The organism is Rathayibacter sp. AC182 (genome assembly GCF_979253875.1).
The window spans coordinates 661366-715824 of record NZ_CEEDEK010000005.1 but is presented as its reverse complement, the minus strand read 5'-3'; the positions used below and the strand labels follow the sequence as shown (position 1 = coordinate 715824).

Below are 54459 nucleotides of genomic sequence, written 5' to 3'. Positions count from 1 at the left end.
TACACGTAGCTGCCGCTCCACGGGTTGCCGACCGCATCCACCGGCATCGCGCCCTGCGCTCCGACGAGGTAGTGGTGGATGTTGCCCGTGTCGAGGGCGATGTTCAGCGGAGTCGCTCCGCCGGCCCCCGGGGTGTCGAGCGGATCCGCGGGCTTCCCGTTGCTAGCGCGGGGAGCCGTCGAGCAGGCGCGAGATGGTGGTGCCGATGAGCTCGACGTGGCTGATCTCCTCCAGGCCGATGCCCTGGATGAGGTCGCGGTACGGCTTCGCGTCGGCGCCGCGGAAGTTCATCGCCTGGAAGAGGTACTGCATCATGGTGCGCATCTGCCGAACTGCCCGCCGAGCCCCTCCTGCAGCGCGTTCGCGGCGGCGGGATCCGGCTCGTCCTGCTCGATGTCGTTGATGAGTCGCTGCACGCGGAAGAACATCATTGCCTCCGAGAGGATCGGGTGTCCCTCAGAGTCCGTCGTGCTCCTCGAGCGCCGCGCCCCCTTGCCCGCCGGGGGATGGAGAGACACTGCCCCGGATCCGCCGCCCTCTGACGGCGGCGCCCGCACCCGGGACGCTCAGCGCGGACCGCGAGCGGCCCCGGTCCGAGCCCCGGAAGGCCTCCCATGCGCATGCTCACCGCCGGTCTGTTCTCGTCCGTCGACGCGCAGTCGCCGAACCTGTTCCAGTTCGACAGCTTCGACGCCGAGCTGGGAGCGCTGATGGGCGGGATGATCGACGAGGTCGACACCGCCGTGCTGGGCCGGGCCGGCTTCGAGGAGTGGTCGCAGTACCAGCCGGCGGCGCCTCGCCGACGATCCGTTCGCCGCCTTCGTCAACCCGATCGAGAAGTTCGTGGCGTCGACGACCCTCTCCGGGGACCTCGGCTGGAACGCCACCCTCATCGAGGGGGACGCCGTGGAGTTCCTCCGCCGCCTGAAGCAGACGGAGGGCGGCCGGATCTCGGTGTTCTCGAGCATCTCGCGCTCACCCGGCAGCTGCTCTTCGCGGGGGTTCTTCGGTCGAGCTGACCCTGATGGTCCACCCGGTGATCGCGGGGGCCGGACGCCATGGCTGTTCGAGCCGAGCGATCCGGACGCGTCTCGAGCTGCGCGATCTCGTCGATCACGAGCGCCGGCAACGCGGTGCTGACCTACGCACTGCGGGGCTGAGGGCGGTGGGACGGGGCCGCGGCCGGCGCCGGTCGGGGCGCAGCGGCGGATCGGACCTCGAGCGAGGCCTCGCTTCTGCAGCCGGGCCCTCTTCGCACCGCGAGCTGGGTGCGGTGCAGCTCCTCGTACCGCCCGCCCGCGGCCAGCAGCTCCTCGTGCGTGCCGCGCTCCACGATCGCGCCGCCCTCCACCACCAGGATCTGGTCCGCGCCGCGGATGGTGGAGAGGCGGTGCGCGATCACCATCGCCGTCCGTCCCTCGAGCGCCTGCTGGAAGCTGCCGCCTGCACGGCGGCCTCCGACGTCGAGTCGAGGCCGCCGCCGTCGCCTCGAGGATGACGACGCGCGGCTGCGGCGCAGGAGCCGCGCGATGGTCAGGCGCTGGCGCTCGCCGCCGGAGAGACGGTGGCCGCGGCTCTCCCACCACGGTGTCCAGCTGGTCCGGCAGGGAGCGCAGGGAGCGGCCCGAGCTTCGGCAAGGCGCGGCGGACCGCGTCCCACACCTCGTCGAGGGACGCCTCCGGCCTGGCCAGGCGCAGGTTCGAGAGGATCGTCTCGTGGAACAGGTGGCCGTCCTGCGTCACCATGCCCAGCGTGTGCCGCATCGAGTCGTGACGTGTCGCGGACGTCCGCCCCGGCGAGTCGCACGGCGCCGCCGTCGACGTCGTACAGGCGCGAGAGCAGCTGCGCGATCGTGGACTTCCCCGCGCCGGACGTGCCGACGAGGGCGACGGTCTGCCCCTGCTCGCTCCTGAAGGAGACGCCGTGCAGCACCTCCTCCCGCACCGCGGGTGTCGAGCGTGGAGACCTCCTCGAGGGAGGCGAGGGACACCTTGTCCGCCGACGGGTAGGCGAAGCGGACGTCGTCGAACTCGACGGACACGTGGCCTTCCGGGACGGTGACGGCGTCGGGCTTCTCCTGGATGAGCGGTTCGAGGTCGAGCACCTCGAAGACGCGCTCGAAGCTGACGACCGCGCTCGTCGATCTCGACCCGAGCGTTCGCCAGGCTGGTCAGCGGCAGGGCGTAGAGGCGCGTGAGCAGCAGCGCCAGGGTGACCACCTCACCGGTGTCCAGGCTCCCGCCGAGCGCGAGGACGCCGCCGCGCCCGTACACGATGCGCGAGGGCGAGGGCCGAGACGAGCATCAGCGCGGTGACGAAGACGAACTGCAGCATCGCCGTCCGGACCCCGATGTCGCGGACGCGGGCGGCGCGGACGTGGCGGAACTCCTCCGGCTCTTCCTCGTCGGGACGGCCGAACAGCTTGACGAGCGTGGCCTCCGGGCGCCGAGAGAACCGCTCCGCTCATCTGGGTGCTCATGGCGGAGTTGCGGTCGGCGGCCTCGCGGCGGAGCGCGGCGAGGCGGCCGCCCACGCGGCGCGCGGGCACCAGGAAGACGGGGAGCATGATCACGGCGAGGACCGTGACGAGCCAGGACGTGCTGGAGCATGACGATCAGGGCAAGGATGAGCGCCACGAGGTTCGTGACCACGCCGGACAGCGTGCCGCTGAACGCCTGCTGCGCGCCGATCACGCCGCTGTTGAGGCGGCTCGACGAGGGCGCCCGTGCGGCGCGGGTGAAGGCAACGCGATCGGCATCTTCTGCACGTGGTCGAAGACGGCGGTGCGGAGGTTGACCACGCCCCGCGCCGATCCGCGCCGAGTACCAGCGCGTCACGAGCGACACGGCGGCATCGGCCACGGCCACGAGGGCGATGACGACGGCGAGACGGATGATCGTGGCGACCTCGCCCCGGGCGACGATGACGCCGACCACCTGGCCGGCGAGTCCGGCGTCGCGACCGCGAGGAAGGCCCCGCGATCGAGGGCGATGAAGACCAGCAGCTTGGGGCGATAGGGCACCGCGAGCGCTTCAGTGATCCGGCGCATCTGACTCCCGCGAGATGCCGTGCGCGCCGTCCCTCACGGTGGGAGATCTTGTAGAGCGAGCTCCAGGCCACGCCTTCCATGCTCATCTGCGGTTCCTTCCGTCGGCCCCGGCCCCCAACTTAGGGGGTGCGTGCGGTGGTTTTCCTGCGGCGGGGCCGGGTCCCCGCGGTGTAGGCGGGGCGAGCCCTCCTCCAGAAGGTGCGACGGCTCGCGCTTCCCCGCAACTTGTGGCGCAGTGCGAAGTGCGTGAGTGCGGAGTGCGGGAGGCGGAGGCGGAGTGCGGAGGGCGGCGAGGCGCTGCGGCTCTCCCGCACCGCGCAGCGGCGAGCGCTGCTTCAGTCTCCCGCACCGGGACGGACTTCGGATGATGGGGCGATGTTCATCCCGACCCCGAGCCGGCCGGTCCCGAGGCGCTCGACGAGTTCGTCGCCCGCGCCGGCTCCGCCTATGCGCGCGAGCGCAATCACGACCTCGGGCCGTCCCGGCAGAACGTCTCCGGGCTCTCCCCGTACCTCCGCCACCACCGGCTCGTGACCGAGAAGGAGGTCGTCGCGGCGGTCCTCGGGCGTCACCTCGGCTGACCGCGGCGGAGAAGTTCGCGCAGGAGGTGTTCTCGGCGCACCTACCGGGAAGGGCTGGCTCGAGCAGAACCCGGAGGTGTGGCGCCGCTACCGCCGCGAGGTGGACGACCTCGCCGCGGGGGACCCTCCGTCGGGGTACCGCGACGCGATCGGCGGGCGCGAGCGGATCGACGCGATGGACGCCTGGGTGCGCGAGCCCGTCGACACCGGCTACCTGCACAACCACACGCGGCATGTGGTTCGCGAGCATCTGGATCTTCGCCTTCGAGCCGCCCTGGCAGCTCGGCGCCGACTTCTTCTACCGGCACCTGCTCGACGGCGACGCCGCGTCCAACACCCTGGTCCTGGCGGTGGGTCGCCGGTCTGCAGACCCCGGGGAAGACGTACCCGGCCACCGCGTCGAACATCGCCCGGTACACCGAGGGGCGCTTCCTCGGAGGGCCTCGCCGCCCGGCCCCCGCGCTCGCCGAGGAGCCCTTCCTGCCCCGCGAGCAGATCGACCCGGACGACGTGGTCGGGACCGTCGGCGCCCGTCCCGGCCTCCTGCTGCACGAGGAGGACCTTCGAGGCGGAGAGCCTCCTCGCCGAGCAGCTCCGGTCTGGCGGAGCGGCTCGCGGCGGTCGCCGCCGCCGCCGACGCGGGTGGGCGATCGCCTCTCGCGGTGTCGGACGCCGTGGACGCCTTCACCGCGGCGGCGCTCGCCGACGCCGCGGAGCGCGCGCACGACGGGAGCGGTCGAGGCAGCGCGTGCTGGCGACGCGTCGCCCGCCGGGGTCCCTCGACTGGGCGGGCCTGGAGCGGCTCGACACCGTGGTGGCGTACGCGCCGATCGGTCCCGTCCGCGAGCGCCCGAGCGCTCCGCCCGCCCTCGCGGAGGAGGGAGTCGCGCTCGCCTGGGCCGTGCGCCGTCGCTGGGACGGCACGGCGGCCGTCGGCGTCGCTGCGCGGGTTCTTCGCCTTCCGCAAGAGGATCCCGGTGCTCGTGCGCGGCCTGGACGAGCCCCCGGACGCGGGGTCCGTCTGTTCTGAGGTCGTCTGTTCCGAGTCCGTCTCTCCCGAGTCCGCCTGCTCCGAACCCGTCCGGCCTGCGCCTCCGATGGCTCTCGCCCCGGATCCGTCGCGCACGGCCGATCGACCCCGGCGCGAACGGCTCTCGAACCGGGACGAGGCGACCGGGAGGGACGGGATCGGCGTACACGGATCGGCGCCTCTGCGGCAGGTCGGCCGCGTCACCCGCGCCCACTCCGCGCGCTACTCGCCCGTCCTCAGCCCCGCACGGCGGTCTCCCACGAAGCTCCGACCCGAGCATCGCGTCGGTCGCGTCGTTCGATCAGCACCCCGCCCTGCTCCGGCGCGACGCGCTGCGCGATCACGGTGCCGGCGGGCCGTGCCCTGCACCGACGCCGCGAAGAGGAGCGGGAACTGCGTCGGCGAGCCCTCGATCGCCTCGACGGATCGTCGGTGAGGGCGTCGTCGAGCACCTGGAAGCAGCCGGAGCGAGGCGTCGCGCACCGGACCCGCAGGTGCGCCGAGGCGGAACATGCCGAGCTCCATCAGCGCGGTGCGCTCGACCGCGAAGGCGACGTGGGCGCGGCCGACGCGGCGGAACTGCTCCGGGAACGCGCCGGGCGATTCGACGGCCGCGTGCACCGCCTCCGTCAGCCGCTCGAAGCCGCGCACCGCGAGGGCGCCGGCGCAGCGCCTGCTGGTCGACGCGTCCAGCGGCTCCGCGGGCGCCGTGGCTGACGCCGGCCCGACGGGCGACGGCCGAAGCGACAGCGCATCGACGCCGTCGGTGCGCAGCAGGGCCTCGGCCTGCTCGAGCAGCTCCGCGCGGAGGTTGCCGTGGTGGAAGGGCGGGGTCACCCGACGATCGTACTGCTAGGCATTGACTAGATCAGACAGTGCCTAGTCTCGCCACTATGACCTCCTCGCTCCCCGACCAGTCCGGCCGCACGTTCCTCGTCACCGGCGCCACCAGCGGCATCGGCCTCGCCACCGCCCGCGCCCTGACAGCGGCCGGTGCGCGCGTCGTCCTCGCGGTCCGCGACGAGTGGCGAAGCGCGGCGGGTCGCCGAGGCGATCTCGGGCGACACGCTCGTGCGCCGCCTCGACCTCGCCGACCTCGCGTCGATCCGCCGCTTCGCCGCCGAGTGGAGCGGGCCGATCGACGTGCTGATCAACAACGCCGGCGTCTCGACCGCTCAGCGCGAGACGACCGCGGACGGCTTCGAGCGGCAGTTCGGCACCAACCACCTCGGCCCCTTCGCGCCGACGAACCTGCTCCTGCCGCACCTCCGGGTCGTCTCGCTCGCCTCGCAGGCCGAGCGGATGGGACGGATCGACCTCGACGACCTGAACGCGGAGCGCACCCATTACCGCGAGTCGCGCGTACGCCGCCTCGAAGCTGGCCGACCTGCTCTTCACGGCCGAGCCGCAGCGGAGGCTCGCGGCGGCCGGATCGCCGGTCCTCGCGGTCGCCGCGCATCCCGGCTTCGTCGCCACGGGGATGACAGGAGGCGCGACCGGGATCGCCGGCCGGCTCACCGCGTGCTCGCGCAGAGCCCGGAGAGGGCGCGCTGCCGGTGCTGCTCGCGGCGACCGGGGACGTGCTCCGGGCGCCTTCACCGGTCCGGAGCGGTTCCTGCACATGCGCGGAGGGGCGGAGCTGATCGGCCGCTCGAGGCGCTGCGCGACGAGACGCTCGCCGCTCGCCTCTGGGACGCGTCGGAGCGGCTGACCGGAGTCGGGTTCCCGCTCTGAGCGGGCCGGGGTCCGCTGGACGCGGTCTCGCGTGCTCCAGGTCTCAGCCTCGGCGCGGCCGGAGTCCTCGACGAGCCGCACCTTCACGGTGACCGCGAGCGGACCCGTCACGCCCGGCTCTTCCGCGAGGATCCCGCGCAGCAGCTCGCCGACCGACCGCAGCGTCCCGGGGACGGGCAGTGCGGCCGACGCGGCGATGTGCGCGCTGACGGTGGTGAACCCCTCCGACCGGTCGATGTCGACGAGCACGTCGGGCCGCCGGAGCGCCAGCCGCACGGCGAGGGCGTCGGCGGCCGCCTCGAGGATCGGCTGCGCCGGATACACCTCGACGACGCCCTCCGCCTCGCGGATCGCCGCCGTCAGGCGCTGCGACAGTGCGGTGTCGTCGGTCACGGTCGGTCCTCCCTGGGGTAGACGTCGTCGACGGTCACGTCGATCGTCCGTCACGACGAGCTCGGTGTGGCGCTCGAGGGCGTAGCGGATGCGGTCGCGGAGCCGATCGGCCGCCTCGTCGACCGCCGAACTGAGGGCGCAGGTCACGTCGACCCGGATCGGCGCGCCGGGCGTCGCGACGTCGCCGTCGAGGGTGCGCACCGCCCCATGATGACGCCGCCCATCGTGTCGCCGGCCTCGGCGGATCAGCGCCGCGCACCGCCGCCTCGGTGAGCGCCAGGCGCAGCCCGGGGTCGGGGTGGCGGATGCGGCACGTCGCGGCCGGAGCGCACCTCGGAGCGGATCGCGTCGAGCAGTCCCGCGATCCAGACGTCGTCGCGGTCGGGCTCGCGGTCGGCCCGGCTGCGCAGGGCGCTGGCCGACAGCTCGGTCAGCCGGGTGAGGTTCGCCAGAGCGAGGCGGCAGGCGGCGGAGTTCTCGATCGAGGGATCCAGGGCGTGCGTCCGCGGTCGAGGTACTCGCCGAGCTCGTCCAGCGTGTGGCCGTCGAGGTCGTCGTCGGGCACGGCGTCGTCGAGGTTCATCGCCATGCCTCCAGTTCGTGGAGCAGGAATCGTCGAGCCCGGAGAGGAGGCCGCGGACCGTCGAGACGGGGAGGTCGAGAGCGTCGGCGATCTCCTGGTAGCTGTAGCCGGCGGTCTCGCGGAGTAGCCAACAGCGTCGCTGATCGGCGGGCAATCGGTCCAGTGCCTCCAGACGGCGTCCAGCTGGAGGCGGGCCTCGACGATGCGCTCGGGGGAGTGCTCGGCGGGAGCGGGCGGGTCCCAGTCGTCGATGTCGTCGTGGCGGCGGCGGACCCGGATCCGGTCGATCGCCTTGTGGGTCACGATGCGCATCAGCCAGTTGCGGATGTGCGCGGGGCTGTCGAGATCGGCCAGACGGCGCCACCCGGTGAGGAACGCCTCCTGCACCACGTCGTCGGATTCGATGTCCGAGCCCAGGAGCTTGGCGGCGTAGACGCGCATCAGTGCGCCGTGCCGGCGGGCGAGCTGCTCGAACGCCGCGACGTCGCCGTCGACGGCCCGGGCGGCGAGGACGGCGTCGAGGCGTGCAGGAGGGGTCGTCGTCGATGATCGCCTCCTGCCGTCGTGAGCGCGGTGGCGTCGCCCCGGCACGCCCGCGGGTCGTTCCGCCACCCTCCCGGAATGTCTACTGCAGGCGCGGCGGCCCTCGCCGATCAGGATGGCCGCCCGGCGATCCCCGGCTCCGCCTCTCGCTGTGGAGGGACTTCTCAGGGGCCGGAAACGTGACGAAACGACCCCGAACACGTCTCCAAGAGCAGCCGACGCGCACGCGACCCCGACCGGGGCCGGGCCGTCGGGCGAACGACACAGCGAGGTCCCTCCATGCGGCATCACACCCTCTTCGGCCGGCCCGGGCGGCCGTCATGAGCGGGTCGACGTTCACGACGGGCAGTCCGTTCGGCTCCTCCTCCGATGCGACGGGAGGCGCCGAGCGGCGCTTCGAGGTGACGGGCGTCGATCCCGATGCGGCTTCGGCCGTCTACGCCGACGCCTACGGCGGTGGCCGGTTCCGCGTCGCTCCGAGGGCGGGCGGGTTCTCCTTCCGCTACGCGTTCCGGGCAGCGAGCGCGTCACGCTCGCGCACCTCCGACTGCGCGGGGGCGCTGACGGGCGAGGTGCCGCACCTGCGCGAGTACGTCGTCGGCTGGTTCCGCGCGGGCGGCGGAGTGCTCGACCTGCGCCTCACGCGGACCGGGGCGGCATCGGCGCCGTTCCTGTTCCCCGCCGAGCGCCACTTCGCCCTCGACTTCCTGCCGCACCGGCAGAACCTGATCCACTTCGCCCCGGGCTTCCTCGAGGACGTGCGACGGAGTCGCACGCCGGCCCGCGCCAGCCCGTCTCCTTCGACCACGAGGCCGACCCCGATCCCGGTGTGCTGCTGCTGGCGCACCGCGGTGTCCGAGGCGCCTCGGCGCTCGCCGCCGCGGCGACCGCTCCGCTCGTGCGCTTCACCGCCGAGCTGAATCTCGCCCGGGCGCTGCTGGCGCTCTTCCCGTGGCGCGCGCGGGACGTGCCTCGAGATCCTCCGCCGCCCGTCCGCCCGCGGACCCGGTGGCCCTGGACTTCCTGCAGCACCACGCCCGCGACCCGATCACCCCGGCCGACGCCGCCCGCGCCGCCGGCCTGCACACCCGCACCCTGCAGCAGGCCACGCAGCGGCACCTCCGAGTCTCGCCGTCGATCTACCTGCGCGACGTGCGCCTGGACCGCGCGCACGCCGACCTCGTGGCCGGCGACCCCCTGCTCGACGACCGTCGCCGCGGTGGCGCGCGAGTGGGGCTTCGGCAACTGGGCGCGCTTCGCGAGCACCTACCAGGCGCGCTTCGGTGAGAGCCGAGCCTCACGCTCCGGAGCTGAGGCCGCTTCACACGGAACAGGGCGGCCGTCGGCCGCGGGCCCCGATCCGCGGACGGCGAGGGGCCTCAAGGAGGATCGCCGTCCTGCAAATGCCGCTGCCGCCCCGTCCGCCTCGGTGGCGCGGCGGCAGGGGTGGCGGGGCGCGGCGATCAGGCCGTCTGCGTGAGCAGGCGCCCTCGCGGAAGCGGCGCACGCCCTCCGCGCCCTCGACGACCGCGGCGGTGAGCTCCTCGACCGACGTGTCCTCGCGGCGCACGCCGAGGATCTTGCGGCCGTGGTTCATCACGATACGCCGGTCGCAGACCTGGTAGGCGTGGTGGAGGTCGTAGGTCGTCGAGGATCGAGCCGACCCCTCCGTCTTGAGCTGGCGCAGGTAGTTCAGCAGCGCCTCCGTCGCCCGCACCGCCAGGGCCGAGGTGGGCTCGTCGAGGATCAGCAGGCCGTGCTTGAAGTGCACGGCCCGGGCGATCGCGACGGCCTGCGCCTCGACCGCCCGAGAGCGAGCACCAGCTGGCGCGAGCTCTTGATGCCCTCGATGGTGACGACCGTGTCGAGGATCTCGGTCGCGATCGCGTCCATCTCCTTCATCTTCATGAAGCCGAGGCGGTTGGTGATCTCGCGTCCCATGAAGATGTTGCGGCTGATCGACATGGTCGGCACCAGGGCCGAGTCCTGGGTGTAGATCGTCTCGACTCCGAGCGACCACGCCGACCGTAGATCGACCTTGGGCTGCAGCACCCCGTCCCAGGAGTAGCCGCCGGAGGTCATCGGGACGACCCCCGACAGGATCTTCACGGCGTGGACTTGCCGGGCGCCGCTGTCGCCGGTGAGCAGGCCCACGACCTCGCTCTGGCGTCGATGTCGAACGAGACGTCGTTCAGCACGGTGTTCTGCTCCGTACTTGCTCGTGATGCCCTCGACGCGATAGAGCGGGGTCCTCGAGGTGGCCCGCTCGGCGCGGCCTCGGTGAGGATCCCGGCGGTGGAGGTGTCGGCCGCGACGCTCTTCCCTTCCATGAGCTTGTTGAACACGGCGTTGTCGACGATCACGAGGAGCCCGACGAAGAGCTGCACGTAGAAGCCGGGGGCCTTCGCGAGGATGAGCCCGTTCTGGATGAGCCGGATGAGCGCGGCGCCGACGATCATGCCGGCGATGGAGCCGCGTCCGCCGTTCAACGAGCAGCCGCCGACGACCGCGCCGGCGATGGCCAGCAGTGCGTAGTCCTGGGTGGTGCCGGGCTGCATGGCGCTCGTGCGGACCGAGATGAGGATCGCGGCGATGCCGACCATGGTGTCCGGCAGCGCGCAGCGCCAGCAGCTTCACCTTGACCGGGTTGATCGAGATGGCCTTCCGCCGCGGCCAGCCGCTGCCGCCGACCGCGAAGAGGTGGTTGCCCACCTTGTGGCGGTGCAGGAACACCCAGGCGACGACCTCGATGGACGATCATCCAGATCAGCCGCGACCGGAAGAAGCCGAAGTCGCCGGCGAACAGGGCCTTCAGGCCCTCGTCCGAGGACAGCACGCTCGGGGCGGTGCCGTTGACGAAGTAGCTGGCGCCGAGCCAGAAGAAGCCGAGGCCGAGTGGTGGCGATGAAGGAGGGGATCTTCGCCGCGATCACGACGGCTCCGTTGATCAGCGCGATGCCGACGGCCGCTCCGGATGCCGACGAGGGCGCCGACGGGCCAGCCCGCCGACTCCGTGACCCGGATGAAGACGATGGCCGAGAATCTCGATGTTGGCGCCGAGCGACAGGTCGAACTCGCCGAGTGATCATCAGGATGCCGGCGCCGATCGAGAGGATCGCGTAGACGGGGATCGACTGCGAGATCACGCCCGAGAGGTTGCTCTCGGAGAGGAACGGGAACGCGGCTGGAAGATCAGGCTCGTGATCGAGAAGGCGACGAAGACGACGGCGGTGATGATGCCGATCCGGAGAGCGCCGCGGCCGCGGGTGTAGCGGAGGTTCTCGCGGAACCGGTCGCCGCGCATTTGCCACATGCCGTCGGACAGGCGTCGTCCGGCTGCGGCTGCGGATGCCCTGGGTCGCGAGCGGAGCGACGAGGACGGTCTTGAGGTGGGAGGTCTGACGGAGGAGGACACGGGGCTCTCGGCTTTCTCGGGCGCGATCGGTGCGGGGAGGGTGCCGCCGCGGAGGGCCTCTGCGGCGGCACGGGCATCAGTAGCGGATGCCCTGGAGGTCCTTCGCCTCGAGCAGGTCGACGTTGTCCTTCGTGATCAGGCCCAGTCCGCCGGAGTTGATGTTGGCGGGGAGGCCGAAGTCGAGGTTCAGCACGCCCTGCATCGCCGACTGGAAGCCCTGCACGTAGCCCTGCTGGTCGGCGGTCGGCGAGGTGCCGTCGATGACCTGGGTCGACGTGTCGAAGCCGATGGTCGGGATTCGAGTTCGCGGCGTCCTCGGCCGCGACAGCGTTGCGGTGCGGGGTGCCGCCCAGCGGGACCACGGCCTTCGCGTCGGGGTGGGCGGTGAGCCAGGAGGTCATCGCGTCGAGCGCGTCGGCGTCGGTGCCGGTGGTGCGGAGGTATTGCCCTGCACGTCGATGCCGGTGGCGTCGATGGCGTCCTGGACGATCTCCGCCGCGCTGGATCGCGTAGTTCTGGTCGGGCTCCTCGGCGGCGAAGAGCAACTGGTCGCCGTCCTCGAGGCCGACCTGCTCGATCAGGGCCTCGCCCACGATCGTGCCGACCTCGCGGAAGTCCTGGCCCACGAATCCGGTGACGCAGTCGCCCGCGGATCTCCGGCGCAGCACGTTGTACGCGATGACCGTGATGCCTGCATCGTGTGCGTCGCAGGCGACCTGCACCCACTTCTCGCCCTCAGCGAACGGCATGAGGATCAGCGATACGGTCGCGATGGCGGTGTTGACGAGGTCGACCATCTTGTCGGGGTCGCCGTCGGCGGTCTGCGAGGTCGAGCTCTTCGAGCTCGGCGGCGTCGGTCGCGCCTTCTTCGATCTGCGCCCAGAAGACGTCGCTGGCCGGGTTGTAGTAGGTGAAGAAGTAGGCGTTGCGGCCCTTGGCGCGGCTGCCGAGTCCGTCGGCGACCGCCCGGGCGGTGTCCGTCGAGGCCGCCCTCGCCGCCGGTGCGGTGAGGAGGAGGGCGGCGGAGTGGTGAGCGCGAGTGCGCCGGTGATCCTCGCGTCGTGTTCGAGAGCTTCACTTCGTCGTGTCCTTCTGGCTCGCCGCGCGGATCGCCCGCTCGGCGGCGGCGTCATCGCCGGGGCTCGTTGCTCCTCGCACTGCCTTGCGTCAATAGAATGTTCGGACATCGCTCCAAAGAGGATGAAGCGACTCGACCGGTGCCCGAGGACAGGTCGGGGGCGGCCGGTCCCTCGGAGGAGGCGCTCCGGCTGTCGGGAGCGAGCGGCCCGCCGGCGGGGCGCGCCCCGGACGTCAACCGCGGGGCAGGTCGCTCGAGGCCGCGGAGAGGGCGCGATCGCACGAGGCGGACGCGGGAGGCGACCACCAGGTCCGCGAGAGCAGGCCCACGGCCTCCCCGGTCGCCGCGAGGCTGCTCCGCGCGGCCACGACGATCAGCGGAGTCGCCGACGGCACCTGCAGCACGCCTGCTCGCGCGACGCGGTATCGATCGAGACCGTGCTCGACGAGCCGAGCGTCGCCCCCGACGGCGCTCGCCGCGGGCCGGTACGGGATCCACGCCTCCGTGAGCCCGATCGGCACGCCGTCGACGAGGTGGAGTCCGCTCGCCGAGTCGAGCAGCCCGCCGGCCGGGGTGGTCGCAGCGAGGGCGGCGAGGCTCGGCGGGAGGACGTGGCGGCGGAGCGCGCCTCCTCGGTGCGCGCCTCGGCGGCCGGCGCCGAGCGCCTGCTCTCGCCAGGAGAGGAGGTCGAGCCGCACCCGGGCGTCCGTCTGCGCGCCGACGTGGGTGCCGGAGCCGGGCCGCGTGATCGACCCGGCCCTGCGCGGTCAGCTCGGCGATCGCCTCGGCGCACCGGTACACGGCTCGCCCCGCGTACCGCCGGGCGAGCGCCGATTCTGGCGGGCAGCCTCGCTCCGGAGTGCAGCTCGCCGGAGTCGAGGCGTCGCCGCAGATCGCGCAGCACCTGCCCCCACGTCGGCGCGGAGCACGCGCTCGACCGGGTTCGCGGGCACGGCGCCTACGCGGAGGCGCGGCGACCGGGCGCGCAGCACCGCGAGCTCGCCGGTCAGGTACTGCGCCGCGCCGAAGCCGAAGGACCAGTCCGGCAGGTCCGTTCTCGACGTAGCCGATGAAGAAGACGCTGCCGCTGTCGACGCCGACCTCGGCGAGGCGCTCGGCGATGCGGGAGTAGAGCTGCTGCTTGATCTGCGTCGGAGCGGCCGCGCTGCGTGAAGACGTGCACGACGACCACGTCGTCGGCCTCGCGCCTCGAAGCCGAGCCCGGCGTCCTCGGCGATGATCTCGCCCTGCTCGTGCTGCGTGACGATCTGGAACCGGTCGCGCGGCGGGATGCCGTAGGTCTCGACGATGGCGGTGTGGATCGCGTCGGCGACGGCGCGGACGCCCTCGCGGCTGCGGCCGCGGGCAGGTGATGCGGACGAGAGGCACGGAGAGCTCCTTTAGTAGCGGTAAGAATGTCCTGGCATAGTACTTGTAGGAGCGTTCGACGAAAGCGGACGCGTTAATTTTCCGCCGAAGGCGACTCTGAGGGTGTTTCCTCCCTGGACGCCGGAGCCCCGTGGAGATCGGTCGACGTGAGGTCAGTGAGAGTCCGAGACGGGGAGAGGCGGATGTCGACGGCCGCGAGACCACGGCTGATCCGGCGTCATGCGAATTCGCGGTCGGGGCCGGAAGCGGCGAGCGGCGTGAGCCACACCGAAGCGAGTGTCTACGCCTCCGATCGGACGCCTTGCGAGCTCGCGTCCGGTAACGGGCGGCAACCAAAACTGCTTGTACACCTCTTGCGGCCACCTAAATGAACGGAGTGCCGCAGAAGAGCAAAGTCATTGGGCGTTGGAGTCCCCTCGCGCTCATGAGGTCCTAAGTGTCGCAGATCAGGTCGGCATCTCTTCCGGACGCTCGCCTCGGTCGTCGCGTAGACTTTGCCGGCAGCGTACTAGCTCTCCCGTTTCGAGTCGCAGCGAAGGCGCGCGACGCGCAACTCATAGTATTCAGTCCAAGACCCCTTGAACCTAATCGTCTCGAGAACGGTCGAAACTACCGTCTCGCTCGATATTCCGCGTCGCACCGTTTGCCCTGCAAGAGCCGCCTGGGCCAAGAAGAGACAGTAAGCGGACGCCCATTTCCCTTTGACGACGCCTTCGATCTCCCCTTCCACATGCTGGTTATCAGACGTTCGACTCCGAACGCTCGAGTCGGAGACTCTCTGCGCCGCATTCAGTAGCTGCAGAAGTGTCTCGTGACGACTTTGGTCGAGCTCACCGAATTGAGCAAGATTGATCTGGGAGGGAGCGCGCTACGCGTGCAAGTTGTGGCGCACATAAGCAGGAAAGCAAACCGGAGATTAATCCACTCCTTCCAACTTTCTGCGAGAGAGGCCAGCGGAGTGGAAAGTTCAACTTTTTCGGGCGCAGTTGCTGCTTAGTGACGCCTAGAGCTGAACTCACTCCACGAACGACGTCGCCTCTTGTGCAAGGATCTCGGCTTCCAGCGTCGGCGTATTCGGTATAGACCATAGAAGGCGTGTCGACCGCGTTCCACTTACGAGATCCAGATCTCGGTCCAACATTAGGCGTATGTAGCGGTAGCCGTCGCGATTTTCCTGAACGAGATGTCCCGTCTTGCTAAGTCTCGCGGTGAATTTGGAGGCCGTTGAGGCTTCCCGCCTGCTGCTGTTCCATCAATAGATATTTGTTCTACAAGCCTTGTATGCTTGGCCCGTTTTCTTCGAATTTGCAGGCAAGCGCCGGAACAGTCGTTCCTTAAAACGGCTCTATCGTGGCTTCGCCCTTCTACCAACACCCACGTCTGCGTCCGGCTCATCCCACGAGCGCGACGGGCGAAAACGCGCAAGTCTTGTGTCTGTTTCGTCATAGTTCGAAGATGTACCGATCCGGAACATCGACCTGGACTTCTGGGGAATGAGTCGCCAGTAGTAGCTGGCAGCTCTGGATTAATGCGACGCATGGACTCGACAAGTTGCTGCTGCCAATCCACGTGCAGTGACAATTCAGGTTCGTCAATCATCACGGTATTGTCGTCAGACGCTAGGGTCTCGAGAAGAATTTGCAGAAGCTGCTACCTCCCCTGACGAGAGAGCCTTTAGTGGAACAGGCCGCTTCGAGATCTGGACTTGCAGGACGGGCTCGGGCGACCGCTTCGTTGCTTCAAAGCTGATGTGCTTATTTCCGATGTGCATTGCTCGTCGATAACGCTTTGAAACTCGCGTTGCGGTGCTGCAGAATCACGCGCGAGGCGGCTTGTACTCGTTCAATCCCCTGACACGACCTCCTGATGTTCAAAAGAATTGGTGTACCGCCGCACAAATTCGTCGCGCCCGACTGCCAACACAATCTCCTGTTGGCGCAGGAACCCCTTTGACAATCTCATACGCTTCTGAAGCGGGCCACTCTTTTTTCTGCGCCTCTAGATTACGGCCGCTACGCCGGGCTCCGCCGAACAAAATGGCCAGGACGGCGGCTAGACCCTTCTGCCGGATGTCACGAATCCGTCGATTGCTGCGAGAGTTGTGGTCCGACCACCTTCGTCCGCACTTGGCGAACGAAGACCTCGTCGGCGCTCGAGGCTATCTCGAAGGAGCCGGTCGACGTTGACCAGCTGACTCCCTTTGATGCGCTACTTCGCGGCTCATCCGCGACACGAGAGATGGGCAGGCATGAGTGGACGATCTTGCGGCCCGCAAAACTTCCTGAACTGATTTGTCAATAATCGCGTTTGAGTGCAGTTCGCTGGTGACAACCCAATGGCCCGGCCGTTCGTTCTGAGTTGTCGGTCACCCAGGGCTCATCATCATCGCCCGTCGCAAGGTAGTATTCGCGCGTTGCTTCCGATTCAGGCTTTACATCGCGCTCTCACAAACTCACGACGAATCGACACACCAAATGAATCGTCGTAAATGTCCACAATCGCACGATCGAACGGCAAGTCCGAGAGGGATTCCGTTTCATTATTGAGAGCGGCGTGCAACACCTTCAACAGGGTGGCTTTACCACTCTCCATTAAGTCCCCCAAAAACATTGACATGTTCTATCTAATCGTCTCGTAATCCGCGAGCGCCCGGCCAGCGAGGCCGCTTGATAGAAAAACGAAACGATATGGGCCGCATAGTCCTCCATGACTTCGCTGAGGCGTCGTCGTACGATATCAAAAGTTGAAACTCACGGCACTTTTCACTTCCCGGCAACGTTTTCGATGCACCGATCCGAATGAGGCGTGTCGCTGCTGAGACGTTAGCCTTTCGGCGCATCGTACCGGGCGATGCCCGTAGGGCCGGCACGGCGGGTTCAGGCGGTGTGCAGCAGCATCGCGAAAGCGAACCACCTGCGACGGTTTTGGTCAGTTTTCGAGGCAGACTGGTAGTTGCGCAAGGGGAGTCGTGGTGACGCGGACCTTCGGCTCCGCGCGCGTCTCGTGTTTCCAAGGGCGGGTTTGCTCGTCGAGGGGCGGTTGGCGCTGTCGTGACGACGGAAAGTCGGTTGGTGACGGAGCAGTCGTCCGGGTCTGCGGTTCCCCGCAGCCAGGGCGTCGCCTCCCTGCAACCTGTACCCGCTCCGAGCTCGGCCCCGTGCCCCCGCGACGAGCTCGGTGATCCGCGCGAGCTGGGCGCGCGACGTCGCCTCGGCCGTCTCGTCCTCGGCGAAGACGTTGGAGACCAGGATCGACTCCTCGCGGTCGAGGAACCCGTTCGTCGCGAGGGCGGCGAAGAGCTGCTCCCAGTCGACGTCGCCGTCGCCGATGGCCAGGTGCTGGTGCACGCGGGCGGCGTTGCCGAGGCGGAGGTTCGAGATGTAGCGGAGGCCGCGGGAGCGGTGGTGGTCGAAGGTGTCGGCCGCGAAGACCGCGCCCAGCCCGCTGGTTCTCGGCCGCCGCGACGATGCCCTCGGCGTCGCCGCCGAGCCCGCCCAGGTGGAAGCTGTGCGCGCCGGCGTAGACGAACCCGATGGCGGGGGAGTTGACGCCCCGCAGCACGCGCAGGGCCTCGCGGCCCTCCTCGACGAAGTCGTCGGGGTGCGGATCGACGTTCATCCCGCACTCCCTCGCGCCCGAGGATCGGCACGAGCTCCTCCATCGAGCGGTAGAAGGAGTTCTCTGACTCCTCCTGCGCCTCGGGGCGGCCGCTGAACTCGGTGTTGATCACCGGCACACCAGCTCGACCGCGATCTCGATCACGCGCTTGGCGTGGCTCACCGCGTACTGGCGCAGCGACTCGTCGGGGGAGGACCAGCGCAGCACCGGCTGCAGCGCGCAGATGCCGATGCCGGCGTCCGACACCGCCTTCTTCAGCGCGCCCACCAGCGCGTCGTCGGCGCGGGCGCGGCGGTGGAACGGGATGAAGTCGGGGTGCGGCGTCAGCTGCATCCACTCGTAGCCGAGGTCGGCGACGAGCCGCGGGAACTCCAGCAGCTCGTGCGCGCTGTGGAAGGGCGTGGGGTCGAGGGCGATCTTCACCATGGTCCGATCCTCACGCGTAGAACGCGGGCTGGGCGACGTACTCGACGGACTCGAGGGTGCCGTTCGTGATCGCGCGCACTCCCGCCTCGGCGGCGACGGTGGCGAGGCAGCCCTCCCACGCGGAGGGGCCGCCGATGCGACCGGCGCGCGCGGCGTCGACCCAGGCCTGGAACTCGGCGTCGTAGGCGGCGCTGAAGCGCTCCTTGAACGAGGGGTTCTCGGCCTGCGAGATGCGGCCGTCGAAGCGCTGCACGAGGCCGCGGGTGGCTCCGATGCTCGCGATGCCCTGCTCGAACACGGCCTCGGTGCTCACCTGGTAGCCGAAGCGCACGTTCACGTTCATCTCGACGTCGGCGAGGACGCCCGACTCGGTGTACAGCAGGGCGAGGATCGGATCGTTGAAGCCCGACGCGTTGAGCGAGTTGCGCTTGAGGTTCTTCACCTCGATGCCGACGATCTTCTCCCCGGTGAGGAAGTTGACGATGTCGATCTCGTGCACGACGGAGTCGCTGATGAGCATCGAGTTCGTGTACGTGTCGGGCACGGCGCCGTTGTGGCGGTGGTGCGTGCCCAGCAGCGCGCCGAGCTGCCGCCGCGGATCAGCTCCTGCAGCTGGATGTACTCGTCGTCGAAGCGGCGCATGAAGCCGACCTGGATGTAGGGGCGGTCGAGCTTCTGCTCGGCCTCGAGGATCCGCAGGGCGTCCTCGGAGTCCTCGGTGAGCTGGCTTCTCGCAGAGGATCGCGAGCCGCGCCTCGAGCGCGGGCAGCAGCACGGGCACGTGGTACGGGCCGGGGGTGGCGATGACGACGGCGTCGATGAGGTCGCGGTCGATCGCCTCCTCGATGGTGGCGACGGCGACCGAGCCGGGGGCGAGGGCGGCCGCGGCCTGCGCCCGCTCCTCGAACGGCTCGATGATCGCGGTGACGGCGGCGTTCGAGATCTTCTGCGTGATGCGGCGGACGTGGTCCGAGCCCATCATGCCGGCGTTGACGACGGCGACGCGGAGGTCGCCGGAGGGGGTGGTGGTGTGCGTCATGGGTCTGGTTCTCCTTCGAAACGGGGTGCCGGCGTCAGCGGACGCGGGCCATCGCGGTGCAGCCGAAGATGTGGCGGAACGTGCGCTCGGCGATCGGGCCGGGCACGTCGATGTCGACGCCGTACATGTCCTGCTCGACGATCGCGAAGATCTGCGGGTCGATCGTCGCGACCGCCTCGATGATCGGGGCGAACGCCGGGACGCCGTGCGGCGCTCCGTCATGACGCCCTGGGCGACGGCGGTGGCGAACGGCGTCGTTCTTGAGCGCGGCGGCGAGGATGTCGGGCTCGACCCGCTTGAGGTGGAGGTAGCCGATCCGCTCGGGGTGCGCCTCGATGAGCTTCACGTTGTCGCCGAGGTAGTAGGCGAAGTGGCCGGTGTCGAGGCAGAGGTTCGTGTACGCGGCGTCGGTCTCGGCGAGGAAGCGCTCGACCTCGCGGTACGTGCCCACGTGGCTGTCGGCGTGCGAGTGGAACTGCTGCTTCATGCCGAACTCCTCGAGCAGCGCCTTGCCGAGCTGGTCGTGGCCCGCCGCGAGCTTCGCCCACTGCTCGTCGTCGAGGGTGCGCGACTCGAGCGGCTCGGTCGTCGCGTCCGAGCGCCAGAGGTCCGGGATCACGACGAGGTGCTCGGCGCCGAGCGTCGAGGCGAGGCCGGCGACGTCGAGGGCCTGGTCCCAGGCGCGCTTCCACTGGTCCTCGCCCTTGTGGAAGCCGGTGAAGACGGTGCCGGCCGAGAGCGTCAGGCCGCCGCGAGCCCAGCTCGTCCTCGAGCTCGATGCCCGGATCGGTCGGCGAGGTAGCCGAACGGACCGAGCTCGATCCACTCGCAGCTCGCCGCGACTGACCTCATCGAGGAAGCGGCGCCACGGGATCTGGCCCGGGTCGTCGGGGAACCACACGCCCCACGAGTCGGGGGCGGTGCCGATGCGCAGGCCCTGCACGCCGGAGCCGGGGGTGGTCCAGTCGGTGCTCATGGAACGACGGTGTCCTTCGTGGTCGGTGCGGATCGGGAGTCGGTGCTGTCGGCGTCGGTGCGGCGTCGAAGGGGGTCGGCGTCAGCCGAGCAGGGGGCGCTGGAGGCGGCGCTGCTCGGCGTAGGCCTCGCGGGCCGTGATCGTCGAGTCGAGCGTGGCTGACCTCGAGACGTTGGGGACGTCCCACCAGCCCTCGCCGTCGGGCGCGTAGAGCAGCGGGTCGCTGTGGATGTGGATGAGCGTCGGTGTCGGACGCCTTGGCGGCGGCGACGAAGCCGCGCAGAGGTCCTGCGATCGCGTCCGGGCCGGGCTGGACCTCGGAAATGGTGTCCACTCCGTAGCTGCGCGCGTTGGCGGCGAGGTCGACGGGCAGCACGTCGTTGCCCTGGAACAGCCCGGCGCTCGTCCTGGCAACCGGTACCAGGTGCCGAAGCGCTCGGAGCCGACGGTCTCGGAGAGGTGCTCGATCGACGCGTAGCCGTGGTTCTGGATGAGCACGTTGACGATGATCTTGAGCCCCTCGGCCACCGCGGTCACCAGCTCGGTGTGCAGCATCAGGTAGGAGCCGTCGCCGACCATCACGATGGCGTCGCGGTCGGGAGCCGCGCGGCGCACGCCCAGGCCGCCCGCGATCTCGCAGCCCACCGCACGACGAAGGCGTACTCGACGTGGTAACCGAGGCTGTCGCGCACCCGCCACAGCTTGTGCAGGTCGCCGGGGCAGCGAGCCGGCGGCCTGGATCACGACGTCGCGCGGATCGGACGCCGACTGCACGGCGTGGATGATCTCGGTCTGGCCCGCGCAGTTCGAGGCCCGAGGGGGCGAAGGCGCGGTCGACCGCGGCGTCCCAGGCGCCGCTTCTCCTCCGCGGCGGTGCGCGCCCAGTCCTCGCTCACGCGCCAGCCCTCGGGTGCCGCCGAGCAGCGGCCTCGAAGGCCCCGCGCGCATCGGCGATGACGGGCAGCTGCGAGGCCGTGCTTGTAGGCGTCGAACGACGCCACGTTGACGTTGACGAACGTGACGTCGGGGTTCTCGAAGGCGGTGCGGCTCGCCGGTGGTGAAGTCGGAGTAGCGGGTGCCGACTCCGATGACCACATCGGCCTGCGCGGCGAGGCGGTTCGCGGCGGTCGTGCCGGTCGCTCCGATGCCGCCGAGGTACTGCGGGTGGTCCCAGTTCTTCAGCGAGCCGCCGCCGGCCTGCGGGGTGCCGACCGGGATGCCGGTGGCCTCGACTGACCGCGCAGGAGGGCGTCCTCGGCGCCGGAGTAGATCACTCCGCCGCCCGCGACGACGATCGGGTTCTTCGCCGAGGCGGATCGCCTTCGGACGGCGCGCCAGCGGGCCCTTCGGGGAGCGGACGGCGCACGTGCCACCGCGGGGCGCGAGGAACTCCTCCGGCACCTCGATCGTCTCGGCCTGGACGTCCTCGGGGAGGGCGATGGTCACGGCGCCGGTCTCGGCGGGGTCGGTCAGCACGCGCATCGCCGCGAGGGCGATCGAGCAGAGCTCGGGGCGGTCGACGCGGTCGAAGAAGCGCGAGAGCGGACGGAACGCGTCGGTGACCTGCACGCTCGTGTCGTGCGGCAGCTCGATCTGCTGCAGCACCGGATCCGCGACGCCCGGGTCGCGAAGGTGTCGCTGGGCGGCCTTGGCGCGGGCAGGCGGTTCGTGGTGGCGTAGAGCGGCTCCGGTGAGCATGTTCGCGGCGCCGGGGCCGACGGACGCGGCGCTGGCGAAGGTGGAGCGGCGGCGGCGCATGCGCGCCCAGCCGACCGACTGGTGCACCATGGCCTGCTCGTTGCGGGCCTGGTGGTGCGGCATCACGCCGGGCTGCTCGGCCTCCAGGCGCTGCTTCAGCGCCTGGCCGATGCCGGCGACGTTGCCCGTGCCCGAGAGATGCCGAACGTGCCGGCGATGGTGCGCTCGCCGGTGGTCTCCGTCGACCGTCCACTGGTTCGCGAGGAACTCGATCAGCGCCTGGCTGACCGTCATCACCGCCACCTCGTGGTGCTCATGTGCCAGGGTGTCCTTCTTCGTCGAGGTGTGGGGAGTCGGCGGTCGTCCAGGAGTGGCGCTCGTCGAGGGAGGCGCGGATCGACGTCCTGGCCCTCCCAGGTGGCGCGGATCCAGCCGTGGGCCGGGTCGTCCGAGATGTGCCAGACGCGGTCGGGGTCGGGCCCCGCCATCACGTTCAAGTAGTAGAGGTCGTAGCCGGGAGCCGCGACGCAGGGGCCGTGCCAGCCGTACGGGAGCAGGGCGATGTCGCCCGTGCGCACCTCGGCCAGCACGTCGATCTCGCCGGCGGGGGAGGAGTAGGTGCGCCGGAATCCGAACAGGGTCGGCCTGCTCCGGGGCGTCGAGCCCCTTCGAGGGCGGCGGTCTCGAAGTAGTAGATCTCCCCGAGCACGCGCCTCCTGGCCCGGGACGAGGCTCGTCGTGCTTGTGCGGCGGGTAGTTCTCCGACCAGTTCTCGGCCGGAGTGATGACCTCGCAGACGATGAAACGGCCGGCCTCGAGGGACTGCGGCGTGCCGAAGTTGTGCACCTGCCGGCTCGGCCGGCCGGCGCCGCGCAGCTCGACCGGCACCTCCGCGCCGAGGGTGATGTGGCGGCTCGGGTGCACCTCGGTGGTCGGCGCCTCGGCCACGGCGACGCGCCCCTCGCCCCTCGAGCGTCGCGGAGGCGAGGCTCGAGAGGTAGAGGACGTCGCTCGGACCGTCGAGGACCGAGGCCCGACCCTCCGGCGGGGTGGTCTCCGACGGGCCCGAGTGCTCTCGGTGCCGGACCGTGAACGATCCGGACAGGGGGACGACGAGGCGCTCCACGCCGTCGGCGGGCAGCTCGAGCTCGACGCCCGCGGTGAGGTCGGCGACGCGCAGGCCGGTGTGCTGCCAGCCGGGGCGGGAGTCGTCGACGACGGACTCCCGCCCGTCGCGCGCGAGGGCGCCCTTCCGGAACACCCAGTCGTTCTGCGTGGTCATGTGCGGGCCTTCCGTGGAGGGGTGGTGGGTGGGAGTCGAGGGGGCTGGGGTCTCGATACGCCGCCTGCGGCGGCTGCTCGACCAGCAGCTTGCTTGCTGGCCGATGCGGCAGGGCTGCCTCTCGCCGATCGAGCAGCCCGCGGAGCGGGCGTCCCCGGAGATCCACCCTCCTGGTGACGGGGGTCTCGATACGCCGCCCGCGGCGGCCGCTCGACCAGCAGGGGGTGCGCGAGCGCAACCGGCGATCCGCGTGTCCAGCGGATCGTCGTGCGCGGACCGCAGGACGCTCTGCGGAACCCCTGCCCCCGCCCCGCCGACCGCGGCTGATCGACGAGCGCAGCGAGGAGGGAGGCTCAGGAACTCAGTTCTGCGGGAGGCCCAGGTTGATGCCGCCGTGCGAGGTCCAGTCCAGCGCGACGTGATCGCCTTCTGCTGGGTGAAGAAGCGCACCCCCTCCGCGCCGTGGGCCTTGGTGTCGCCGAACAGGGACGACTTCCAGCCCGCCGAACGAGAACGTCGCCACGCGGACCGGGATCGGGACGTTGATGCCGATCATGCCCACCTGGACCTCGTTCGGGAAGCGGCGGGCCGCTCCTCCGCCGCGTTCGTGAAGATCGCCGTTCCGCTGCCGAACGCGCCCCCGCTGATGAGCTCCACGCCCTCTTCGGGTAGGTGCCCGCGCGGACGATCGAGAGCACCCGGTCCGAAGATCTCCTCGGTGTACGCGCGCGATGTGGTCGGGACCTTGTCGAGCAGCGTCGGTCCGAGCCAGAACCCGTTCGAGGGTCGCCGTCGACCTCGATCCTTGCGGCCGTCGATGACGACCACCTCCGCCCCGTCCTCCTCGGCGATCGCGATGTGCGAGGCGACCTTGTCGCGGTGCACCTCGGTGACCAGCGGGCCCATGTCGCAGCCGCGGCAGCCTTCGTCGCCGATGCGCAGCTTGGCGGCGCGGTCCTGGATCTTCGAGATGAGCTTCGTCGGCGACGGGCTTCTCGACGGCGACGACGACCGAGATCGCCATGCCGCACCGCTCGCCCGCCGAGCCGAACCCGGCGTTGATGGCGGAGTCGGCGACCAGGTCGAGATCGGCGTCGGGAAGCACCGCGCCGTGGTTCTTCGCCCCGCCCAGCGCCTGCACGCGCTTGCCGTGCTTGGTCCCGGTCTCGTGCAGGACGTACTTCGGGCGATCGGAGTGGATCCGGACGAACGAGATCGAGCGGACGCTCGGGGTGCGTGAGCAGCCCGTCGACGGCCTGCTTGTCGCCGTTGAGCACCGTGAAGACGCCGTCGGGGAGCCCGGCCTCCTTCCACAGCTTGCGCCATCCAGATCGCGGCGGTCCGGGTCCTTCTCGGACGGCTTGAGGATCACCGCGTTGCCGGCGGCGATGGCGATGCAGGAACCACGTCGGCACCATGGCCGGGGAAGTTGAACGGCGAGATGATGCCGACCACGCCGAGGGAGCTGCTTGGTCCGAGTAGACGTCGACTCCCGTGGAGACCTGCTCGGAGTACTTCGCCCTTGAGGTGGTGAGCCAGGCCGGTCGCGAACTCCACGACCTCCTGGCCGCGGGTGATCTCGCCGAGCGCGTCCGAGACGACCTTGCCGTGCTCGGACGCGATGATGTCGGCGAGCTCGCCCTTCTTGGCCTCGAGCAGCTCGCGGAAGCGGAAGAGGATCTGCTGGCGCTTGGCGAGCGACAGGTCGCGCCAGGCCGGGAAGGCGGCCTTCGCCGAGGCGATGGCGGCCTCGATCTCGGCGTCGTCGGCCAGCGCGACCTCCTTGGTCGCGACTCCGAGCGCCGGGTCGAGGAACGGGAGCGGTGCGGCCCGACGTCGAGGGGGGACTCGCGGCCGTCGATCCAGTGCGGCACGACGGGGAGCTGGTGGAGGGGGGAGTGGTCCCCGTGGTCTCGGACATGGTTCCTGCTTCTCTTTCTCGAAAGTGGGGAGGGGTCGGCCGTGCACGGGCGGCGGCGGTGTCGACTGCGGCCGCGACGTCGCCGTCGGCCGGGTAGAGGAGGGTGCGGCCGACGACGAGGCCGCGGACCCCGGGCAGCGCGAGCGCCGCATCCCACGACGCGTACGTCTCGTCGGGGCTGCCCGTCGGGTCGCCGCCAGGAGGAGGGTGGGCAGCGTCGTCGACGCCGCATCACCCGCTCCATCTCGGGGACGACCGGGAGCTTCAGCCACGAGTAGGCGGACGTGTTGCCCAGGCCGGCGGCGACGGCGATCGAGGTGATCACGGCCTCCGGGGAGGGTCGTTCTGCACCGCTCCGTTCGCCCAGCGGCTGAGGAACGGCTCGAGCATGATCGGCACCTGCGCGGCAGCGGCGGCGTCGACCGCGCGGGCGGTGGCCTCGATGGTCGCGACCGTGGCGAAGTCGGCGAGGTTGATGCGGATGAGCAGCTTCGCGAAGTCGATGCCCGACGCGACGATGCTCGGCACGTCGTAGCCGGTGAAGCGGTCGTCCATCTCGAAGCGGGCGCCCTTGAGGCCGCCGCGGTTCATCGATCCGACGACCACCTTGCCCTCGAGGGCGCCCAGCAGCGCGAGGTCCTCGATGATGTCGGGCGTGCCGAGCACGCCGTCGACTCCGGGCCGCTCGAGGGCGGTCACGAGGCGGGCGAGCAGCTCGTAGCGGTCGGCCATGGCGGATCGGGTCGTCGCGGACTCCCAGCGCACCGCGCGCCGGGTGGTCGGCCGCGACGATGAAGAGCTTGCCGTCCTCGGCGAGCAGCGGCCGCCGGGCGCGGTCGCGGACCCGCGGCAGCACGGTCTCCGGGGCGGTGGTCCTGATCTCGCGCAGCGACGCGAAGTCGAGAGCGGAGAGGGTGTCAGGCAGGGACATTCGAGATGCTCCTCACGATGTCGGCGACCTCGTCGGTGGTGGGCATGGCGGTGGAGCACTCGCGGCGGCTCGCGACGATCGCTCCGGCGACGTTGGCGAAGCGGAGCACCTCCTCGAGCGACCAGTCCTGGAGGAGGCCGGCAGAGTGGCGCCGCCGAAGCTGTCGCCGGCGCCGAGCCCGTTCACCACGTCGACCGGGTAGGGGGCGACCTCGACGGTCTCGTCGCGGGTCTTGGCGAGCACGCCGCGCGGGCCCTGCTTGACGATCGCGAGGTCGAGCCCGCGGTCGAGCAGCGCGTCGGCGGCGCGGTGCGGGTCGGTCTCGCCGACCGCGATCTCGCACTCGCGGTTGCCGACCGCCACGCTCACGCGCTCGAGTGCGCGGGACACCTCGCGGCGCGCGATCTCGGGCGACTTCCAGAACATGGGGCGGTAGTCGAGGTCGAGGATCGGGAGCGGGCGGCGGCCGCGCGCCTCCCAGGCCGTGTGGTGCGCGGTGCGGCTCGGATCCTCCGAGAGGCCGGTGACGGTGGACCAGTAGATGCGGGCCCGGGCGATCGAGTCGAGGTCGAGCTCGTTCACGTTGATCACGAGGTCCGGCGCCTTGGGAGCGCGGTAGAAGTAGAGCGGGAAGTCGTCCGGCGGGAAGATCTCGCAGAACGTGACGGGGGTGTTCAGTCCCGACACGGTGCGGACGAAGCGGGCGGAGGCGCCGAGTCGCTCGAGCTCGCGCGAGACGAAGCGTCCGAACGGGTCGTCGCCGGTGCGGGTGATGATGCTGGCCTTCAGGCCGTGCTTCGCGGCCGCCACCGTGACGTTCGCCGCGCTGCCGCCGAGGTACTTGCCGAAGGTCTCGACGTCCTCGAGGCCCACGCCGTCCTGGAGCGGGTAGATGTCGACGCCGGAGCGGCCGATCGTGATCAGGTCGAAGGGCGCGTTCGCCTCGCTGTGCTCGGTCATACTTCGCTGTACAACTTCCTGCCCGGGGTCCTCCCGGGCGTCTCGTCGTCGTCGCGGTGATCGCGATCCTGGTGGAGCAGCTCGGCCTTCTGTGCTGGACATATGCACGACGTTACAGCAGAACGCCTCCGCTGTCACGCACCGTCGGCACCCTGCTCGACGAGCGCCACCGTGCGGCCCAGGCGGTCGCTCTCGCGGGCCGCGTCGGAGCACTCCAGCGTCGCGACGGCCTCGGAAGCGGGCACGGGCTCGGGCCCGCGACCCTCGACCGCCGCGGCGAACCTCCGGTAGAACTCGGCGTAGTCGCCCTTCTCGGAGCGGACGCGCTCGGTCCCCGCGGCGGTCGAGAGGACGCCCCAGCGGTCCTCGCTCTCGTACCCCCATCCGTCCGGATCGTCGGCGGGTCGGCGTCCGGCGAAGACCGCCTGCGCCTGCACATCGGTGCCGTCGGAGCGGTAGCCGCCGAGCGATCCGTAGGCGACGAACTCGCGCTGGCTGAGGTGGTGCAGCTTGCTCGAGGAGATGCTCGAGGTCGCACCGCCGACGTGGTCGATCGTCACCAGGAAGCCGGCGTCGGTCCGCGCGCCGGGCTCGCCCACGTGGTCCAGCCGCGCGGTCACCGTGACGGCCGGGCCGAGCAGGTGGAGCATCTGATCGACGACGTGGCTGCCGACGTCGCGGAGCATCCCGCCGAACGGCCCGCGGTCGAGTCCGTCGGCGTCGTCGAGGTCGAAGCGGGAGCTCACGCGCCACACCTCGCCCAGGCGCCCGGAGGCGAGGACCGGCCTCGAGGGTGCGCACGTCGGCGTCGAAGCGCCGGTTGTGGAACACGTTCAGCACCACTCCGGCCCCGGCGGCGGCCTCAGCGAGGGCGCGCCCGTCGGCCGCGGTCGGTGCGAACGGCTTGTCGGCCACCACGTGCACGCCCGCCGCGATCGCCTCGAGCACGAGCTCGCGCCGCGTCTCGGGCGGAGTGGTGATGGTGACGGCGTCGACGCCCGATGCCAGCAGCTCGGCCTGGCTCGAGAAGAGGGGACCCCGGGGAGCTCCTGCTCGGCCTGAGCGCGACGCCGGGGCGATCGGGCGACGACGCCGACCGACCCCCTCGGCGACGCGGGGAAGGGGGCGTGGAAGAAGCGGCCGCCCGTGCCGTAGCCGACGAGTCCGATGCGCATGGTTCCCCTCTTCCCCGCGGGAGCGACCTGGCCGCTCGATGTCAGCCAAAGCATAATGTCTGGACATTAAGTGCTGCCGATGCCTACACTGGCGGCACTCGCCCGAGGCGACTCCCCGCGATCGGCTGTGCAACTCCCGGCCCCGACGCCGCCGTCCCCGCCTGCGGTCCGACTTCTCAGCAAAGGACGAACAATGGCGTTGTCATCAGCACCTCCCGCTCGGCGCCAGGGCGCGTCCCGCGGCTACCTCACGCGGCTGACCATCATCTCGACCCTCGGCGGTCTCCTCTTCGGCTACGACACCGGGGTCATCTCCGGCGCCCTGCTCTACATGAAGGACGCGCTCGAGATGAGCTCGGTCGAGGAGGCGCTGGTCGTCTCCTCGCTGCTGTTCCCCGGAGCGGCGGGAGGCGCCCTGATCGGCGGCCGCCTCGCCGACAAGCTCGGCCGCCGCGGAACTCTCCTGGTCTGCAGCGTGCTCTTCCTGATCGGCGCGATCAGCTGCGCGCTGGCTCCGAACGTGCCGCTGATGATCCTCGCCCGCGTCATCCTGGGCCTCGGAGTCGGCGCCGCCGCCGTCACCGTGCCGCTGTACCTGGCCGAGATGGCCCCGGCGAACCGCCGCGGCCGCATGGTCACCATCAACGAGCTGATGATCGTGACCGGTCAGATGGCCGCGTTCGCCATCAACGCTCTGCTCGACGCCCTCATCCAGGACTCGGGAGTGTGGCGCGTGATGCTCGCGGTGGCGTCGATCCCCGCGATCGCTCTGCTGATCGGCATGCTCGTGCTGCCGGAGTCGCCGCGCTGGTTCGCGATCCAGGGTCGCCTGGCCGATTCCAAGCGGATCCTCGACCTCAGTCGCGAGCCCGAGGAGTCCGCCCGGGAGTACGACGAGATCGCCGAGTCCTCCCGCCTCGCGGCAAGGAGAAGGGCCGCGCGCTGCGCGACCTGCGCGAGAACCGCTGGATGCGGCGACTGCTCTACGTCGGCTGCGGTCTGGCGACCGTGCAGCAGGCCACGGGCATCAACACGGTCAACTACTACGCGCCGACGATCCTCGAGAGCAGCGGGCTGGGGGTGAGCGCCGCGCTGGTGGCGACCATCGGAGTGGGCGTGACGTCGGTGGTCACGACGATCCTCGGCATCGTGCTGCTGGGCTACATCGGCCGCCGGAAGATGCTCATCATCGGGTTCTCGGGCGTGGTCGGAGCGCAGGCGCTGCTGGCGATCATCTTCACGCTGCCCCAGTCCGATGCGGTCAGCTACCTCATCCTCGCCGCGATGATGCTCTTCGTCGCCTTCGTGCAGTGCTTCATCGGCAGTGCGTGTGGCTGCTGCTCTCGAGATCTTCCCGCTCGCGATCCGCGGCTTCGCGATGGGCATCGCGGTGTTCGATGCTCTGGACCGTCAACGCCGTCATCTCGTTCGCGTTCCCGATCGTGAACGCCGCGCTGGGCTCGACGGGCACCTTTGCGCTCTTCGTGGCGATCAACCTCGTGTCGCTGTTCTTCGTCTTCAAGGTCGTGCCCGAGACCAAGGGGCGCTCGCTCGAGGACATCGAGACCGACTTCCGCACGCAGGCGATCCCGGTCGTGGAGCCCGCGCGCCCTGACGCCGGACATGACGAAGGGGCCTCCGATCGGGGGCCCCCTTCGTCGTGCTCCGCGCCGGCTGCCGGTGCTCGCGCCGGCTACCGGTCGACGAGCGTGACCTCGAACGAGTACAGGTCGGGCGGTAGCAGTGCTGGCCGAACTCGACGGCGCGGCCCGAGGTGTCGAAAGCGGTGCGCGACATGGTCAGCACCCGCGCCCTTGCGCAGGTCGAGCAGCTGGGCCTCGGAGGAGGTGGCCCCGCGCCTCGATCCGCTGCTTCGCGACGCGCATCCACCGCGGCGCGCAGCAGCTGGTAGAGGCCGTGGTTCTCGAGCGCCGAGAGGTCCAGGTCGGGTGAAGTCGGCGGCAGCACGTTGTCGAGGATCGCGATCGGCACGCCGTCGGCGGTGCGCAGGCGCTTGGAGGTGCACGACCGGGCTGCCGGGAGCGACTCGAGCGCCTCCGCGGCGGTCTCGTCGGCGACTCCGATCGAGGAGGTCAGCACCTCGGTGGCGGGCTTCTGGCCCGTGCGCTCGAGGTCCTCGTAGAGGCTGGTGAGCCTCGACGTTGCGCGTCACCTTGCCGTGCACGACCTGCGTGCCGATGCCGCGGCGCCGGACCAGCAGGCCCTTGTCGACGAGGTCCTGGATCGCGCGGCGGATCGTGGGGCGCGAGAGGCCCAGGCGCGCCCCCAGCGCCACCTCGTTCTCGAGGCGGGCTCCGGCGGGCAGCGTCTCGTCGAGGATCGCGCTCTCGAGGAGGTTCGCGATCTGGTGGTAGAGCGGCACGGGGCTGGACCGGTCGAGCCCCAGGAACAGCTCGACGGGCAGGGTCTGCTCGGCCTAGGCCATGTGATCTCCTCGAAGACGTAGGGATGTCCTGTCAATAGTAGGGCTTACATAGCTGCACCCATGTCACCCGCGGCGGGATTTCTGGCGCAATTTGTTCTGACAATCTGACGTCAGGAGTTATGCTGGCGCTATTCCGCCCGCAGGCGCTCCGCGCCGCACCTTCATCGGAGAAGACATTGAGCGAGACCGCGACCACCACCCTCCCGCTGCGCACCGCCGCGGAGGGCAGCCCCACCAGCCTCTGGAACGACTCCGCCGATCCGATCGAGCTCGCCCGCTCGCTGAGCTTCGGCGCCGTCGGCGCGACCTGCAACCCGGTGATCGCCTTCACCACGATCCAGCGCAACCTCGACGTCTGGGGACCGCGCCTCGCCGAGCTGGCGCTCGAGCACCCGACCGCGGGCGAGAGCGAGCTGGGCTGGCTCGCGATCGAGGAGCTCTCGGTGCAGGCCGCGTCCCTCCTGCTGCCCGCGTTCCGCGAGAGCGGCGGGCGCAACGGCCGCCTCTCGGTGCAGACGGATCCGCGGCTGCACCGCGACGTCGACGCGCTCGTCGAGCAGGCGGTGCGGTTCTCGGACCTCGCCGAGAACATCATTGTGAAGATCCCCGCGACCGCGAACGGCATCCGCGCCATCGAGGAGGCGACCTACCGCGGCGTCAGCATCAACGCGACCGTCTCGTTCACCGTGGCGCAGGCCGTCGCCGTCGCGGAGGCCATCGAGCGCGGCCTCGACCGCCGCGCCGCCGACGGCGAGCCCGAGCGCGAGTTCGGCTCGGTCGTCACGATCAAGGGCGGCCGCCTCGACGACTGGATGAAGGCGAGCGTCGCCGCGAACCGGATCCTCGTCGACCCGGGCGTGCTCGAGTGGGCCGGCGTCGCCGCGCTGAAGGAGGCGTACCGCATCTTCCAGGAGCGCGGCTACCGCTCCCGTGTGCTCTCGGCCGCCTTCCGCAACCACCTGCAGTGGTCGGAGCTGATCGGCGGCGACCTCGTGGTCTCCCCGCCCTTCGAGTGGCAGGTGCTCATCAACGAGAACGAGCTGCCCGTCGACCTGCACCGCATCGACGTCCCGGTCGCGCCCGAGATCCTCGACACGCTCCTCGAGCGCGTGCCCGAGTTCCACCGCGCCTACTTCGAGGACGGCATGACGATCGAGGAGTTCGACGACTTCGGCGCCGTGCGACGCACGCTGCGCCAGTTCCTCGACGCCGACGCGAAGCTCGACGCGCTCGTGCGCGACGTCCTCCTGCCCGCGATCTGATCCTGGCCCGCGCCGTGACCCGCGACACCGACGAGCAGGACATCATCGCTCCGCTCCCGCCGCTGGGTGCGGCCGAGGACTTCAACGCCAACGGCAGCCTCTTCGGCGGCAGCCTGCTGCGCTGGATCGACGAGGAGGCGGCGATCTACGCGATCCTCCAGCTCGGCAACCCCCGCGCCGTGACGAAGTTCATCTCCGAGATCGACTTCGTCTCCTCCGCCGTCCAGGGCGATCTGATCGAGATGGGCCTGCGCGCGACCGGCTTCGGACGCACCTCCTCACCATGCGGGCCGAGGTGCGCAACATGGTCACCCGCCGCAGCATCCTCGCGATCGACCGGATCGTCTTCGTCAGCCTCGACGAGAGCGGCGCGCCCCAGCCGCACGGCTACAGCACCATCACCTACGACCGCGATCGGCTGCCCCGGCACGCCGCGGAGGAGGCCGCATGACCGGCTGGCGCATCCGCGACCACCACGCCGAGGACGTCGACGGGATCCTGCGCCTGTGGGAGCTCGTGACGGCAGCCGACGCCGAGCCCGTCTACAACCTGGCCGAGGTGCTCGCCTCGTGCGCGAAGGACCACGCGGTCGTCGCCGTCGAGGGCGACCACGTCGTCGGCGCCGCGGTCGGCCGGGCGGCGCACGCGCAGGGCTGGGTCGTGTTCCTCGCGACGGCTCCGGAGGCGCGCGGGCGCGGCATCGGCTCGTCGCTCCTCGCCGCCCTCGAGGCGCGCATGGCGCCGACCGGGGTGTCCAAGCTGTCGGCCTTGATGCCGGCGGCCGAGACACGCACCGGGGCGTTCCTCCGGCAGGGCTTCGAGCAGAAGCAGAACCTGCACTACTTCGAGCGGCGGATCCCGGTGCAGCGCGAGGAGCTGACCCTCCTGGCCGAGCTCGGCGGGCGCGTCCTGCCGCGGGGCCTCTGGGACCAGGTGGGCGGTATGACCGCCGAGAAGGACCTGCTCGAGCGTCGGCTCGTGATGCCCCTGGCGCAGCCCGAGCTCGCCGAGCGCTTCGGAGTGGCGCCGCCGCGCGCGGTGGTGCTGTTCGGCCCGCCCGGCACCGGCAAGACGACCTTCGCGAAAGCGATCGCGTCGCGGCTGGAGTGGTCGTTCGTCGAGGTGTTCCCCTCGCGCCTCGCCGCCGACCGCGAAGGGCCTCGCCGGAGCGCTGCGCGAGACGTTCCTGACGGTGTCGGAGCCCGAGCGCGCGGTCGTCTTCATCGACGAGGTCGAGGAGATCGCGTCGCACCGTCAGGGCGAGCCGCCCTCGCCGACGCAGGGCGTGACGAACGAGCTGCTGAAGATCATCCCGGCGTTCCGCGAGCAGAGCGACCGGCTGCTGATCTGCGCCACCAACTTCATCCGCTCCCTCGACTCCGCGTTCCTCCGCCACGGCCGATTCGACTACGTGATCCCGATCGGGCTGCCGGATGCGGAGGCGCGCGACGCGATCTGGCGCCGCTACATCCCGTCCGGGTCGGCCGGCGTCGACGTGGGGGTGCTGGTCGCCTCGACCGAGGGGTTCTCGCCCGCCGACATCGAGTACGCGGCGCGGAAGGCCTCGCAGTCGGCGCTCGAGCACGCGGTCTACGCGGGGGCGGACGCGGCGCGGGGCCCGTCGCTCGAGGACTACGTCACCGCGATCGCCGCGACCCGCGCGACGGTGTCGGCCGAGGTGAATGCCGAGTTCCTGGAGGACATCGACGTGCTCGGGCGGCTCTGAGCTCTGCGGTCCGGTCTGCGGCGGAGGTCGCTGCGGAGCGAGTGAGCGGCGCCGATCCGTCGCGAACGGCTGCTTCCGCCGTGATCGGGCAGCCGTTCTCGCCGGATCAGCCGCGCGGATCGATCGGTCGCGAACGGTCGCGTGTGCGCGCTTCCGAGGCCGTTCGCGCCGGATGAGCGATTCGCACCGCGGCCGGTCCGCCGATCGCGACATATCGATCGCGAAGAGCGATCGCCGCCCGCACGGGAACGATCCGCCGCGATCCGCTCCTCCCCGGGCGGGGGAGGCGAGCGGAACGCGACGGATCGCGGAGGGGTGGTCCGTCAGGCCCGGGGCGGACCAGCGGGCGTCGTGGCCGCCCCGGCCTCGGCGGCGACCTCGCGCGCCACCGGCGAGTCCGGCATCTCGCGCTGCAGCTCGTGCGCCAGCGACTCGAGCTCGGCGCCGCCGGCCATCAGGCCGGTGAGCTCCGCCAGCGAGATCTCGCTCTTCTCGAAGGTGCCGAGGCTCGTGCCGCGGTTCAGGAGGAGGAAGCGGTCGCCGACCGGGTACGCGTGGTGCGGGTTGTGGGTGATGAAGACCACTCCGAGGCCCTCGTCGCGCGAGCGGGCGATGTACTTCAGCACCACGCCGGACTGCTTGACGCCCAGCGCGGCGGTGGGCTCGTCGAGGATCAGCACGCGCGCGCCGAAGTGGACGGCGCGGGCGATCGCGACGCACTGGCGCTCGCCGCCCGAGAGGGTGCCGATGGGCTGGTCGACGTCGCGGAGGTCGATGCCCATGCGGGCCAGCTCGTCGACGGTGATCTGCTTCATCGACCTGACGTCCAGGCGGCGGAACGGTCCGACGCCGGTCGTCAGCTCGGAGCCGAGGAAGAAGTTCCGCCAGACGGGCATGAGCGGCACGACCGCGAGGTCTTGGTAGACCGTCGCGATGCCGGCCGAGAGGGCCGCGCGGGGCGAGGCGAAGGTGATCGGCTCGCCGTCGAGCAGCAGCGTGCCCTCGCTGGGCGCGTGGACGCCGGCCAGCACTTTGATGAAGGTCGACTTGCCCGCGCCGTTGTCGCCGAGCACGCAGGTGACCTGCCCCGCGTTCACGGTGGTCGAGACCCCCGCGAGCGCGGTGACGGCTCCGTAGCGCTTGCCGATGTCCCTGACCTCGACGACGGGCGTGCCGACCGGGGTGGCCGGTTGGCCGGTCGAGGGTCCTGCGGTGCCGGTGCTCATCGTCCGCCTCCTGCTCGTGTGCGGACGAACTTGTTCAGGAGGACCGCGGCGAGCAGCATCCCGCCGAGGACCGTCCGGAGCCAGTCGGTGTCCCACTGGGCGAAGGTGATGCCCTGGAAGACCATGCCGTAGATCAGCGCGCCGAGGGCGGCGCCGATCGCGGATCCGTAGCCGCCGGTCATCAGGCAGCCGCCGACGACCGCGCAGATGATGTAGATGAACTCCTGGCCGACGCCGGTGTTCGCCTGCACCGTCGAGGTGCGGAAGAGCGAGATCATGCCGACCAGCCACGCCGCTCCGGCCGTTCCCATGAACAGGCCGATCTTGGTCCTGAAGACCGGGACGCCGACCTGGCGTGCGGAGTCGAGGGCGCCGCCGACGGCGAAGACCCAGTTGCCGGCGCGGGTGCGCAGCAGGAGCCACGTGGCCACCGCGGTCACGACGAACCACCAGAGGACCGACACGTAGAACGTGCCGTCGCCGATCCGGAGGGAGGCGCCGAAGAGCGGCTGGATGGAGTCGTACGCGGGGACCCGGGCCATGCCCTGGATCGCGACCTGCCCGGTGATGAGCTTGGTGACGGCGAGGTCGATGCCGGCGAGGGCGAAGAAGCGTGCCGAGGGTCACGATGAAGCTGGGGAGCCCGGTCTTCATCACGAGGACGCCGTTGAGCGCGCCGACGCCGAGGCAGACGACGAGCGAGACGAGGACGGCGACCCAGATGCTCAGTCCGTAGTGGGTGGTCAGGATGCCGACGATCAGCGCCGAGAACCCGGTCATCACTCCGGCCGAGAGGTCGAACTCGCCGCCGATCATGAGCACGGCCACGGCCACGGCCATGATGCCGAAGGTGGAGGCCGACTCGAGCCAGACGCCGGCTCCGGCCAGGCTCAGGAACTGCGGGGTGTAGAGGGAGAAGAACACCAGCACGGCGAGGGCCGCGACGAAGGCGCCGGTCTCGGGCCGCGCGAGGATCGTGCGGAGGGGACGCCGCTCGAGGCGGGGCCTCGTCGCGATCGTCACGATGTCTGTCGTCAACGGGGACTCCTGATTCGTGGGACGAGACGGGGGCCGGACGCACCGGCCCCGTGGGGTCTGGAGTGTTTCGCGCTCTAGCGGGTGCCGTCGGCGGCGAACTCCGCGACCTCGGCCGCGTTGTCCTCGGTGACGAAGGCCGGGCCGGAGTAGACGGGCTGTCCACCGCCGATGATCGTGCCCGTGGTCGCGAAGAGCTCGAGCGCGGTCACGCCCAGGAAGCCCTGGACGTAGGGCTGCTGGTCGACCGCGAAGAGGACGCTGCCTGCCTCGACCGCCGAGACGACGTCCTCCGAGAGGTCGAAGGTGCCGATCTTCGCGCTGCTGCCCGACTCCTCGACCGCACCGACCGCGTCGATGGCGTACTGGCCGCCGAGGGTCAGCACTCCGTCGATGGACGGGTCGGCCTGAAGCTCGACTTGATCGTCGCCTTGACCTCGGCGTCGTTGGTGCCGTCGACCTGCAGGTTGGTCATCGTGCCGCCGAAGGTGCTCGCGGCGGCCGTGCAGCGCTCCTCGTGGCCGACGTTGCCCGCCTCGTGGATCACGCACAGCGCGTTGGTGAGGCCGGCGTCGGCGAGCCGGGTGCCCATCGGCCTCGCCGGCCACGCTCTCGCTCTGTCCGATGTGGGTGAGGGCGCCGAACTCGGCGGAGCGCTCGATGCCGGAGTTGATCGTGACGACGGGGATGCCCGCCGCGACGGCCTTCTCGACGCTGTCGCGGACGCCGTCGGGGTTGGCCATCGAGACGACGATCCCGTCGACGTCCTGCGCGACGGCGTTGTCGATGAGCTGCGACTGCTTCGCGGGGTCGGGGTCGGAGTTGTAGGTGACGGTTGCGGCGTAGTCGGCTCCGGCCGCCTCGGCGCCGGACTTCACGCGGTCCCAGAAGGCGTCGCCGGGTCCGGAGTGGGTGACGACCGCGTAGGTGAGGTCGCCGCCCTCGGCGGAGGTCGCCGCGGTCTCCTGACCCGTTCCGGTGCAGCCGGTGAGGAGCACTCCGGTCGCCGCCGCCAGGCCGAGGCCGGCGAGGAATCGCTTCGTCACCGAAAAGCCGCTCGGGCTCGGATCGGATCGTGCAGGACGGTCGGGGGCGACGTCGGTGTCGGGTCGGGTGCCGGCGAGAGGAGTGCGCATGTCAATACATTCCGTTATCGGGTGGTGCGTGAGTGGTCGGAGGTGAAGACGCCAGGAGCATCGTGTCCGCGGCGCTCCTCGTCGAGGAGGTGTGGTCTCGGAGGGAGGGGCACCTGCGTGCGCGGCTGCACACGGTCCGTCCGAGACCACTATCCCGAACTGCCGGCCACCGTGGGGCTCGTCTCCGCATCCGACGCCGACTCGGGCGTCCGTTGCAGCGCCGAGGCGGCTTCCCGGCTGCAGCCGGATCGCCGACGATCACGGCCGGCGGCTCCGGCGCGATCCGCAGGCTCCTGCGCGATCTGCAGCCTGCTGCGCGATCTGCAGCCTGCTGCGCGATCTGCAGGTGGTCTGCGCGGGAACCCCTCTTCCTCCGCTCATCGCCGCTGCCCACTCCCCGAATCCCCTGGGGATCGAACCGTCGCCCCCGTCCCGCCTCCCTGTGGACACCGCTGGCCGCCCAGCGAGCACTCCGGCATCCCGCTGTGGAGACCACTGGCCGCGAAGCGCGCCACGCGCCCCCGAACCCTGCGCACCGCCTGATGCGGCGGGACGACCGTCCACCGCCGCCCGTCTTCATCGTGTGCCGCACAACGTCGGCACCGCGGTCTCCAGGCCGCGAACCCCGTCGACATCAGGAGAAGATCATGAGCACCGTCACCCCCGGCACCCTCGCCACCACCGGCTCGGCCAAGCACGGCACCACCACCTCGACCGGCAAGAACACCATCGCCGACGGCGTGGTCGAGAAGGTCGCCGGCATCGCCGCCCGCGAGGTCCCCGGCGTGCACGACCTGGGCGGCGGAGCGGCGCGCGCCATCGGCGCCATCCGCAACGCCATCAACGCGCAGGACCGCGGCCAGGGCATCTCGGTCGAGGTCGGCGAGAAGCAGGTCGCCGCCGATATCACCGTGGTCGCCGAGTACCCCGTCGCGCTGCAGAAGCTCGCCGACAGCATCCGCTCCGCCGTGTCCGAGGCCATCTCCTCGGTCGTCGGCATGGAGGTCACCGAGGTCAACGTGACCGTCGCCGACGTGCACATCCCCTCGGACGACAAGGACGACGACGCCGAGAGCCGCGTCCAGTGACCCGTCCACCACCGGCCTCGTGATCGGCGCGGTCCTCGCGCTGACGGCGATCGTGTTCGGCTTCTGGGCGCTCGTCGTGGTCGCGCTGGGCATGGGCATCGGCTTCGGAGTCGGCCGCGTCGTCGAGGGCAGGCTCGATCTGCGCTCGCTCGGCGACACCCTCCGCGGGCGGCGGTCGTCGTGACCGCGGCGGTGATGGCCGACCCGGCCCGCCACGGCCGTACGACGATCTCCTCGCGCGCAGTGCGGCGGATCGTGTCGGCCGTCACCGCGGACGCCCTCGACGTCGGCCTCGTCCGACGTCTCGGTCGACCTCGACGACGACGGCGGCTCGCTGCACGTCGTCGCGCAGGCCTCGATCCGCGTGTCCCCGCTCGGCGAGACCGATCGGCGCTCCTCCGGGACGCTGCTCGAACGGCTCGCCCGGGCGCAGACCCTCATCCGCAGCCGCTGCCTCGAGCTGACCGGCTCGAGCATCGGCCGCGTCGACCTCCGGATCACCGGTGTCGACCTCCGAGAACGAAGGAGGGTGTCGTGACGACTCCCGCTCAGCCGGCCACCGACGCGCTGTACCGGCGCGTCCTGCGGCGCGAGACCCACTCGTCCCGCTCCGGGTCGGCGATCGCCCTCGCGATCCTCCTGATCCTGCTGTTCGCGTGGCTGGGCACGGAGGCGGTGCTCGCGGTCCTCGGACAGCCCGCGCTGCTCGTCGCCCCGCAGGACGGTGCCGCCGTGCTGCTCGGCGCGGCCGGCGCCCCCATCGCGCTCACGGCGGCCGCGGGCGCCGTGCTCGCGGTGATCGGCCTCGTGCTGCTCGTCCTGTCCTTCGCCCCCGGTCGTCGCGGCCGCCGCAGCGCCGGGATCGACCGCACCGCCGTCGTCGTCGACGACCGGGTGATCGCGCAGAGCGTCGCCCGGGCCGCGGCCTACGCCGGCGGCATCGACCCCGACCAGGTGCAGGTGTCGGTCGGCCGTCGCCGGGTCGGAGTCGCCGTGCAGCGCACCAGCGGTGTCTCGACCGACGCGGCGAGCATCCGCGAGGCCGTCGACGCCGAGCTGAGCGGCTACGACGTGAGCCCCGCGCTCACGGGTCGCGTCCGCCTCTCCGAGAAGGGAACGGTCCGGATGACCACCACCAACCGGTTCCTGAACCGCCTGCTCCTGCTGCTGGTCGGGCTCGTGCTGCTCGTCGTCGGAGGCGCGATCGCCGTCGGCGCGCTGCTCCCCGACGTCCAGCGGACCGTCTCGACCGCGGCCGAGGACGCGAGCGGACCGACGTCCGACGCGCTCGGGATCGCAGCCCTGGATCCTCTGGGCGACCGCCGCCGCGGCGCTCGTGCTGATCCTGCTGCTGCTCCGCTTCATCCTGCGCCAGGGCCGGGGACGCACGTCCACGCTGCTCCGGGTGTCGGCCGGCTCCGGAGGCTCGTCGCCGACCGGAGGCACGCTGACGCTCGACGCGAAGGTCGCCGAGCAGGTGCTCGAGGAGGCGCTCACGCGCGATCCCGGCATCGTCGCGGTCGACGTCACCGCGTTCGACATCCGGCACCGCCGGGTGCTGCGCGTCACCGCGCACACCCGCCGCGGAGTCTCGCCGATGCAGACGCGCCGCACCGTCGACACGGCCGTGCGCCGCTGGGACGCGGTGCTGGGTCAGGAGACCCCGGTCGTGGTCCAGATCGTCAGCGGTCTGCGCAGCCGGATGAGCTCCGCCTCCCGCGTGGAGTGATCCGGCCCGGCCCGCTCCGGCCCACCTGGTCCGGCCCGGCGCCACCCGGTCCGGCCCCACCCACTCCGGCCCTCCGCCCGCCGCGGAGGGCCGGACCCCTCCTCCCTGGAAGGACGCGTCATGACCGACGACACCTCCGGCTTCCGCGCCGGCCTCGCGCAGAAGGCGATCGACCCCGTGGTCCGCGCCGTCCGCAGGAGCTCGACTCCGCCCGCCGCGAGATCGTCGAGCGCGTCTCGGGCGCCCGCAGCGGAGCAGTCCTGGCGGCGGTCGGCGCGGTCCTCGCCCTCGTGACCGCCGGGCTGCTCGCAGCACTCGCCGTCGCCCTGCTCGCCCTCGCCCTCCCGCTCTGGTCGGCCGTCGCGATCACGCTCGTCGTGTCCGCCGTCGCCGCCGGGATCCTCCTGGCGGTCGGACTGCGCAGCCTCGGCCGCGGCGTCCCGCCCGTGCCCGAGGACACCCTCGCCGACGTCCGCGACCGCGTCGCCGGCCGTCGCCACTGACTCCCCCGAAAGGCGCCCCATGAGCCGCACGAGCACTCCCTCCGCTCCCGAGCGCACCGCCGCCGCCCCGGTCCCCACCGCCGTCCGACTGGCCGCCGAGGTCTTCGGCACCGCTCTGCTCGTCCTCGGCGGCGTGGCGCGGCCCTGCTCGCCTCCGCCTTCCCCGACGAGCAGAACCCGCTCGGCATCGGCTTCCTCGGCGTCGCCCTCGCGTTCGGACTCAGCGTCCTCGCCGGCGTCGCCGCCGTCGGCCACCTCTCGGGCGGCCACTTCAACCCGGCGGTCACCGTGGGCCTCGCCGTCGCCGGTCGCACCCCGTGGCGCGAGGTGCCCGGCTACGTCGTCGCGCAGCTCGTCGGCGGACTGATCGGATCGACGGTGCTCGTCGTGATCGCCGCCGACGGCCCCTCGGGCTTCCTCGCCTCCGCGCAGGAGAGCGGATTCGCGTCCAACGGATACGGCGAGCACTCTCCGGGCGGCTTCGGCCTCGGTGCGGTCCTCTCGCCGAGACCGTGCTGACCGCCGTCTTCGTGACGGTGATCCTCTCGGCGACCGCCCGGGCGGCCTCGCTCGCCCCCGTGGTGATCGGCCTCACCCTCACCCTGATCCACCTCGTCTCGATCCCGGTCAGCAACACCTCCGTGAACCCGGCGCGCTCGCTGGCCGCCGCGGTCCACGGCGGACCCGACGCGCTGAGCCAGCTCTGGGTGTTCGTCGCCGCGCCCTCCTGGGTGCCGCGATCGCCGGAGCGGCGCACCGCGTCGCGCAGTCCCGCACCCGATCCGCCCCGCGCGCGTGACCCGCGCCCCCGGCACCCGCACGCAACGCAAGGAGCACCCCATGACCGACGACCCCCGCCTCGACGACCCCCGCCTCGATCCTCCCGGTCTTCTCTCGACGACGCTCGACCGATCGACTCGGCGCGATCGACACCGCGCACCCCGATCCCGAGACACCTCGGGACCTGCTCGCGACCACCGTCGCCGAGACCGCTCTCGGCACGACCGGCGTGCACCACCTCGGGGACCCGCCGCCCGCGGCCTCGACCGCGCCGCCCGTGCCGTGCTGGGCACGAGCACGATCCCCGGAGTCACGATCTCGAGGACGAGGGCCGCACGGTCATCGACCTCGACCTCGTCGTCGAGTACCCGCACACCGTGAACGAGGTGATGGAGGAGGCGCGCACGCAGGTGCTCCGCGCCGCCTCGCAGGTGCACGCCTCGCCGGTCGCGGTGAACATCACCGTCACCGACGTGCACGGTCCGTTCGATCCGATCGAACCCGAGCCCGTCGCCGAGGGCGACTCGCTGGTCGAGAAGGCCGGCGACCTCGCCGACGAGGCGGGCGCGCGCCGTCGGAGGCGGGGGACCGGATCACCGGCGCCGCGGGCGCTGCAGTGGAGAAGGCCGCGGACACTCTGGACGCCGCCGGCGAGAGGGCGGCCGACGCGCTGGACGCCGCCGCCGACGAGGCGGACCGCCGTACGGAGGAGCGCGAGCGCCTGTTGCGGACGCCGCGGACGCCGTCCCCGACGCGGAGGGCCCCGGTCCGACCACGACGACGCGCCTCAGGTCGTCGAGGTGCAGGCCGATGGAACGACCCCCGTCGTGGTCGTCGTCGTGGAGCAGCCGACCGAGGAACGGGCCGGCAGCACCGAGCCGATCGACAGCGCCGGCAGCACCGACGAGCGCGCTCACTCCGTCGCTCCCGCCGCCGAGAAGACCGGGAGTAGTCCCGTGGCCCGCCTGCGCACCTCCGGCGGCCGCCGCCGTCCCCGCGCCGCCTGGATCGCCCTCGCGACCGGCGTCGTCGTCTCGGCCCTCGTGGTCCTCGGCGTCCTGGTGCCTCGTCCTCGGTCTCATCGCCGCCGCCGACGGATCCGTCGCGGGAGCGCTCGACGTCCCCGTCGGCACGATCGTCGCCGCGATCGCGATCAGCTTCCTGGTCGGCCTGGCCTTCCTCGGCCTCGCCCTCGTCGCCCGGAAGCCCGCTGTGGCGTGGTCGCGGCGGTGGCCGCCGTGGTCGCGACCCTGGTCGGCTCCGTGTGGCTGCTGGTCGCGACCGCCTTCGCGAGCGTCGACCAGGCGCAGGACGTCGTCCCCTTCATCCAGGACCTGATCACCCGCATCGGCGCCTGACCGAGACGCGAACCGGGCTGTCGGAGGCGGCCAGGTCCCGCTCCGCGGCACCACTCACGGACATCCGTCCCCTCACTCGACGCGATCCGGCGTGTCAGGGTCGGCCGGGGCCCGTTCCGCGACCACTCGAGCGGGTGCCGTCCGCCCACTCGGCCCGAATCGGGCTGTCGGGGTCGGTCGAATCCGTTCCGCGGCCACTCGCGCGGGCACGCTCCGTCCACTCGGCGCGAACCGCGCTGTCGAATCCGTCGAAGGCCGTCTCGGGTCCACTCGCCGCCCGAGGCGAGCGCCCTCCGTGCCGGGCGCGTCAGCGCAGCGGCGACCCGACGACGTCGAAGCGGAACCCGCCGAACTCCCCCGACAGCAGTGGCCGCGCCCGCGCGATCGCGTCGCGCACCTCCGGCAGCTCGAGCGAGGCGCGGTGCGCCTCTGCGCTCGTCCACAGCTCGACGACGAACACCGTGTCGGGCTGCTCGTCGCTGGTGCCGACCTCGTAGACCAGGCAGCCGACGCGCGCCAGCGCCTCGTTCGAGGCGGTGAGGATCGCGACGAGCTCGTCGCGCCTCCCGGGCAGGGCGCCGAGCGTGCCCACGTTCGCGAAGGTCATGCCGCCACCGTAGCGACGGCCGCCGACATCCGCTCCCGAGTAGCGTGGCCGGGATGACGACGAGCGCCGAGTACCTGCAGGCCTACGACGAGCAGCTCCGCTCCGACGCCGAGACGCCCAGCGCCAGTCCCCGGTCGTGCGGGGGACCGCTGCGGCTGGTGACGTTCGCCGGCGGACGCGGCTTCGTCACCTACCGCGATCTCGGCGGCGCCGACGAGGCCGGGATCGGCGCGCTCGTCGCCGCGGCCGTCGCGCACTTCGACGCCGATCCCGCGATCCGCGCCGTCGAGCGGAAGACGCGCGGCCACGACCGGGCACCTCGGGCTGCACGAGGCCCTGCTCGCGCACGGATTCGCGCCGGACGATCCCGAGTCGATCATGATCGGACCGCTGGAGGCGCTCGCCGGCGACGCGCCCCCTCCGCTCGGAACGACGCTCCGCCGGGTCGTCGAGGAGGCGGAGGTGCGCGCGATGAGCGCCGTCATCGACGAGGCCTTCGGCGAGAGCGTCGACGTCGGCATCGCCGATGCGCTCGTGGCCCGGCTCGCGCGCGGCGACGGCATGGAGCTGTGGGTGGCCGAGGTCGACGGGCGGATGGTCGGCGGTGGCCGCCTCGAACCGGTTCCGGGCACCGACTTCGCCGGCATCTGGGGCGGAGCGCTCCTGCCGCAGTTCCGCGGCCGCGAGATCTACCGGGCGCTCACCGCCGCCCGAGCCGCCTCGGCGCTCGCGCTCGGCAAGCGCCTCGTCCACAGCGACTCCACCGAGGACTCGCGCCCGATCCTGGAGCGCTCCGGCCTGATGAAGGTCTCGACGACCACGCCCTACCATCGCCGTCGTCCGTAACCGAGGTCAGGATGCCCGGATCCGGGCCGTCGCACGGCGGAGCCGCTCCCGACCTCGGTTGCGAACCGCCCGACCCCGCACGACGAAGGCCGGAAGCCCCGATCCGGCTGCGAAACGCCCGTTCCCGCGTTCCAGCCTTGCTTCCGCAGCCGTTCCGCCGGTCAGATCCAGCTCGGTCGGCCGCGCCGGCTCCTTCAGCAGCGCCCGCGCCGCCATGCCGATCACCGCGCTGTAGGTCGGATACGCGAAACCGCACGTTCGCGAGGGTCGCCACGTCGACTCCGCCGCCATCGCCGTCGTCACCGACTGCACGACCTCGATCGCGTTCTCGCCGACCGCGTGCGCGCCGAGCAGCAGCTCGCGGCGGCGGTCCGAGATCAGCGTCGGGAACCCGCTCTCGCGGTCGTCGATCACCGCGCGGTCCACGTTCGAGAACGGCACAGAGGCCACCACGCACTGCGGGTCGCGCTCGCGGGCCTGCCCGAGCGTGAAACCGACGCCCGCGTAGTCGGGATCCGTGAATCCGCCGGCGGGCAGCAGGCGCTGCGGGGTGCGCCGGTTGGCGCCGAGCACGGCGTTCTCGGCCGCCGCTCTCCGCCTCGAACTGCGCCGCCTGCACGAGCATGTCGCGCCCGTTCGCATCGCCGACCGCGAAGACGTGCGGCACGACGGTGCGGAAGTACTGATCGGCCGGGATCGCCGAGCGCACGACCTCGATGCCCGCGTTCTCGAGCCCGAGGTCCTCGACGTCGGCGGGCCAGCCCGTCGCCATGATCACGGCGTCGAACTCCTCGGCGTGCGAGCGCCCCGCGTCCTTCCAGCGCAGCGTCAGGGCGGCGTCGACGCGCTCGATGCCCTCGACCGTCTCGATGCCGGTGCTCACGTGCACGCCCTGGCGCTCGAAGGCGGCCCCCACGTACTCGAGATGCTGGCATCGGACGTCATGAGGATCCGCGGCGCCACGTCGAGCAGGGTCACCTCCGAACCGAAGGCGTTGAAGACCGTCACCAGCTGGGCGCCCGTGTTCCCTCCGCCGATCACCGCGACCCGGCGGGGGGCGCGAGGCAGCGCCAGCACGTCCTCGGGGACGGTCGCGAGCTCGGCGCCGGGGATCGGCAGGCGGCGCGAGTGCCCGCCGACGCAGATGAGGATCGAGGAGGCCGTCAGCCGGCGACCGCTGTCGAGCACCAGCGTCGACTCGTCCTCGAACCGCGCCCGCCCCTCGTGGATCAGCTCGACGCCCGCCTCCTCGAAGCGCTGCGCCTCGCGCTTGATCGAGCGCACCTCGTCCACTCGCTCGTGCACGTGCTGCACGGTCGCCGCCCAGTCGATCCGCGGGATGCCCACGTCGACGCCGTAGTCGGAGGCGGTGCGCGCCTCGCGGATGATCCGCGCGGTCTTCGCGAGCGACGCGCGTGGGCACGCAGCCCGTGTTCACGCAGGTGCCGCCCACGCGGGCGGCCTCGAGCACGACGACGCGCGCTCCGAGTTCGGCGGCCCGCAGCGCGGCGGCGGTGCCCGCGGGCCCCGCGCCGATCACGGCGACGTCGTAGTGCTGGATGCTGTCGGGCACGGCGGCCTCCCGGTCGAGTGGATGTCCCCGCATCCTGGCGCGCGCGGCCGGAGGTTCTCCGAGAGGTCGGGGAGGCTTGACACGGGGTGGTGGGCTCAGGGCTCCTGCACCGCCGGAAGCCTCCCTCGACCGACCCGTCGGAGCGCAACGACACCCGCGTGTAGACGGGCGTGCCGTCGGCCTGGTCGGTGCCGACGACGTCGAGCGATCCCGCCTCGAAGAACGCCTCGAGCCCGGTGCACCCCGCCGAGAGCGAGCCGTCGCCGCGCTGGAGGGCGAGGCAGAGCGAGACCCCGCCCGGAGCGGTCACCAGGAGGCGGTCCTCCTGCGCCGTGTCGAACTCGGGGTGAAGACGTCGGCGTCCCGGGCGATGAGCGCCATGCCGGTCGGCAGGTCGGTGGCGACGACCCAGCCCTCGAGGAGGGTCGCGCAGCGGTCCGCGAGGCGGGCGGTCGCGGAGGGGGTCGGGGCGGGCGTCCCCGCGGCACCCGGCAGAAGTGCGGTCGCCGCGGCGCCGAGCACGAGGCCGGCCGCGAGGGCCGCGCCGACGAGCAGGAAGGGGCGCCGGCGCCGGGCGGGCGGCTCCTCCGAGGCGGGAACGGCGGAGGCGGCGGTCGCGGCGGCGGTTCGGGGAGCCGTCCGGGGCTCCGTCTCGGCCCGCTCCGCCTCCGCCCGCTCCGTCTCGCGTTCCTCCCGGAGCCGCCGCTCGGCCTCGCGCCGCCGGGTCGCGTCCTCCGCGTCGCCGCTCGGTCGCGCGAACAGCGCGCGCTCCAGATCCTTGCGCTCGTCGTCCTCGGCCTGCACCTCGTCAGTATGGCCGAGGCGCGGGAGGGCTACTCGAACATCTCCGCGAGCAGCGCGCCCACGCATCCCCGTCGACGATGTGCTCCGAGCGGTGGGCGGGCCACTGCACCTCGTCGCCGTCCCACGACGGCACCACGTGCAGGTGCAGGTGCGGCACGCTCTGCCCCGCGGAGGCGCCGCTCGCCTGCAGCACGGCCACTCCCGTCGCTCCGAGGGCCGCCCGCATCGCCCGGCCGACGCGCTGCGCGAGCGACATCGTCGCCGCGAGCGCGGCGGGGGAGGCGTCGAGCAGTCCCGCGCTGTGCTCGCGCGGCACGACGAGCGTGTGCCCGGGCGCGAGCTCGGAGGAGGGGGACCGGGCGGAACGCGACCGCCTCCGCCTCCTGCTCCACCCAGGTCGCCTCGCCGTGCCCGGCCATCAGCTCGCAGAAGACGCACGTCACGACGTGCCCTCCGCGAACTCGCGCAGCGCCGCGATCCAGCCCTCGGTCGCGTCGAGGTGCGCGTCGTGCGAGGCACCGGGCAGGTCCACTCGGCGCACGTCCCGGCCGCGCGCGGCGAAGGCGTCCCGCCGCTCCGGTGCGAACATGCCGTTCTCGCCGTAGACGAGGAGGGTCGGCGCCGCGACGCTCTCCCACCCGTCCAGCGCGGCGCGGCCAGCGTTTCGACGACGCGCGCCATCATCTCGGGCTCGAAGCGCGGGCGCAGTCCGTCCGGCGCCTCCTCGAGGTCGGCGATCCAGGCGTCCGCGAGCGCGCCCGTGCCCAGGAACGCCCGGGCGGCCGGGAATCCGCGAAGGGCAGCGGCCACGAGCGGAACCAGTCGGCGACGGAGTCGTCCGGGTCGCCGCCCTCCGCTGTCTCGAGCAGCACGAGCCGGTCGACGAACTGAGGATGGGCGGCCGCGACCAGCATCGCGGTGTGCGCGCCCATCGACTGGCCCACGAGCACCGCCGGGCCCACCTCGTCGAGCAGCGCCGCGACGTCGGCGACGAAGGCCGCGCGCGACACGTCGGAGGGGTGCCGCTCGCTCGACCGTGGCCTCGCGCGTCCAGCAGCACGACCCGGTGCTCCGGCAGGGCGCGGGCGGTCGGCTCGAACTCGGCGGCGCTCCCGGCGAGCCCGTGCAGGATCACGACGGGCGGGCCGTCGCCGCCCGAGTCGAGGAGCGAGAGCCGGGTGCCGTCGTGCGCGACGAGCGCGCGGCGTTCGAGATGCATCCGTCGAGCGTAGGAGGCGCAGGCACCTCGACTGGGTGACGGGCCGCGATGCTGGGATGATCGGATGCGGCTCCGGGATGCTCCGGTGCCCGGAGCGGAGCACCCCATGGGACTGCTGATCTACCCCGGCGGCATCGAGGCCGACTTCGAGGACCGCCTGCTGCGCACCCGAGATCGTGATCACGGCCAAGCTGCGCCGCGACGAGGTCGTTCGCGTTCTCGTGGACGCAGACGCAGGACACGGGCGGCGGGCGGATGAAGATCTGGCTGCACCCGTCGGTGCCGCTGTCGTACAAGTTCTTCGGCGGGCGCCAGCCGGCGATCAACCGCGCGTGGGTCGACGCGCTGATGGTCTCGGCGAGCTCGCAGTCGGGTCCTGCAGGTCGTGGCCGAGCCCGACCAGCAGGGCTGACGCCACGCACTGCCTGCTGATAGAGCGGGCAGCGTAGCGCGCCCCTTGCCGATCGAGCGAGCGCGCGGAGCGGATCCCCCGCTCCGCCTCGGGCCTCGGCTCGGGCAGCACGCGCAGCCCGGCCGGCGACAGCGCCGAGCGCAGCAGCAGGTCGATCCAGGCGCGGTTCAGCGGCTCGCCGCCCGCGGAGTCGTAGCTGAAGTAGAGCGACGAGCTCTTCGAGACCCAGATGCTGCCGTGGCGTCCTCGGTTCGGAGTCGCGACGTCCTCGCCGACGTCGGGCTCGCCGTCCCAATGGAAGGAGAAGCTCTCGTTGCGGCGCAGCTTCGAGGATGATGACCGCCTCGACGTGCCGCAGCGCCCGGTCCTCGACCTCGACGGCCGGAGCGACTCCGTAGATCAACTGGCCCATCGTCTTCCCTCTCGCCGATCGGGCGATCATCCCATGCACAGGGTCCGGCGGGGTCGTACCGCGTCCTCGGCAGACTGTGCTCGCTCCCAGTCCCGCACAGTCGAATTGACGCAGGCGAGTTCCCTCGCACCGTCTCCCGACGGCTGCTGAGCGCCTCCGCAGACTGGGAGCGCACACAGTTCAGCGGAGAACCTGCCGAACCGATCCGGCTCGAGCCACGCGCAGAGCGCCGCGACTCGGGCCCCGCGAGCGCCTCGAGCGCCACCGCCTCCCCGCCCGACCGGGCCCTCTCGCCGCTCCGCTCCCGTGTGCGCACCGGAGCGACGTCAGGCCCCGCGGCGGGCGCACCACCACGAAAGGACACGCATGTCTGCACGCACCAGGAGGACCGCCGGCACCGCCGCCGTGGCCGCGGTCTCCACCCTCCTCGGCACCTTCGCCGGGATCGGGGCGACCAGCGCCTCGGCGGCGGAGGGCCCGGTCGACGCCGGGATCTTCGTCGACAAGGTCGACGGCCTCCCCGCCGACTTCATCAAGGGCGCCGACATCTCGAGCATCCTGTCGCTCGAGGAGAGCGGAGTCGTCTTCGAGACCCGTCGGGTCAGGAGGCCGACGTCTTCGAGGTCCTCGCCGACGAGGGCGTCACCTCCGTCCGCGTCCGAGTCTGGAACGACCCGTTCGACGCCGAGGGCAACGGCTACGGCGGCGGCGACGTCGACGTCGACCGCGCGATCGAGATCGGCGAGCGCGCCACGGCCGCCGGACTGGGCCTGCTCGTCGACTTCCACTACTCCGACTTCTGGGCCGACCCGGCCGTCAACTCGCGCCGAAGGCCTGGGCGGGCCTCGCCGCTCCCGAGCTCACCACCGCGCTGCACGACTACACGGCCGAGTCGCTCCAGCGCTTCGAGGACGCCGGAGTCGACGTCGACATGGTGCAGATCGGCAACGAGACGAACAACGGCATGGCCGGGTACACCCGTGCCGCGACCGACATGGATGCGACTCTCGCCGGGCTCTCTCGGCCGGCAGCTCCGCGGTCCGCGAGGTGCTGCCGGAGGCGCAGGTCGCCGTGCACTTCACCAACCCCGAGACCCTGGGCCGCTACTCCGCCATCGCCGCGGGCCTGGACCGCTTCGACGTCGACTACGACGTCTTCGCGAGCTCGTACTACCCGTTCTGGCACGGCAGCCCCGAGAACCTCACCGCCTCGCTGTCGCAGATCGCCGACAGCTACGGCAAGAAGGTCATGGTCGCCGAGACCTCATGGGCGCACACCCTCGAGGACGGCGACGGCTACCCGAACGTGATCGGCGAGGGCACCGCGACCGACGAGTACCCGATCAGCGTGCAGGCCCAGGCCACGGCGCTGCGCGACGTGATCGCCGCGGTGCACGCCGTGGGCGACGCGGGCATCGGCGTCTACTACTGGGAGCCGGCCTGGCTGCCCGTCGGACCCGCGAGCGACGTCGAGCAGAACCGCGTGCTCTGGGAGCGCGACGGCTCCGGCTGGGCCACGAGCTTCGCCGCCCCGTACGACCCCGTGCACGTGGGCGACGACTTCGGCGGCTCCGGCTGGGACAACCAGGCCCTCTTCGCCGCCGACGGCATTCCGCTGGAGTCGCTGAGCACCTTCCGCTACGTCGACACCGGAGCGGTCGCGCCCCGCGCGGTCACCGGAGTGGACGCGGTCGAGCTGACCGTCGTCGACGGCGAGCCCGTCGTGCTGCCGGCCACCGTGTCGGTGAACTTCAACGACGGCTCGGTCGAGACTCCCGCGGTGACGTGGAGCGGAGCCGCCTCGTGGATCCGCGGACCCGGCGAGTACACGATCCCCCGGCCGCACGGCCACGGGACTCGAGGTGTCGGCGACCGTCGTGGTCGTCGCTCCGAACCTCGTGCAGAACCCCGGCTTCGAGGACGCGGACACGTCGGCGTGGACCTTCACCGGCCCCGCCGCGCGCACGCAGACCGGTGACGCCGCCGAGGGCGACTTCGCGGTCACCTTCTGGAACGGCACCGACTACACCACCTCGGCGAGCCAGACCCTCACCGGCGTGCCGGCCGGCGCGTACACGCTGCAGGCGACGACGCAGGGCACCAACAGCCCCGCGAGCGACGTCCGCACCCTGAGCGCGACCACCTCCGCGGGCACGACCAGCGCCCCGCTGGTGCTCACCACCTGGAGCTCCTTCACGACGACGACGGTCCCCGTCGTGGTCGGCGAGGACGGCGTGGTCGAGATCGCCGCCGAGTTCGCGCTGACCGGCGGAGCGTGGGGCGTCCTCGACGACGTCCGCCTCGTCGCCGACGCCTCGGAGTCGACGGCCGACACCACCGCCCTCGCGGCGGCGCTCGCCGAGGCCGACGCCGTCGACCGCGCCGTGTGGACCGAGGAGTCGCTGGCACGCCTGGACGAGAGCCGTGCGATCGCCGCGGTCGTGCTCGCCGGATCCGCCGCGACGCAGGAGGACGTGGACGCCGCCGAGCGCGGACTCCGCGACTCCCTCGACGCCCTCGAGAACGCGCTGCGCGTGAGCCTCGGCGCGACCGTCACCTGCGCGGCCGGCAAGGCCGTGATCTCGGTGAAGGCCGTCAACGGCGGGACCGACCGCGTCGCCCTCTCGGTGCGCACCCCTACGGCAGCGCGACGCTGCCGTCGCTCGCCGCCGGCAAGACCGCGTCCGTGACGGTGCCGACCCCGCTCCGCGCGGTCCCGGCCGTCTCGCTCACGGTCGACGTGCGCACGCGGTCGCCGGCGAGGCCGGCCTCCGCCGCGATCCCGGTCGAGTCGTCGGCGACGCGCTGCCGCTGATCCCTCCGTGAGCCCCCGCGAGATGCCACTCCGGTACTCGACACGCCGTCCCAGGCGTGCCGGAGTGGCATCTCGCGCGCGCGGACCCTCAGCCCGAGTGCGTCGTCACGAGCAGGTACCGCGCCGCGCCGGCCGCGTCCGCCGGCACCGACCAGCGGTGCGGGCGGAGCGTCTCGATCGTGACCGACTCGCCCGCCGAGACCGTGCGCGAGGCGCCGTCGGCGTAGGTCAGCACGGCGGCCCCCTCGGTCACGAAGACGAACTCCTCGCCCGGATGCGCGAAGTCGACGTCGTCCGACTGGCCCGGCTGCGCGGTGAAGAGGTACGCCTCCCGTCCGGCGGCCGGGTCCCCCGCGACCAGGCGTGCGCGCGCGGCGCGTGCGGCGCATCGCTCGCGCGCAGGTGCGCCTCCGGAGTCGTGTCGTCGGAGGAGGCGATCGCCGGCACCAGTTCGGCCGGCGGCACCTCGAACGCCGCGGCCAGCGCGTACAGGGTCGAGAGGCTCGGCAGCAGCCGGCCGTTCTCGAGCTTCGAGAGGAACGGCTGCGACACCCCGGCCTGCGCGGCGAGCGCCCGCATCGACAGACCGCGGGCGGTGCGCAGGGCGCGCACGAGGAGGCCGATCTCGGAGGCGAGGGCGGGTGCCTCGCGGCGTCGTCGCTCATCGGTCCTCGCGTGGTGCGGTGGTGCGCTCTTGCGGCGGCTGATTACTGCTGGTTATCATCGCCGTGTTGATAACGCGAGGTTATCAGCCCTCCGGTCGGGAGCGTCCGATCGCCATCGAAGGGCAGCACAGTGACCAAGCAGATCTTCCTCGGCGCGTTCGAGGAGTTCACGCCGAACTTCATCAGCAACGCCTGGCACCACCCCCGCGGAGACACGAGCGGATTCGCAGCCCTCGAGTACTGGCAGGACCTCGCGCGGAAGCTGGAGGACGCCGGCTTCGACTTCCTCTTCCTCGCCGAGGCGCTGGGCTACCTGATGAGCGGCGACGACGTGCCCGAGGTCGTCATCCGCGAGGCCGTCCAGGTCCCCGTGCACGACCCGCTCGCGCTCGTCACGCGGGCTCGCCGCCACCGTCGACCGCCTCGGCTTCGTCGTCACCGCCTCCACCACCGCGCAGCAGCCCTACCTCAACGCCCGCACCTTCACCACGCTGGACCACCTGACGAAGGGCCGCATCGCCTGGAACATCGTCACCTCCGACAACCAGGTCGCGCTCACACAAGCTCCTCGGGCACGACGGAGTCACGCCCCCACGACGAGCGCTACCGCCGCGCCACAGAGTTCGTCGAGCTGTGCCTGAAGCTCTGGGAGGGCGCGTGGGAGGACGACGCGGTCGTGTACGACAAGGCCACCCGCACCTTCGCCGATCCGGCCAAGGTGCACCGCATCACCCACGAGGGCGAGTACTTCCGCTACGACGGCTACTTCCCGGCGATCCCGTCCGTGCAGCGCACGCCGCTCCTGCTGCAGGCGGGCACCTCCTCCGCCGGTCGCGCCTTCGCGGGCCGGTACGGCGAGTGCTTCATCCAGGACCGCGACCTCGGCAAGGCGGCGGCGACGGTCGCCGATCTGCGCTCGCGGGCGGAGTCGAACGGCCGGGACCCGCGCGACATCACCGTCATCCCGTCCGTCTCGATCATCGTCGGCGAGACGGAGGAGGACGCGCTGCGCCTCGGGCCGAGCTCGACGCGACGCCGTCGCGCGAGGCGGCCGCCGCCCTGTTCATGGGGTGGAGCGGGGTCGATCTGATGTCGTTCCCGCTCGACGCGACCCTCGCCGAGGTGACGACCGAGGTCGGGCAGACCATGCTCGCGATGTTCCAGCAGCCCGAGTACAGCCCGACCGTCGCCGAGATCCTCGACGTGATCACGTCCTCGATCGGAGGCATGCGCGTCACCGGCACCGCCGAGTCGGTGGCCGATCGGCTGTGCGGAGATCGTCGACCGCACCGACGTCGACGGCTTCCTGATCGAGTACACCTACGGCTCGTGGGAGACGTACCGCGACTTCGCCGGAGCAGGTGATGCCGCTGCTGCGCGAGCGCGGGATGCTGCCCGAGACGCCCCGCTCCGGATCGATGCGCGAGCAGATCCTCGGCCACACGGTGCCGACGCTGCCCGCCGGGCACCCCGGCTCGGCCTTCCGCGCCGGCGCTCCGCGATGACCCTCGTGGCGGCTCTCGGTCCACCTCGCGGTGCCGGCCCCCGTCGCGGCCGTGGCCGCCCTGGTCGACGGCGAGCCGGTCGGGATGGTCGCGGCCACCTCGCGCTCGGCGTGGTCAAGCTTCGACCCGCCGCTCTGCACGATCGCGGTGCAGCGCTCGTCGTCGACGTGGCCGCAGCTGGCGGGATCCGAGCGGCTTGGAGCGTCTCGGTCCTCGGCGCGGACCAGGACGCCGCCGTCCTGCGGCTCGCCTCGCGCGACCGTGCGGGGAGGTTCGCGGGCGTCGGCTGGACGGCGTCCTCTCCGGAGCGGTCTCGATCGACGGCGCCGTGCTCGACCTCGGGTGTCTCCGTCGAGCAGGTGCACGACGCGGGCGACCACCTGCTCGTCGTGCTACACGTGCTCGACGGCCGGCACGACTCCGCTCGGGACGCGCCGCTGGCCCGGGACCGCTCGCTTCGGCCGCTACGTCGAGTCGGCCTGAGCGGCCCGGACACGCGGAGCCCGGACACGCGGGAAGCCCCGGGCGCCGGGGCGCCTCGGGGCTTCTGCGGGGTCCGAGTCAGCCTGACGGGTTCTCGACCCCGGCCGCCCCCGGGGTCGGTCGCGGTCTCGGGGTCGACGGTGTCCGGATCGACGGTCTCGGTGTCGGGAGCGTCGGCGCGTGGTCTTGTCTGTCATCGGATCCTCCTTGCGGTCGTGTCGGATCGTGCGGTTCGCCTTCGGCACGCTACGGCGCGGGCTCCGCGGGCCGCGCCCCGCTGACGCGAAGGGCGGACGGATGCGACGTGAGCGCTCAGGTGCGGGGGTCGTGCGCTTCGGCGCGCTCGAGTGCCGCAGCGAGGGCGAGCGCTCCGGCGTCGGCCGCGCGGACGACGAGCCGGTGCCGGAGGTGAGGACTCGACGAGCGGAGGAGGCGGAGCATCCGACCATCCTCGCCGGACGGCACTCCCGCCCGGCGTCCCGCGCCAGCGCTCGTGCCAGCAACGCGCCTGTTCCGCAAGGCCTGGAGCGCGAATGGGCGGATCTTCGTACTTCCTCGACAGGACCGATACGAGGAGCGCCACCTGATGATCCGAACCACCGTCACGATCGACGGCAAGACCTACGGGCTCTCGCAGGGGGCCGATGTGACCGGTCTGAAGGCGTCGACGACCGAGGCCTCGCGGTCGGGCGGCGGCATGGTCGACTTCGTCGTGGTGGGCAACCGGCAGGTCAGCGCACTCGTCTCGCCCGGCAGTCGCCTGTGATCTTCGAGGACATCGAGGTGCCCGGCGAGCGATCGCGACACCGGCGACGTGCAGGAGCCGTGGGACGACATCGACTACCTCGACTGACGCGCTTCCCGGGGCTCGGCCCCGGCGCCGAAGCGCCTCGAGGCGCCGCCGGCTCGAGCCCGGCGCCTCTCGGGCACCTTCCGGCCGGAGCGCCTACTCGACGCCCTCCGCCTCGGCGAGCTCCGCCCTCGACCGGGGCGCACGCGGCCGAGGCG

General features: G+C 71.6%; 55 protein-coding genes and 24 pseudogenes (2 of these 79 cut by a window edge). 31 read left to right on the top strand and 48 right to left on the bottom strand.

Annotated elements, in window-relative coordinates:
* Positions 1–428: pseudogene (locus tag AC0CII_RS14390) on the bottom strand (manganese catalase family protein); it reaches 527 nt to the left of the window's first position.
* Positions 429–614: 186 nt separating this feature from the next.
* Here AC0CII_RS14390 and AC0CII_RS14385 point away from each other — a divergent pair.
* Positions 615–1019 carry a hypothetical protein gene (locus tag AC0CII_RS14385; protein WP_465229832.1) on the top strand — a complete coding sequence of 135 codons (405 nt, stop codon included), beginning with the start codon at positions 615–617 and terminating at the stop codon, positions 1017–1019.
* A 239-nt stretch (positions 1020–1258) separates the two neighbouring features.
* Here the strand turns inward: AC0CII_RS14385 and AC0CII_RS14380 are convergent.
* Positions 1259–3136: pseudogene (locus tag AC0CII_RS14380) on the bottom strand (ABC transporter ATP-binding protein); the annotation flags it as partial.
* A 249-nt stretch (positions 3137–3385) separates the two neighbouring features.
* The gene (locus AC0CII_RS14375) at positions 3386–3622 is read right to left on the bottom strand and encodes a hypothetical protein (RefSeq protein WP_465229831.1); all 237 of its coding nucleotides are present in this window, start codon (positions 3620–3622) and stop codon (positions 3386–3388) included.
* An 85-nt stretch (positions 3623–3707) separates the two neighbouring features.
* On the opposite strand from AC0CII_RS14375, the gene AC0CII_RS14370 reads away from it, so the two are divergent.
* Positions 3708–4661 carry a hypothetical protein gene (locus AC0CII_RS14370; protein WP_465229830.1) on the top strand — a complete coding sequence of 318 codons (954 nt, stop codon included), beginning with the start codon at positions 3708–3710 and terminating at the stop codon, positions 4659–4661.
* Between the two features lie 222 nt (positions 4662–4883).
* Here AC0CII_RS14370 and AC0CII_RS14365 read toward each other — a convergent pair whose 3' ends face one another.
* The gene (locus AC0CII_RS14365; protein ID WP_465229829.1) at positions 4884–5498 is read right to left on the bottom strand and encodes a hypothetical protein; all 615 of its coding nucleotides are present in this window, start codon (positions 5496–5498) and stop codon (positions 4884–4886) included.
* A gap of 56 nt (positions 5499–5554) precedes the next feature.
* Here AC0CII_RS14365 and AC0CII_RS14360 point away from each other — a divergent pair.
* The 4 genes and pseudogenes from AC0CII_RS14360 to AC0CII_RS14345 form a co-directional block, all read left to right on the top strand.
* A pseudogene (locus AC0CII_RS14360) lies at positions 5555–5641 on the top strand (hypothetical protein); the annotation flags it as partial.
* A 13-nt stretch (positions 5642–5654) separates the two neighbouring features.
* Positions 5655–6395 carry an SDR family NAD(P)-dependent oxidoreductase gene (locus tag AC0CII_RS14355; protein ID WP_465229827.1) on the top strand — a complete coding sequence of 247 codons (741 nt, stop codon included), beginning with the start codon at positions 5655–5657 and terminating at the stop codon, positions 6393–6395.
* A 31-nt stretch (positions 6396–6426) separates the two neighbouring features.
* The gene (locus tag AC0CII_RS14350; protein WP_465229826.1) at positions 6427–6873 is read left to right on the top strand and encodes a hypothetical protein; all 447 of its coding nucleotides are present in this window, start codon (positions 6427–6429) and stop codon (positions 6871–6873) included.
* On the top strand, positions 6855–7061 hold the full coding sequence (locus AC0CII_RS14345; protein WP_465229825.1) for a hypothetical protein: 207 nt from the start codon (positions 6855–6857) through the stop codon (positions 7059–7061). The genes AC0CII_RS14350 and AC0CII_RS14345 overlap by 19 nt, the downstream gene beginning before the upstream one ends.
* Here the strand turns inward: AC0CII_RS14345 and AC0CII_RS14340 are convergent.
* The gene (locus AC0CII_RS14340) at positions 7034–7735 is read right to left on the bottom strand and encodes an RNA polymerase sigma factor (protein WP_465230927.1); all 702 of its coding nucleotides are present in this window, start codon (positions 7733–7735) and stop codon (positions 7034–7036) included. The two genes, AC0CII_RS14345 and AC0CII_RS14340, sit on opposite strands and share 28 nt — an antisense overlap.
* Positions 7693–7812: pseudogene (locus tag AC0CII_RS14335) on the bottom strand (sigma factor); the annotation flags it as partial. The gene AC0CII_RS14340 and the pseudogene AC0CII_RS14335, both read right to left, overlap by 43 nt.
* Positions 7813–8234: 422 nt before the next feature.
* On the opposite strand from AC0CII_RS14335, the gene AC0CII_RS14330 reads away from it, so the two are divergent.
* Both AC0CII_RS14330 and AC0CII_RS14325 read left to right on the top strand, forming a co-directional pair.
* Positions 8235–8834, top strand: a complete 600-nt coding sequence (locus tag AC0CII_RS14330) for a hypothetical protein (RefSeq protein ID WP_465229824.1) — start codon at positions 8235–8237, stop codon at positions 8832–8834.
* 88 nt (positions 8835–8922) lie between these two features.
* Positions 8923–9201 carry a helix-turn-helix transcriptional regulator gene (locus AC0CII_RS14325; RefSeq protein ID WP_465229823.1) on the top strand — a complete coding sequence of 93 codons (279 nt, stop codon included), beginning with the start codon at positions 8923–8925 and terminating at the stop codon, positions 9199–9201.
* A gap of 34 nt (positions 9202–9235) precedes the next feature.
* Here the strand turns inward: AC0CII_RS14325 and AC0CII_RS14320 are convergent, their stop codons facing one another.
* The 22 genes and pseudogenes from AC0CII_RS14320 to AC0CII_RS14215 form a co-directional block, all read right to left on the bottom strand.
* Positions 9236–9685 (bottom strand): P-loop NTPase family protein, encoded by a 450-nt coding sequence (locus tag AC0CII_RS14320; protein ID WP_465229822.1) that lies wholly within the window; start codon positions 9683–9685, stop codon positions 9236–9238.
* Entirely contained in the window at positions 9661–10068 is a 408-nt protein-coding gene (locus tag AC0CII_RS14315; protein WP_465229821.1) for a hypothetical protein, read from the bottom strand. Before AC0CII_RS14315 ends, AC0CII_RS14320 begins: the two co-directional genes overlap by 25 nt.
* A complete protein-coding gene (locus AC0CII_RS14310) occupies positions 10020–10517 on the bottom strand; it encodes an ABC transporter permease (protein WP_465229820.1) in 498 nt (165 codons plus the stop codon). The genes AC0CII_RS14315 and AC0CII_RS14310 overlap by 49 nt, the downstream gene beginning before the upstream one ends.
* A gap of 30 nt (positions 10518–10547) precedes the next feature.
* Complete coding sequence (locus tag AC0CII_RS14305) at positions 10548–11060, bottom strand: hypothetical protein (protein WP_465229819.1); 513 nt, start codon at positions 11058–11060, stop codon at positions 10548–10550.
* Between the two features lie 46 nt (positions 11061–11106).
* Positions 11107–12462: a substrate-binding domain-containing protein gene (locus tag AC0CII_RS14300; RefSeq protein ID WP_465229818.1), complete on the bottom strand. Its 1356-nt coding sequence runs from the start codon at positions 12460–12462 to the stop codon at positions 11107–11109.
* A gap of 178 nt (positions 12463–12640) precedes the next feature.
* A complete protein-coding gene (locus tag AC0CII_RS14295; RefSeq protein ID WP_465229817.1) occupies positions 12641–13105 on the bottom strand; it encodes a hypothetical protein in 465 nt (154 codons plus the stop codon).
* Positions 13106–13413: 308 nt separating this feature from the next.
* Positions 13414–13599, bottom strand: coding sequence for a hypothetical protein (locus tag AC0CII_RS14290; RefSeq protein ID WP_465229816.1), 186 nt, complete (start codon positions 13597–13599; stop codon positions 13414–13416).
* A 3125-nt stretch (positions 13600–16724) separates the two neighbouring features.
* Positions 16725–17414, bottom strand: a complete 690-nt coding sequence (locus AC0CII_RS14285; protein ID WP_465229815.1) for a hypothetical protein — start codon at positions 17412–17414, stop codon at positions 16725–16727.
* Positions 17415–17522: 108 nt separating this feature from the next.
* Positions 17523–17840, bottom strand: a complete 318-nt coding sequence (locus AC0CII_RS14280) for a TIM barrel protein (RefSeq protein WP_465229814.1) — start codon at positions 17838–17840, stop codon at positions 17523–17525.
* 10 nt (positions 17841–17850) lie between these two features.
* A complete protein-coding gene (locus tag AC0CII_RS14275; protein ID WP_465229813.1) occupies positions 17851–18879 on the bottom strand; it encodes a Gfo/Idh/MocA family protein in 1029 nt (342 codons plus the stop codon).
* A 34-nt stretch (positions 18880–18913) separates the two neighbouring features.
* Positions 18914–19855: a sugar phosphate isomerase/epimerase family protein gene (locus tag AC0CII_RS14270; RefSeq protein ID WP_465229812.1), complete on the bottom strand. Its 942-nt coding sequence runs from the start codon at positions 19853–19855 to the stop codon at positions 18914–18916.
* An 81-nt stretch (positions 19856–19936) separates the two neighbouring features.
* Positions 19937–21847 (bottom strand): annotated as a pseudogene (locus AC0CII_RS14265) (thiamine pyrophosphate-dependent enzyme).
* Positions 21847–22131: a 5-deoxy-glucuronate isomerase gene (locus tag AC0CII_RS14260; RefSeq protein WP_465230926.1), complete on the bottom strand. Its 285-nt coding sequence runs from the start codon at positions 22129–22131 to the stop codon at positions 21847–21849. Before AC0CII_RS14260 ends, AC0CII_RS14265 begins: the two are co-directional and overlap by 1 nt.
* Positions 22132–22339: 208 nt before the next feature.
* Positions 22340–22477, bottom strand: a pseudogene (locus AC0CII_RS14255) (5-deoxy-glucuronate isomerase); the annotation flags it as partial.
* 103 nt (positions 22478–22580) lie between these two features.
* Positions 22581–22835 (bottom strand): annotated as a pseudogene (locus tag AC0CII_RS14250) (5-deoxy-glucuronate isomerase); the annotation flags it as partial.
* A 552-nt stretch (positions 22836–23387) separates the two neighbouring features.
* Entirely contained in the window at positions 23388–23771 is a 384-nt protein-coding gene (locus AC0CII_RS14245; RefSeq protein ID WP_465230925.1) for an aldehyde dehydrogenase family protein, read from the bottom strand.
* A 103-nt stretch (positions 23772–23874) separates the two neighbouring features.
* Positions 23875–24177 (bottom strand): annotated as a pseudogene (locus AC0CII_RS14240) (aldehyde dehydrogenase family protein); the annotation flags it as partial.
* A gap of 26 nt (positions 24178–24203) precedes the next feature.
* On the bottom strand, positions 24204–24803 hold the full coding sequence (locus tag AC0CII_RS14235; protein WP_465230924.1) for an aldehyde dehydrogenase family protein: 600 nt from the start codon (positions 24801–24803) through the stop codon (positions 24204–24206).
* Positions 24804–24807: 4 nt separating this feature from the next.
* Positions 24808–25687, bottom strand: a pseudogene (locus tag AC0CII_RS14230) (Cgl0159 family (beta/alpha)8-fold protein); the annotation flags it as partial.
* Positions 25674–26647 (bottom strand): annotated as a pseudogene (gene iolC / locus AC0CII_RS14225) (5-dehydro-2-deoxygluconokinase). The pseudogenes iolC and AC0CII_RS14230, both read right to left, overlap by 14 nt.
* Before the next feature lie 134 nt (positions 26648–26781).
* A pseudogene (locus tag AC0CII_RS14220) lies at positions 26782–27417 on the bottom strand (Gfo/Idh/MocA family protein); the annotation flags it as partial.
* A 112-nt stretch (positions 27418–27529) separates the two neighbouring features.
* A pseudogene (locus AC0CII_RS14215) lies at positions 27530–27889 on the bottom strand (Gfo/Idh/MocA family oxidoreductase); the annotation flags it as partial.
* 12 nt (positions 27890–27901) lie between these two features.
* On the opposite strand from AC0CII_RS14215, the pseudogene AC0CII_RS14210 reads away from it, so the two are divergent.
* A pseudogene (locus tag AC0CII_RS14210) lies at positions 27902–28690 on the top strand (MFS transporter); the annotation flags it as partial.
* Positions 28630–29336: pseudogene (locus AC0CII_RS14205) on the top strand (MFS transporter); the annotation flags it as partial. The pseudogenes AC0CII_RS14210 and AC0CII_RS14205, both read left to right, overlap by 61 nt.
* A gap of 4 nt (positions 29337–29340) precedes the next feature.
* Here the strand turns inward: AC0CII_RS14205 and AC0CII_RS14200 are convergent.
* Positions 29341–29922: a UTRA domain-containing protein gene (locus AC0CII_RS14200; RefSeq protein WP_465230923.1), complete on the bottom strand. Its 582-nt coding sequence runs from the start codon at positions 29920–29922 to the stop codon at positions 29341–29343.
* Between the two features lie 97 nt (positions 29923–30019).
* A pseudogene (locus tag AC0CII_RS14195) lies at positions 30020–30205 on the bottom strand (GntR family transcriptional regulator); the annotation flags it as partial.
* Between the two features lie 239 nt (positions 30206–30444).
* On the opposite strand from AC0CII_RS14195, the gene AC0CII_RS14190 reads away from it, so the two are divergent.
* The 3 genes and pseudogenes from AC0CII_RS14190 (at position 30445) to AC0CII_RS14180 (ending at position 33256) form a co-directional block, all read left to right on the top strand.
* Positions 30445–31530, top strand: a complete 1086-nt coding sequence (locus AC0CII_RS14190) for a transaldolase family protein (protein ID WP_465229811.1) — start codon at positions 30445–30447, stop codon at positions 31528–31530.
* 66 nt (positions 31531–31596) lie between these two features.
* A pseudogene (locus AC0CII_RS14185) lies at positions 31597–31981 on the top strand (acyl-CoA thioesterase).
* Positions 31978–33256 (top strand): annotated as a pseudogene (locus AC0CII_RS14180) (ATP-binding protein). Before AC0CII_RS14185 ends, AC0CII_RS14180 begins: the two co-directional pseudogenes overlap by 4 nt.
* A gap of 323 nt (positions 33257–33579) precedes the next feature.
* Here AC0CII_RS14180 and AC0CII_RS14175 read toward each other — a convergent pair.
* The 4 genes and pseudogenes from AC0CII_RS14175 to AC0CII_RS14160 all read right to left on the bottom strand — a co-directional run bounded on the left by AC0CII_RS14175 (position 33580) and on the right by AC0CII_RS14160 (position 36563).
* Positions 33580–34482: an ATP-binding cassette domain-containing protein gene (locus tag AC0CII_RS14175; protein WP_465230922.1), complete on the bottom strand. Its 903-nt coding sequence runs from the start codon at positions 34480–34482 to the stop codon at positions 33580–33582.
* Positions 34479–35033, bottom strand: a complete 555-nt coding sequence (locus AC0CII_RS14170; protein WP_465230921.1) for an ABC transporter permease — start codon at positions 35031–35033, stop codon at positions 34479–34481. Before AC0CII_RS14170 ends, AC0CII_RS14175 begins: the two co-directional genes overlap by 4 nt.
* A gap of 118 nt (positions 35034–35151) precedes the next feature.
* Positions 35152–35298: pseudogene (locus AC0CII_RS14165) on the bottom strand (ABC transporter permease); the annotation flags it as partial.
* Between the two features lie 296 nt (positions 35299–35594).
* A complete protein-coding gene (locus tag AC0CII_RS14160; RefSeq protein ID WP_465229810.1) occupies positions 35595–36563 on the bottom strand; it encodes a substrate-binding domain-containing protein in 969 nt (322 codons plus the stop codon).
* A gap of 737 nt (positions 36564–37300) precedes the next feature.
* Between AC0CII_RS14160 and AC0CII_RS14155 the strand changes: the two genes are divergently transcribed.
* The 6 genes from AC0CII_RS14155 to AC0CII_RS14130 all read left to right on the top strand — a co-directional run bounded on the left by AC0CII_RS14155 (position 37301) and on the right by AC0CII_RS14130 (position 42111).
* Positions 37301–37741: an Asp23/Gls24 family envelope stress response protein gene (locus tag AC0CII_RS14155; RefSeq protein WP_207406951.1), complete on the top strand. Its 441-nt coding sequence runs from the start codon at positions 37301–37303 to the stop codon at positions 37739–37741.
* 19 nt (positions 37742–37760) lie between these two features.
* Entirely contained in the window at positions 37761–37925 is a 165-nt protein-coding gene (locus AC0CII_RS14150; protein WP_465229809.1) for a hypothetical protein, read from the top strand.
* Positions 37926–38105: 180 nt separating this feature from the next.
* Positions 38106–38279, top strand: coding sequence for a hypothetical protein (locus AC0CII_RS14145; RefSeq protein ID WP_465229808.1), 174 nt, complete (start codon positions 38106–38108; stop codon positions 38277–38279).
* On the top strand, positions 38276–39973 hold the full coding sequence (locus AC0CII_RS14140) for a phage holin family protein (RefSeq protein ID WP_465229807.1): 1698 nt from the start codon (positions 38276–38278) through the stop codon (positions 39971–39973). Before AC0CII_RS14145 ends, AC0CII_RS14140 begins: the two co-directional genes overlap by 4 nt.
* A 144-nt stretch (positions 39974–40117) precedes the next feature.
* Positions 40118–40492 carry an aquaporin gene (locus AC0CII_RS14135; protein WP_465230920.1) on the top strand — a complete coding sequence of 125 codons (375 nt, stop codon included), beginning with the start codon at positions 40118–40120 and terminating at the stop codon, positions 40490–40492.
* Positions 40486–42111 (top strand): aquaporin, encoded by a 1626-nt coding sequence (locus AC0CII_RS14130; RefSeq protein ID WP_465229806.1) that lies wholly within the window; start codon positions 40486–40488, stop codon positions 42109–42111. The genes AC0CII_RS14135 and AC0CII_RS14130 overlap by 7 nt, the downstream gene beginning before the upstream one ends.
* Positions 42112–42418: 307 nt before the next feature.
* On the opposite strand, the gene AC0CII_RS14125 is transcribed toward AC0CII_RS14130, so the two are convergent.
* Positions 42419–42718: a putative quinol monooxygenase gene (locus AC0CII_RS14125; RefSeq protein WP_207406940.1), complete on the bottom strand. Its 300-nt coding sequence runs from the start codon at positions 42716–42718 to the stop codon at positions 42419–42421.
* Positions 42715–43026 carry a hypothetical protein gene (locus AC0CII_RS14120; RefSeq protein WP_465229805.1) on the bottom strand — a complete coding sequence of 104 codons (312 nt, stop codon included), beginning with the start codon at positions 43024–43026 and terminating at the stop codon, positions 42715–42717. Before AC0CII_RS14120 ends, AC0CII_RS14125 begins: the two co-directional genes overlap by 4 nt.
* 70 nt (positions 43027–43096) lie before the next feature.
* On the opposite strand from AC0CII_RS14120, the gene AC0CII_RS14115 reads away from it, so the two are divergent.
* Positions 43097–43564, top strand: a complete 468-nt coding sequence (locus AC0CII_RS14115) for a GNAT family N-acetyltransferase (RefSeq protein ID WP_465229804.1) — start codon at positions 43097–43099, stop codon at positions 43562–43564.
* A gap of 6 nt (positions 43565–43570) precedes the next feature.
* Here the strand turns inward: AC0CII_RS14115 and AC0CII_RS14110 are convergent, their stop codons facing one another.
* The 7 genes and pseudogenes from AC0CII_RS14110 to AC0CII_RS14080 form a co-directional block, all read right to left on the bottom strand.
* Positions 43571–44137 carry a hypothetical protein gene (locus AC0CII_RS14110; protein WP_465229803.1) on the bottom strand — a complete coding sequence of 189 codons (567 nt, stop codon included), beginning with the start codon at positions 44135–44137 and terminating at the stop codon, positions 43571–43573.
* 82 nt (positions 44138–44219) lie between these two features.
* A pseudogene (locus AC0CII_RS14105) lies at positions 44220–44848 on the bottom strand (FAD-dependent oxidoreductase); the annotation flags it as partial.
* 160 nt (positions 44849–45008) lie between these two features.
* Positions 45009–45170: pseudogene (locus tag AC0CII_RS14100) on the bottom strand (FAD-dependent oxidoreductase); the annotation flags it as partial.
* Between the two features lie 273 nt (positions 45171–45443).
* Positions 45444–45941 (bottom strand): hypothetical protein, encoded by a 498-nt coding sequence (locus AC0CII_RS14095; protein ID WP_465229802.1) that lies wholly within the window; start codon positions 45939–45941, stop codon positions 45444–45446.
* Positions 45942–45945: 4 nt separating this feature from the next.
* A pseudogene (locus tag AC0CII_RS14090) lies at positions 45946–46266 on the bottom strand (HIT family protein); the annotation flags it as partial.
* A gap of 114 nt (positions 46267–46380) precedes the next feature.
* Positions 46381–46530, bottom strand: coding sequence for a hypothetical protein (locus tag AC0CII_RS14085; protein WP_465229801.1), 150 nt, complete (start codon positions 46528–46530; stop codon positions 46381–46383).
* Positions 46531–46621: 91 nt separating this feature from the next.
* A pseudogene (locus AC0CII_RS14080) lies at positions 46622–47160 on the bottom strand (alpha/beta fold hydrolase).
* Positions 47161–47266: 106 nt separating this feature from the next.
* Between AC0CII_RS14080 and AC0CII_RS14075 the strand changes: the two are divergent.
* The gene (locus tag AC0CII_RS14075; protein WP_465229800.1) at positions 47267–47419 is read left to right on the top strand and encodes a hypothetical protein; all 153 of its coding nucleotides are present in this window, start codon (positions 47267–47269) and stop codon (positions 47417–47419) included.
* On the top strand, positions 47416–47592 hold the full coding sequence (locus tag AC0CII_RS14070) for a DUF7882 family protein (RefSeq protein WP_465229799.1): 177 nt from the start codon (positions 47416–47418) through the stop codon (positions 47590–47592). The genes AC0CII_RS14075 and AC0CII_RS14070 overlap by 4 nt, the downstream gene beginning before the upstream one ends.
* Positions 47593–47731: 139 nt before the next feature.
* On the opposite strand, the pseudogene AC0CII_RS14065 reads toward AC0CII_RS14070, so the two are convergent.
* Positions 47732–47896: pseudogene (locus AC0CII_RS14065) on the bottom strand (DUF7882 family protein); the annotation flags it as partial.
* 396 nt (positions 47897–48292) lie between these two features.
* Here AC0CII_RS14065 and AC0CII_RS14060 point away from each other — a divergent pair.
* From AC0CII_RS14060 to AC0CII_RS14045, 4 genes and pseudogenes are all read left to right on the top strand, one after another.
* Positions 48293–48924, top strand: a pseudogene (locus tag AC0CII_RS14060) (glycosyl hydrolase 53 family protein); the annotation flags it as partial.
* A gap of 107 nt (positions 48925–49031) precedes the next feature.
* On the top strand, positions 49032–49961 hold the full coding sequence (locus AC0CII_RS14055; protein WP_465229798.1) for a glycosyl hydrolase 53 family protein: 930 nt from the start codon (positions 49032–49034) through the stop codon (positions 49959–49961).
* The gene (locus AC0CII_RS14050) at positions 49861–50673 is read left to right on the top strand and encodes a carbohydrate binding domain-containing protein (RefSeq protein WP_465229797.1); all 813 of its coding nucleotides are present in this window, start codon (positions 49861–49863) and stop codon (positions 50671–50673) included. The genes AC0CII_RS14055 and AC0CII_RS14050 overlap by 101 nt, the downstream gene beginning before the upstream one ends.
* Positions 50670–50798 carry a hypothetical protein gene (locus AC0CII_RS14045; protein ID WP_465229795.1) on the top strand — a complete coding sequence of 43 codons (129 nt, stop codon included), beginning with the start codon at positions 50670–50672 and terminating at the stop codon, positions 50796–50798. Before AC0CII_RS14050 ends, AC0CII_RS14045 begins: the two co-directional genes overlap by 4 nt.
* Positions 50799–50886: 88 nt before the next feature.
* On the opposite strand, the gene AC0CII_RS14040 is transcribed toward AC0CII_RS14045, so the two are convergent.
* Positions 50887–51159, bottom strand: a complete 273-nt coding sequence (locus AC0CII_RS14040; protein ID WP_465230919.1) for a cupin domain-containing protein — start codon at positions 51157–51159, stop codon at positions 50887–50889.
* Positions 51048–51422, bottom strand: a complete 375-nt coding sequence (locus AC0CII_RS14035; protein WP_465230918.1) for a helix-turn-helix domain-containing protein — start codon at positions 51420–51422, stop codon at positions 51048–51050. Before AC0CII_RS14035 ends, AC0CII_RS14040 begins: the two co-directional genes overlap by 112 nt.
* 171 nt (positions 51423–51593) lie before the next feature.
* Between AC0CII_RS14035 and AC0CII_RS14030 the strand changes: the two genes are divergently transcribed.
* The 4 genes from AC0CII_RS14030 to AC0CII_RS14015 are packed head-to-tail and all read left to right on the top strand — an operon-like array spanning position 51594 to position 53451.
* Positions 51594–52553 (top strand): LLM class flavin-dependent oxidoreductase, encoded by a 960-nt coding sequence (locus tag AC0CII_RS14030; RefSeq protein WP_465229794.1) that lies wholly within the window; start codon positions 51594–51596, stop codon positions 52551–52553.
* Positions 52553–52828: a hypothetical protein gene (locus AC0CII_RS14025; RefSeq protein ID WP_465229793.1), complete on the top strand. Its 276-nt coding sequence runs from the start codon at positions 52553–52555 to the stop codon at positions 52826–52828. The genes AC0CII_RS14030 and AC0CII_RS14025 overlap by 1 nt, the downstream gene beginning before the upstream one ends.
* Positions 52825–52968 (top strand): hypothetical protein, encoded by a 144-nt coding sequence (locus AC0CII_RS14020; RefSeq protein WP_465229792.1) that lies wholly within the window; start codon positions 52825–52827, stop codon positions 52966–52968. Before AC0CII_RS14025 ends, AC0CII_RS14020 begins: the two co-directional genes overlap by 4 nt.
* 30 nt (positions 52969–52998) lie before the next feature.
* Positions 52999–53451, top strand: coding sequence for a flavin reductase family protein (locus tag AC0CII_RS14015; RefSeq protein WP_465229791.1), 453 nt, complete (start codon positions 52999–53001; stop codon positions 53449–53451).
* A gap of 312 nt (positions 53452–53763) precedes the next feature.
* On the opposite strand, the gene AC0CII_RS14010 is transcribed toward AC0CII_RS14015, so the two are convergent.
* Positions 53764–53892 (bottom strand): hypothetical protein, encoded by a 129-nt coding sequence (locus AC0CII_RS14010; RefSeq protein WP_465229790.1) that lies wholly within the window; start codon positions 53890–53892, stop codon positions 53764–53766.
* A gap of 145 nt (positions 53893–54037) precedes the next feature.
* Here AC0CII_RS14010 and AC0CII_RS14005 point away from each other — a divergent pair, with 145 nt between their 5' ends.
* Entirely contained in the window at positions 54038–54217 is a 180-nt protein-coding gene (locus AC0CII_RS14005; RefSeq protein WP_465229789.1) for a hypothetical protein, read from the top strand.
* Here AC0CII_RS14005 and AC0CII_RS14000 read toward each other — a convergent pair.
* Positions 54183–54459 carry the 3' portion of a hypothetical protein gene (locus AC0CII_RS14000; protein WP_465231112.1) on the bottom strand. 407 nt of this gene lie beyond the right edge of the window, so 277 of the gene's 684 nt are visible here — the last part of the coding sequence; the start codon falls outside the window, past its right edge; its stop codon occupies positions 54183–54185. The genes AC0CII_RS14005 and AC0CII_RS14000 overlap by 35 nt on opposite strands.

What these genes read in the sequence shown, in the direction of transcription:
- AC0CII_RS14025 (WP_465229793.1), top strand. Translation starts at nt 52,553, where the DNA reads ATGTCGTTCCCGCTCGACGCGACCCTCGCCGAGGTGACGACCGAGGTC.
- AC0CII_RS14270 (WP_465229812.1), bottom strand. Translation starts at nt 19,855, where the DNA reads ATGAGCACCGACTGGACCACCCCCGGCTCCGGCGTGCAGGGCCTGCGC.
- AC0CII_RS14010 (WP_465229790.1), bottom strand. Translation starts at nt 53,892, where the DNA reads ATGCTCCGCCTCCTCCGCTCGTCGAGTCCTCACCTCCGGCACCGGCTC.
- AC0CII_RS14125 (WP_207406940.1), bottom strand. Translation starts at nt 42,718, where the DNA reads ATGACCTTCGCGAACGTGGGCACGCTCGGCGCCCTGCCCGGGAGGCGC.
- AC0CII_RS14175 (WP_465230922.1), bottom strand. Translation starts at nt 34,482, where the DNA reads ATGAGCACCGGCACCGCAGGACCCTCGACCGGCCAACCGGCCACCCCG.
- AC0CII_RS14385 (WP_465229832.1), top strand. Translation starts at nt 615, where the DNA reads ATGCGCATGCTCACCGCCGGTCTGTTCTCGTCCGTCGACGCGCAGTCG.
- AC0CII_RS14075 (WP_465229800.1), top strand. Translation starts at nt 47,267, where the DNA reads ATGGGACTGCTGATCTACCCCGGCGGCATCGAGGCCGACTTCGAGGAC.
- AC0CII_RS14085 (WP_465229801.1), bottom strand. Translation starts at nt 46,530, where the DNA reads ATGTTCGCACCGGAGCGGCGGGACGCCTTCGCCGCGCGCGGCCGGGAC.
- AC0CII_RS14115 (WP_465229804.1), top strand. Translation starts at nt 43,097, where the DNA reads ATGATCGGACCGCTGGAGGCGCTCGCCGGCGACGCGCCCCCTCCGCTC.
- AC0CII_RS14310 (WP_465229820.1), bottom strand. Translation starts at nt 10,517, where the DNA reads ATGGTCGGCATCGCCGCGATCCTCATCTCGGTCCGCACGAGCGCCATG.
- AC0CII_RS14280 (WP_465229814.1), bottom strand. Translation starts at nt 17,840, where the DNA reads ATGGTGAAGATCGCCCTCGACCCCACGCCCTTCCACAGCGCGCACGAG.
- AC0CII_RS14330 (WP_465229824.1), top strand. Translation starts at nt 8,235, where the DNA reads ATGAGCGGGTCGACGTTCACGACGGGCAGTCCGTTCGGCTCCTCCTCC.
- AC0CII_RS14300 (WP_465229818.1), bottom strand. Translation starts at nt 12,462, where the DNA reads ATGACGCCGCCGCCGAGCGGGCGATCCGCGCGGCGAGCCAGAAGGACA.
- AC0CII_RS14275 (WP_465229813.1), bottom strand. Translation starts at nt 18,879, where the DNA reads ATGACGCACACCACCACCCCCTCCGGCGACCTCCGCGTCGCCGTCGTC.
- AC0CII_RS14285 (WP_465229815.1), bottom strand. Translation starts at nt 17,414, where the DNA reads ATGAACGTCGATCCGCACCCCGACGACTTCGTCGAGGAGGGCCGCGAG.
- AC0CII_RS14005 (WP_465229789.1), top strand. Translation starts at nt 54,038, where the DNA reads ATGATCCGAACCACCGTCACGATCGACGGCAAGACCTACGGGCTCTCG.
- AC0CII_RS14155 (WP_207406951.1), top strand. Translation starts at nt 37,301, where the DNA reads ATGAGCACCGTCACCCCCGGCACCCTCGCCACCACCGGCTCGGCCAAG.
- AC0CII_RS14070 (WP_465229799.1), top strand. Translation starts at nt 47,416, where the DNA reads ATGAAGATCTGGCTGCACCCGTCGGTGCCGCTGTCGTACAAGTTCTTC.